Raw genomic sequence first — 57,671 nt, forward strand, 5'->3', positions numbered from 1 at the left:
GGATATCGCAAATGTTTGCCTCTTCCTCGCTTCCGACTTGTCTAGCTATGTAAGCGGTCAGGTTATTCAGATCGACGGTGGTATGAACATGTAATCTCTCGGCAATCGTTTTATTGATAAAACATGCAGGTAGTTTACGAAGACAACCATATAATCATAGTCTCTAAGAGAAGTGGCGAAATCGTGCAGGGCGACAAGACCGGCGACGAACCTCTCTCGGAGACTGTGAAACAGTACATCAAGGAGAAGTATCACAAGCCGGGAAATGTATTCCTCGGTGTGGTGCATCGCCTTGACCGTCCTGTTTCGGGTTTGGTCGTATTTGCCAAGACTTCTAAGGCATTGAGCCGTCTGAACAATATGTTCCGGGATGGCGAAGTTCACAAAACCTATTGGGCAATCGTGAAGAACATGCCAAAGGAACCTGAGGCTACGCTCACCCATTGGATAGTAAGAAATGAAAAGCAGAATAAGAGCTATGCTTACGACCATGAGGTGAAAAACTCGAAGAAAGCGATATTGAAGTATAAGGTGATAGGTCATACAGACCATTATACACTTCTGGAGGTGAACTTGATGACGGGTCGTCATCATCAGATAAGATGCCAGCTTGCCAAGATGGGATGTCCTATCAAGGGAGATCTGAAATACGGTTCTCCACGTAGCAATGCAGATGGCAGTATTTCTCTCCTTTCACACAGAGTAGAATTTGTTCATCCTGTGTCTAAAGAAACAATAGTAGCAGAGGCTCCGCTGCCGGATGATAATCTTTGGCGGGCTATTGCACCCTAACTCAAAAATCCATGCTTATGAAGAGGTATGCGAAATGGGCAGGAATCACGGTGTTGACTCCATTGGTGCTCATCTTGTTGTTATCCATTCTGCTTTATCTGCCACCTGTTCAGAATTGGGCGGTAAAGCAAGTGGCTGCTTATGCCTCAGAGTCGACGGGTATGGATATTTCGGTAAAGCAAGTACGCCTCGTCTTCCCTCTGAAACTGGGAGTGGAAGGCGTAAAGGTACTTCAGCCAATCGACTCACTCAAGAATTCCCCAAACTTGGCTTTAAGAAATAAGAGAGATACCGTTGCCGACATCCAGAAGATGGTGGTAGACGTACAATTGTTGCCTCTTTTCGAAAGTCAAGTCATGGTGGATGAACTCAATTTCACCCAGATGAAGGTGAATACCACGAATTTTATTCACGAAGCCAGAATCAAGGGCAATGTAGGTAATCTGCGCCTGAAGGCTCATGGCATTGACCTCGGAAAGGAGAAGGTGAGGGTGAATCATGCCCTGTTGGCTGATGCCCGACTCTCGGTAGAACTGAGCGATACTGTGCCGCCGGATACTACGCCTAGTACCAATTTCTGGAAGGTGAATATCGAAAAACTGAAACTGAAGAACACTGATTTCGTATTACACATGCCTGGAGATACCCTCCAGGTGAATGCTTATTTTGGAGATGCGGTGGCGCAGACTACCTATCTCGACCTTTATAAAGGACTTTATCAGATAGGCCATCTCGACTGGAAGAATGGCAAGGTGAACTATGATCAGAACTATATCCGTCCGGTATCGGGCATGGACTTTAACCATATCGCCCTGTCGGCCATGACTTTGAAGGCAGACTCTTTCTATTATTGCGATTCGAAGATAGATGTCAAGATTCGTGAAGCTCAGTTTAAGGAGAAAAGCGGTTTGCAGGTAGACCAGCTCTATGGCAGATTCGTGATGGATTCCGTGAAACTGCAGTTGCCTGATATCTGTCTCCGTACCCCATACTCCCAGTTGCAGGCAACGGTGGATATGGATTTGAATGCCTTTGATGAGGTGAAACCTGGCAAGTTGATGGCACAGCTGAAGGGAGCTTTGGGCCGTCCAGACCTGTTCCTCTTTGCAGGCGATGCCTTCCCAGGCGCCATGAAGATGAAATGGCCTTTCTATCCGATGAAGATAGAAGGATCGTTCAAGGGAAATATGCAGCAGGCATCTTTCTCGGGCTTGAAACTGTCGCTGCCTACAGCCTTCGAACTGAGTGCTGATGGAAAATTGGGTAACTTGACGGATATGGACCGTCTGAAGGCAAATGTAGATCTGAACGCCCGTACCTATCATCTGGATTTCATTACCGCCATGCTTGACCCTTCTCTGATGCAGGAGATACGTGTGCCTAGCGGTATCGGAATCCGTGGTAACATTCAGGCAGACGGCTCCAGATATGCTACCCGACTCGCCATTACCGAAGGTCGTGGCAGGATGAAGGTAGATGCCAAGATAGATGCGAAGACCCGGAAAGACGGCAGTATCGATATGAACCGTTTGGCTTATCAAGCTAAGATTCAGGCGCACAACATCCAGGCAAAGCATTTTCTTCCAAAACAGGATTTGCATTCTTTCACCGGCTCATTGCAGGCGAAGGGAGTGGGAACCGATTTCCTCTCTCCTCGTACCCGATTACAGGCTAAGGCACAGGTAAACCAGATTCAGTATGGCAAATACAAACTGGATCATGTATTGGCAGTGGCTCACGTTGCTAATGGTAAGGTGCATGCCGATATCGACAGCAAGAACCAGTATCTTACGGGACTCGTCAGCCTTGATGCACTTACGAATTCCAAGAAACTGGAGGCTACCCTGGTGGCAGATGTCCGCGATGTGAATCTTTATTCGTTAGAGGTAACGAAGGCACCGATGCGCCTGTCGCTCTGCGGTCACATGGATATCAGGTCCGACCTGAAGGACAGTCACGACATCATGGCTTCGATGAGTGATATTACGGTTCGTACGGCAGAAAAGAATTACCGTCCGGTGGGTGTTGACGCTGATGTCTTTACCCGCAGAGATACCACGCACGCAGTCATCGATTGCGGCGACTTCCATCTCAACATGGATGTACACGGAGGCTATAAGCAGTTGATGAGCCGTTTTGCCGGATTGCAGAAAGAATTGGCTCATCAGCTTAGAAACCATCATATCGACCAGGTGAAGATTCGCAGTCAGTTCCCTTTCGGTCATGTTTATCTTACCACAGGAAAGGACAATTTCATTTCCCGTTTCATCGCTTACTGCGGTTATGATTTCAAGATGGTGGATATGAAGATGACCATGTCGCCTGTAACAGGTGTCAATGGTTATCTCAACATCGATTCACTGGTAGCGAGTGGCATGCAGTTGGATACGATCCGTGCCTTGGTGAAGACTGAGGGCGATACTATCCGCTATGCAGCACGTGTTCAGAACAACAAGCATAATCCTCAGTATGTGTTCCGGGCACAGGTAGAGGGCGAACTGCAGGAGAAGGGTTCCAATATCGATGCCCGCATCTATGATGCCAAAAACAGATTGGGTGTAGATGTGGGTCTAGAGGCGCTGTTGCTGGAAAACGGCGTGAAGATTTCGCTCATCGATACCCATCCTGTCCTGGGTTACAAGAAGTTTACTGCCAACGATGACAACTATCTGATGTTGGGCAATGACGACCGTGTTTCTGCCAATCTGAGTCTGAAGGCAGCCAACGGCATGGGTATCCGTATATACAGCAATGATGAAAACGAAGAAGCGCTGCAGGATCTTACGGTGAGCATGAGCCAGTTTAATCTGGATAAAGTGCTCAGCGTGATTCCTTATATGCCTGACATCTCGGGTATTCTTGACGGCGACTTCCATATTATCCAGACCAAGGATGAACTCTCGGTTTCTTCTAATCTGAACATCGACAATATGGTTTACGAAAAGTGTCCGATGGGAGATGTCGGTACTGAATTCGTTTACATGCCAAAGAGCGACGGCTCTCATTATGTAGATGGTTTCCTCAATTATGAGGGTGAAGAAGTAGCTACCGTAAAGGGTACTTACAAGTCGGAAGGAAGCGGTTATCTCGATGCCGAAGTGGGTATGGAGAAGTTGCCTCTGCATTTTGTCAACGGTTTTGTTCCTGACCAGATTATGGGTCTGAAGGGATATGGCGAAGGAAAACTGAGTTTGAAGGGAGCCTTGAGCCAGTTGGATGTAGAGGGCGAAGTATATCTGGATTCGGCTTATCTCGTCAGTGTGCCGTATGGCATCACGATGCGTTTTGCCAACGATCCGGTCCGTATCATCGACAGCAAGTTGCTCTTCGAAAACTTCATGATGTATGCCAACAATGAGAGTCCGCTCAATATCCAGGGCAGTCTCGACTTTACGAATATAGAGAAGATGATGCTCGATATCCGGATGAGAGCACAGAACTTCCTGCTGATTGATGCCAAGGAGAATGCCCGTTCCGAGGCTTTCGGCAAGGCGTATGTCAACTTCTATGGTGCGATGCGCGGACCGGTAAGCAATCTGAAGATGCAGGGTAAGCTGGATGTCCTCGGCAATACGGATATGACGTATGTGCTGAAAGAATCGGAACTGACTACTGATACGCAGCTCGATGAGCTGGTGAAGTTTACGAATTTCAAGAGTGGCAAGCCTGTCGTTGTCGAGCGTCCGGCACTGGAAGGATTGAACATGATGTTGGGCATGTCGATAGACGAGTCGGCTCATATCCTCTGTGCTTTGAATGCCGACCAGACCAACTACATCGACCTGATGGGCGGTGGTAATCTGACGATGACTTACAATTCGGTTGATGGCATCGGCATCACGGGCAAGTATACCCTGAACAATGGCAAGATGAAATATTCGCTGCCTATCATTCCGCTCAAGACGTTTGATATCCAGGACGGCAGCTACATAGAGTTTAACGGCGATCCGTTCAACCCGACCCTGAACATCACGGCAACAGAGAATGTCAGGACAACGGTAAACGAGGGACAGGGAACCGGCCGCTCGGTGGATTTCATTTGTGGCGTAAAACTCTCGCAGACATTGAATAAGCCAGGCATCCAGTTTATCGTTTCCTCACCAAACGATGCCACCTTGCAGGATGAACTGAACACGATGAGTATTGAAGAGCGGGGTAAGATAGCCATTACGATGCTGGCTTCGGGCATGTATCTTGCCAACGGAAATACCAATTCGTTCTCCATGAACAGTGCCTTGACCTCATTCCTCAATTCAGAGATCAATAATATTGCAGGTTCAGCGATGCGTTCTGTGGGTGTGGATGTCGGTATGTCGGTAGATAACTCCACCAATGCAGCAGGTGCCATGCACACCGATTACAACTTTAAGTTTGCCAAGCGGTTCTTCAACAACCGCTTGAGCTTCAGTGTGGGCGGTAAGGTTTCTACCGGTGCAGAAATGGAGAATGCAGCCAACAATGATGATGCATTCTTCAACAATATCGAATTGCAGTACCGTCTCAACGAAGGTGCGAGCCAGTATATCCGTGCCTTCTACAACAACAATACCTACGATTGGCTCGAAGGTTTGATAGGTGAGTACGGTGTCGGTTTCAAATGGCAGAGAAAGTTGCAGCATTTCAAGGACATCTTCCGTTTCAAGACCGATAAGCAGCAGATTCCTGCAGCCCCAATGGAGAAGAATCCTGCGGTGAAGAAGCATACGAATGAGAAGAAGGATACGATGGAGAAAGCCAAAACAAAGGACTTTGACCCATTGAAACTTAACGAAAAGTAATGAGCGATATGAAACAGCAGAACAGGTTATACCTTATTATATATGTGGCAGCATTGCTGATGTTGTCGGGGCAGCTCATAACGGGTTGCTCTTCAACCAGTGCGCTGAAAGAAGATGAGCAGCTGTTTACGGGTCTGGTACCTATCGAGTATAAGAACTACGAGAAGGGAGCTTATGCTGATTCTACCATCACCGAGATGGAGTATGCCCTGGCTTCGGCTCCGAACGGTGCCTTGTTTGGGAGCAGCTATTACCGCACACCGTTCCCTGTGCGCCTGTGGATATGGAATGCTTTCTCTCAGTCGGATGGAGCACTGGCTAAGTGGATAACCAAGGTATTCGGTTCCAAACCTAAGCTGATGGCGAATGTGAATCCGCAACTCCGTGCCCAGGTAGCCGAGCATCAGCTCGATAAATATGGCTATTTTAACGGTAAGGTGACTTATGATGTGCTGACACAGAGCAATCCGAAGAAGGCGAAGGTTGCCTATCATGTAGACTTCGGTCATCTCTGGACGCTTGATTCTATGGCTTATCTCAACTTCCCAGCCAAGAGCAAGCAGTTTATAGATGCTTCCATGAACAAGGCGCTCATACGGAAGGGGAGTCCTTTCAATGTCGCCAACATGGAATCGGAACGTCAGCGTATCACCCGTCTGTTCCGCAACAGGGGCTATTATTTCTATCAGAACAGTTATGCTTCTTATCTTGCCGATACCGTGAATGTGCCCGGCAAGGTGCAGTTGCGGCTGATGATGGCAGACAGCGTGGACGATAGGGCTACCCGACAGTGGTATATCGGAAAGATTCATGTTAATTTCAGAAAGCAGTATATGGAGGAGTTGAAGGATTCCTTTGTGCGCAGCTATCTGAGTTTCCATTATAATGGAAGAAAGATGCCGATACGTCCGGGCATCGTTTTGCAGAGTCTGCGCCTGCGTCCCCGTGAACTGTATCGGGTACGTACCGAGGAGCGTGCCAAGACCGGACTTCAGGAGATGGGACTCTTCAGCTATTCCAGCATCCAGTTCTCTCCCCGTTCGGTGCAGACCCTAGACAGTCTGGGCCATGTAGTATATCGTGATACCTTGGATGCCAATATCGACCTGGTATTCGACAAGCCATACGATTTCTATGTCGAGGCAAATGCCCGCGGCAAAACGACCGGTAGAGTAGGACCGGAGTTGGTAGTGGGTCTTACCAAGCGCAATGCTTTTCATGGAGGCGAAAAACTTACTGTCAACCTGCATGGTTCGCATGAGTGGCAAACCATCAGTCAGGCTGGTGGAGGTTCTACCCGCATCAATTCCTATGAATACGGATCGGATGTTTCCGTAGAGTTCCCTCGCATCATCACGCCTTGGAATATGTTCAGAACGATGGAGCAGAATGAGCGCAGATACCGTGCCGGGCATATGCCTACCAAATATCGGGGTGTGCCAACTACTACCATCAAGGCTTCGATGAATGTGCTGAACAGAGCCAGCTATTTCCGACGTCATGTGGCAGCGGGCGAGTTAACCTATGCGTGGTCTACCTCTTACCAGCATCAGCATTCTTTCAGTCCGCTGATTCTCTCTTATGAGTTTATGAACAGCCGCACAGCCGCTTTCGATAGCATCCTCGCCCTGCATCCTTATCTTCAGATATCGATGCGCGACCAGTTTGTGCCTAAGATGAGTTATACCTATACTTATCGCAGTCCGCGCCGTTACCGCCATCCTATCACCTGGTCAACCACCATCAGCGAGGCAGCCAATATCCTTTCGCTCGGTTACATGGCGGCCGGAAAGGGATGGAATGAGAAAGACAAGAAGATGTTCAAGAATCCGTTTGCTCAGTTCCTGAAACTGGAGACAGATTTCGTGAAATATTGGCGTATCACCCAGGATGGTACGCTGGTGGGACATGTCAATGCCGGCATTATCTGGAGTTATGGCAATGCCGAGAATGCTCCTTATTATGAGCAGTTCTATATCGGTGGTGCCAACAGTGTGCGAGCCTTTAATGTGCGGAGCATCGGACCGGGCAGATACCAGCCTACCAACAGCAAGTATTCGTATATCGACCAGACGGGCGACATCAAGTATCTGATGAATCTGGAATATCGTCAGAAGGTATGGGGCGATCTCTATGGAGCCCTTTTCCTGGATGCAGGTAATGTGTGGACCTTACGCAACCATGAGTACAGTCCGCTCGGCAAGTTTGATGTAGACAAGTTTTTCCGGCAGCTGGCGGTAGGCACCGGTGTCGGTGTGCGTTATGACATGGGTATGTTTGTGATACGTGTCGACTGGGGTATCGGTCTGCATGTTCCTTACGATACCGGCAAGAATGGCATCTATAACATCCGTCGGTTCAAGGATGCCCAGAGTCTGCATTTCGCTGTGGGTTATCCTTTCTAGGTTTAGCCTGGGAGATGTGTCCGGAAATAAGTCTGATATGTGTTACAGATAGTGCATAAAAGGACAAAAATTGATATTAATCAAAAAAAAGTAGGAAAACTTGCGGTTAACTGCATTTTTTTTGTTACTTTTGCATCGTTATTTTTTTAATAACTATCAACTATTAATAAATAAAAGTATAGACAAAATGAAACCTACGTTATTGCTTTTGGCTGCCGGTATGGGTAGCCGTTATGGTGGTTTGAAACAGCTTGATGGTCTGGGTCCTAATGGTGAGACTATCATGGACTACAGCATCTATGATGCTATTCAGGCTGGTTTCGGAAAGATCGTATTCGTTATCCGCAAGGACTTCGAAGATCAGTTCCGTGAGAAGATTCTTTCAAAGTATGAGGGGCATATTCCTGCAGAGCTTTGCTTCCAGGCATTGGATGATCTCCCAGAGGGATTCTCTGTTCCAGAAGGTCGTGAGAAACCATGGGGTACAAACCATGCTGTTCTGATGGCAAAGGATATCATCAAGGAACCTTTCTGCGTAATCAACTGCGATGACTTCTACAACCGCGATTGCTTCATGGTAATCGGCAAGTTCCTCTCTGAACTTCCAGAGGGCAGCAAGAACCGTTACGCCATGGTAGGTTTCCGTGTAGGTAATACCTTGAGTGAGAATGGTACCGTAGCTCGCGGCATCTGCTCTAAGGATGCTGATGAGAACTTGACAACCTGTGTAGAGCGTACCGAGATCATGCGTATCGACGGTAAGGTATCTTACAAGGACGAGCAGGGCGAGTGGGTTGCTGTAGGCGACAATACTCCTGTTTCCATGAACGTTTGGGGCTTCACACCTGATTACTTCCAGCATAGTGAGGAGTACTTCAAGGAGTTCTTGAGTGATCCTAAGAATATGGAAAACAAGAAGGCTGAGTTCTTCATCCCATTGATGGTCAACAAGCTCATCAATGAGGGTACAGCTACCGTTAAGGTGCTCGATACTACCAGCAAGTGGTTTGGTGTAACTTATGCAGCCGACCGCCAGAGTGTTGTTGATAAGATCCAGCATCTTATCGATGAGGGTGTTTATCCAAACAAGCTCTTCTAATTTAATGTGATGGATATAAACATTAATATATTGACAGATCAGGAAGCCGCTATTCTCCGAGAGACGATAGCGGCTTCTCATCGTATTGTCGTCTGTGCACATAAGTCGCCAGACGGTGATGCCATCGGCTCTTCTTTGGGATGGGCTGGTTATCTTCGCTCTTTGGGCAAGAAAGTTGACATTTGTGTGCCGGATATGATACCGGATTCTATTTCCTGGTTGCCTGGAGCTGCCGGTATCCTGCGATATGACAGACAGTCTGAACTGGTGCAGCGAGCTTTCGATGAAGCCGACCTGGTATGCTGTGTTGACTTTAGCAGTGAGGGACGTCTTGATGAGATGGACCATGTATTGTTGGGTTGCAAGACTCAGCGTGTCATTATCGACCACCATCTGTCTCCTAATCTTGAGGCTAAGCTGCTGGTTTCGCAGCCACATGCCAGCAGTGCCAGCGACCTGGTATTCCGTGTAGTCTGGCAGTTGGGAGGTTTCCCACAGATGGATCAGACTTGGGCTACCTGTATCTATTGCGGCATGATGACCGATACGGGCGGTTTCACCTATAATTCTACCCAGCCTTATATCTATTACATCATCTGCTTGCTGCTTACCAAGAACATCGACAAGGATAAGATTTACCGCAATGTCTTCAATAATGCCCGCATTCCGGCAGTCCGGTTTCGTGGCTATCTGATGAATGAAAAGTTGCAGGTAGTAGAGGGTCTTCATGCCAGTTTCTATACAGTGACCCGTAAAGAATTGAAGAAGTATGACTTTATCAAGGGCGACCTGGAAGGACTGGTGAACGTGCCTCTTACCATCAAGGGACACAAACTCTCCATTTCTCTTCGTGAAGATACAGATATAGACAATCGCATATTGGTAAGTCTCCGTTCGGTAGACGATTTCCCATGCAATAAGATGGCAGCCGAGTTCTTCAATGGTGGCGGTCATCGCAATGCTTCCGGCGGCAAATTGCTTTGCAGCATACAGGAGGCAGAGCAGATAGCACTGAAGGCTATCCTGGCATACGCCGATATGCTGAAGTAGCCGATTTTTTCCTTAGAAATGACGAAAAAGACAGAAAACAACCCCGTTTTGAGGCAATAGGATGATAATAAGTGATAAATAATAATAAAATCAACCTGTTCCTCTCGGTGTTGTCTTATCTTTTTTGTACCTTTGCCCAATAAATCAGATTTAAAAAAGAAGAATGAAGAAATTTTTGTTTGCAATGATTGCTTTCGCGGCTGTTTTATCGTTTGCCGCATGCAATGATAGTGAGACTTATAAGGACATGCGCGACAGAGAGCTCGATTCTATCAGCTCTTTCTTGCGTAAGGAAAATATTAAGGTCATCTCTGAGGATGAGTTCAACAGACGTTGGAAAAATAATGAAAAACTGACGGATACAGCAAAGAACAACAACGAATGGGTACTTTTCAACAGTAACGGTATCTACATGCAGGTGATTGACCAGGGATGTGGCGACTATATCAAGAAAGGTACATCGGTAGATGTATTGGTCCGCTTTGATGAGTATAACCTTTCGTATGCTGCTGAAATGAGCGATAAGTGTCTCACGCTTTCAAACAAAGTTCCTGCTTATTCCTATTATGTAGATAAGATAAGCGTTACCAATACTTCCGGTACATTCACCGGTTCTTTCGTTGATCCTAAAGCCAGTCTGATGGCCAATACATATAATTCATCCAATTATGGCAGTGTAAGTTCTACCGTGCCTAGCGGTTGGCTCATACCATTCACCTGGATTAAGATAGGCAGACCGAAGACTGATGATGAACGCATCGCTCATATCCGTTTGCTCGTACCTCACTCTTACGGTACCACATCGGCATCGGGCAGTGTGCAGGCATGTGTCTACGACATGACTCTGCAGAAAGGAAGATAAACATAAAAAGAGATATATTTATGACACTGATTAAGTCAATTTCTGGTATCCGCGGTACTATCGGCGGTCCAGCGGGCGATACTTTGAATCCGCTCGATATCGTAAAGTTCACTTCAGCATACGCTACCTTCATTCGCCGTAGCGGTGCTTCAGAGAGTAATACCATCGTTGTAGGCCGTGATGCACGCATCTCTGGCGAGATGGTAAAGAATGTGGTTTGTGGAACCCTCATGGGCATGGGCTACGATGTGCTGAACATCGGTCTGGCTACTACTCCTACCACCGAACTTGCTGTTACCATGAGTGGTGCGGCCGGCGGTATCATCATCACAGCTTCTCACAACCCACGTCAGTGGAATGCCCTTAAACTCCTCAACGAGAAGGGTGAGTTCCTCACAGCAGCTAATGGTAACGAGGTACTGGGTATCGCAGAGAAGGAAGACTTCGACTATGCGGATGTGGATCATCTCGGAAAATATACTGAAGACAATACCTTCAACAAGCGCCATATCGACTCCGTACTTGCTTTGAAGCTCGTAGATGTCGAAGCAATCAAGAATGCCCACTTCAAGGTTTGTGTAGATTCCATCAACTCAGTTGGTGGTGTTATTCTTCCAGAGTTGCTCGATGCGCTCGGGGTAGCATATACTTTCCTCAATGGTGAACCTACAGGCGACTTCGCTCATAATCCGGAGCCATTGGAGAAGAACCTCGGTGGTATCATGGATGAGTTGAAGAAGGGTGGCTACGATATGGGTATCGTTGTAGACCCTGATGTTGACCGTCTGGCTTTCATCTGCGAAGATGGCAAGATGTTTGGCGAAGAGTATACCTTGGTAAGTGTGGCAGATTACGTGTTGAGCAAGACTCCAGGCAATACCGTCAGCAACCTTTCATCTACCCGTGCCCTCCGTGATGTTACAGAGAAGCATGGTGGCAAGTACACTGCAGCTGCTGTAGGCGAGGTGAATGTAACTACCAAGATGAAGGATGTTCACGCTGTTATCGGTGGTGAAGGCAATGGTGGAGTTATCTATCCAGAGAGCCATTACGGTCGTGATGCTCTCGTTGGTATCGCCCTCTTCCTGAGCAGTCTGGCTCACAAGGGCTGCAAGGTGAGCGAGCTCCGTGCCAGCTTCCCTAACTATTTCATCGCCAAAAACCGCATCGACCTCACTCCATCTACCGATGTAGATGCGATCCTCGTGAAGGTTAAGGAGATGTATGGTAAGGAGAAGGATGTCACCGTAACAGATATCGATGGCGTCAAGCTCGATTTCCCTGACAAGTGGGTTCACCTCCGCAAGAGTAATACCGAGCCTATCATCCGCGTATATAGCGAGGCCTCTACCATGGAGCAGGCTGATGAACTGGGCAAGAAGCTCATGCAGGTGGTTTACGATATGCAGTAAGATACTGAATATGAGATCATATAAAAAGAGATGAAGCAACGTAGATTTTGCTTCATCTCTTTTTTTTTGTGCGCCGATTTCCATCTGCAAAACTTCAGTAATTTGAAGAAAGATAGAGAAAGATTTGGCTTTCTCAGATAAAAATCGTATTTTTGTTGCGAAATTGCAGACGTTGAGGCCTCTGAGCCTTTGTTGCAGCAATGAAAAACTTGAACCGTTCCTGATAGGGAGCATAAATGAAATTACAGAATAATGGAATCTATTATAAAGCATTATCAGGTAGCCCATGTCGGGTTCAGCCTTTCTTATCCTGATTCCTCTCAGGAGATGATGGCTGTTTTACTGGAGGCTTATCAGGCGTTTGAATGCGATGAACAGGTCGTATCTGCTGCCCTGACCTCCTTCTCTCTTACCTTGAACGAAAGCGGGGAAGAACTGAGGAAACCTGCCGGTTTCAAGGAGGAATGCAGACAGGATGAGGAGGGACAGCTCATTATCAGTGGTAGTCTGGGCGAGAAGCAGAAGGCGTTCCTGATGGCAATGACTGATATGAAATCGATACTGGTTACAGGTCATGATTATCAGCATTCCAGTCTTCTGGTTCCTGCTGGCACCTTCAGCCAGAAGTCGGCTTTCGGATCCCTCAAGGCAACCGTTGACACCTCGCTGATGCTGCTCTATGCCATGCGTTCGGCTGCCGGAGATACACTCCTGTTTCATTCTTCTACCATAGTAAAGGATGGAAAGGCTTATCTCTTCCTGGGCAAGAGCGGAACGGGCAAGAGTACGCATTCCGGACTGTGGCTCAAATATATCGAGGGTACCCGACTGCTCAATGATGATAACCCGGTGGTATATATATCGCACGAAGGAACGCCCATGGTGAGTGGCTCGCCTTGGAGCGGAAAGACACCTTGCTATAAGAACGAGGAATATCCGATAGGGGCAATTGTCCAATTGCGCCAGGCACCAGAGAATAAAATCAGAAAACAGACCGTCATAGAGTCTTATGTGTCTATCAAGACTTCTGTCTCCGGCAAGGCATGGGAGAAGGAAATTGCAGATGGCCAGCATCAAACGATAGAGAAGCTGATTGGGGCTACCCGGCTTTATCTGCTCGACTGTCTGCCTGATGCCGGTGCAGCTCTCCTTTGCAGTCAGACCATCAGTCTGTAAAACCAACCGTCGGGTAAAAACCAATCGTACAATAGAAAGATGAATACATCCGATTCAAAATATAAGGCAATAGCCGCGCTCGAGCAATTCATCCATGAAGGTCGTCCTGTTAAGTTTCCGGTCAAGGGCACCAGCATGCTTCCCTTTATCGTAGGTGATAGAGATTGCGTAGAATTCTATCCGGTAGAAGGCGAGTTGAAGGTGGGCGATATCGTGATGGCGAGGGTAGAAGAAGGCTATCCGGTGGTGCATCGCATCATCGGGATAGAGCCTGTTGCAGGAGCAGCTTCCCCCGCATCTTTTTCTGCAGATGATTGCCGTATCGTGCTGACGGGCGATGGAAATCTCGGTTTTAAGGAGCATTGCCTGCGCAAGGATGTCATTGCGAAGGCGCATGCTGTCATCTGTCCCGACGGCAGCCGCAAGAGTCTCATCTCGCAGAATGCGCTCAGAAACTGGCACAGATGGCAGAGGTTGAGGCCTGTGCGTAGGGTCTTGCTTAAAATAATCAAGCTCTATATCCGTTTATCATATAAAAACTAAAAAACAAGATACAATGAAGATCAAGAAAGATTTCAAGCTCCGCGAAATTTGCGGTGAGTATGTGGTAACAGCCGAAGGTATGCAGGCAGTAGACTTTACCAAGTTGATCAGTCTCAACGAAACTGCCGCCTTTCTCTGGAAGACGGCTGAAAAACAGGGTGAATTTACGGTAGCTTCGTTGGCTCAGGCTCTGTGCGATGAGTATGATGTAGTCATGGCTCAGGCAGAAAAAGACTGCGAGGCGATTATTGCCCAGTGGCAGAAAGAGGGACTGGTATGAGGAAGTATGCACTATGGTTTTTTCGCCAGATGTCTGCTGTCCGGGGACGTTTGCTGTTGCGCATCATCGCCGGTCTTCTGCAGGTAGCATTAGGTTTGTGGCTCGTCTGGCTGTGTCGCCGGTTCATCGATGTGGTGATCTGGCGTGGCAATGTGCTGTGCGAAACCATCGTGCTTTTTTCAGTCATCGCCCTGCTGATAGCCCTTCGCCAGCTGGTATTCTATCTTTCCGGCATCACCGAGGTTATCCTCCAGAATGATATGCGTAGCCGCCTCTTCCGGTTTGTGCTGGGCAGGAAACTCTATGCCGTTAAGCATCAGGCTGAGGCTGGTTCCGGAAAACCTGCTTCTGATATGCTTTCCGGCGACATCAGCCAGCGTTTGGAGCGCGATCTCTCATCAGCCTCTTCGGTAGTTACGGATATCCTGCCCACAATCGTAGTCACCCTGGTGCAGCTCTTCGGTGCCTTCTTCCTGATGCGTTCTATCGATTCCATTCTGGCATGGAGCCTTCTGGTACTGACACCGGTGGTTGCAGTCTGTGCCAAGTATCTCGGCAGCCGACTCAAGAAGATGACGCTGGCGATACGCGAGGAGGAGAGCAGCATACAGATGATGATTCAGGAGACGGTAGAACATGAACTCACCATCAAGACCTTGCAGGCAGAGAGCACGGTTTCCGGTAGGGTAGGCAGCATGCAGCAGCGTTTGCATCATTTGGTCCGCCGTCGTATCCGTTTTACGTTGATATCCCGTCTGCTCCTTGCCTTCACTTTCAGTTACGGCTATTTCGGAGCCTTTGTCTATGGTGCCATCCAACTCAAGAACGGGTTGATAACCTTTGGTGTGATGACCGCCTTCCTGCAGTTGGTTGGTCAGATACAGAGTCCTATCATGTCGCTCTTGGGCATGATTCCCCAGCTGATTCATGCATCAGCGAGTGTAGACCGGTTGGTAGAGATTGAAAATACCGAGCAGGAGGAATCTCTGTCGCAGGCAGATGCTTCTATACCTTTGCAGCGTGCTTGCGGCATCCGTCTTCAGGATGTGAGTTATTCATATCCCGATGAGCGAAAGAAAGTTGTTGTCAGTCATTTCTCTTATGATTTCCGTCCCGCCACATCTGTGGCGATAGTAGGAGAAACCGGTTGTGGCAAGACCACCATCCTGCGTCTTTTGTCGAGTATCATCCAGCCCGATAGCGGAAGGATAGTATTGTATGATGCCCTGGGCAAAGAGACAGAAGGAACCGGCATGCGTTCGCATATCGTGTATATAGAGCAGGGTAATACGCTGATGAGCGGAACCATTCGCGATAATCTTCTTCTTGCCAATCCCGTGGCTACCGATGAGCAGCTTACCGAAGCCCTTCATGTAGCCTGTGCCGATTTCGTTTTCAGTTTGCCGGCAGGTATGGATACGAAGATAGGAGAGCATGCCACCCGTTTGAGTGGCGGTCAGGCACAGCGTATTGCCATAGCCCGCAGTCTTTTGCGCGAAGGCAACATTCTGTTGTTGGATGAAATCAGCTCATCGCTGGATGCCGAAACCGAGAAGCTTCTTTTCGACCGTCTCTTTACTTCGTATGCCGATAAGACTATTATCTGTGTTACGCATAGGAAGGAGGTGGCAGACAGATGCCAGGAGCAGATACGGCTGTGATGATCGGTGGAGCAGGATGCCATCAGGGTCATCGCTGCCACGAGTGTGGTTCCAGCAGCCCCTCCATATATTAAAAACACGGATATTTTGGAAAATCTCTTTTTTTTCAAAGAAAAGTTGTATATTTGCAGAAAACTTTCTGGATGATGGCAAAGTGTAGCTAATCTGATATTTCCAGAAGGTGGCGTAATTAACTCAATATCAAATATTAAGACCTGAAGAAATGAAAAAGAAAGAAGAAAGGAAAAAATGGAAGGGACTGAAAAACGGGTTCCTGTTGGTGGGATTCATAGCCCTGCTGATAGCCAGTTCGCAAACTGTTCGTGCCGAGGAAATCACTTGGCAGAGGGCGGCGGAGATAGCTAAGAGATATGTTACTCTGCCGCAAGATACCGGTATGAAAGCAAAGGAGAAGGGCAGGAAAAACAAGACCTGTTCACCTTATTATATATATAATGATGCGCGGGGAAAGGGATTCGTTATCGTATCAGGTGATGACCAGATGGGTGAAGTGCTGGGATACAGCAAAGAAGGTAGTCTCGATACGCTCAATGCCAATCCCTGCGTAAAACTGCTGCTTTCGGGATACCGACAGACTTTCGAGGTGCTGAAAGAAGGAAAGGTGAAGGTGCAAAGCCATACACGCACCGGACTTTACTCTAAAACCGTAGCGCCGATGCTGAAAAGCAAATGGGGACAGTCGTATCCGTTTAATGCTAAAACGGGATATGATTACAGCGGCTGTGTGGCTACGGCTGTGGCTCAGATGATGTATTATCATCAGTGGCCGGCTCAGGGACAGGGAAAAAACGAATATGTGGTAACCTACTACCAGGCCAAGAAGAGTGCGGATTTCAGTCAGTCGCACTACGACTGGGCCAACATGTTGCCCGACTACCGCTATCCGGTTCAGGCTACTCCTGCAGAGATTGATGCCGTAGCCTTACTGATGAACGATGTGGGTGTGGCTTCTTTCATGCAATATACGCCCAGCGCAAGTGGAACCCAGGGAGTCTTCGCCTATCAGGCGCTGCAGAAGCATTTCGATTATTCGGCAGCCTACGTTACGAAAGCTGTAGAAGGACCGGGGAGGTTTGCAGAAATCCTGAGACAGGAACTGCTTAACGGATGTCCGGTTTATCTGGAAGGCAGACCAGCCGGTTCGGCTTCCGGTCATGCCTGGGTAACTGATGGTTTCGATGAAAACGGCCTCTTCCACATGAACTTCGGTTGGGAGGGACAGGGCGATGCCTATTATTCGCTCACCAATCTCAATGTTTCGCAGACCGGAAGTGAGTTTCAGGGCAAACCGCTTGCCTTTAACCGTGCCATTACCGCCATCTTAGCTCATCCCAACAACGGGAAATATCCCGAAATAGAGCGCGGACTGCTGGAAACTTCGCCGCAGCTGATGTTCAACGAGGGTGGTTCTCTCAGCCTGAAAGAGGCGTCGGGAAAGTTATTCGACCCTTCACAGCCGGTAACTGTCGAGATGAATTCCTTCGTCAACAGAGGCAAGCCTTTCAGGGGTGACATCGGTGTTGCCGTTTATGATGAAGCGGGGAAACTCAAGCAGGTGGTTTATTCTGATGATCATCAGCAGGGAGGCTTTACGGAAAGACTTTATGGCGGAGAGCAGAAGGGATGGATGGGAACTGATTATCTGATCCATCAGGCTCAGAAAATCAGTCTCAGTCTTGCCGGTCTTGAAAACGGCTATTACCGTATCATCGCTATATGTGCAGCACGGAAGGATGATGGTTCATGGGATGATTTCCTGCCGATGAAGAAGGCACCTGTTATCGGGGTGGAACTGAAAGACGGTGCCGGCCGCATCTCTGAAATCTGTTCGGAAGATGCCCGCTTCCAACTGATGGGGCAGCCAAGACTTGACGGCAAAGCTGAACAGGGCAGCAAGGTACGAGCCTTCTTCACTATCAAGAACCTCAATGGTGTGCCGCGCGACTGTTACCTAAGAGTGAAACTGCTGGATGAGAACCAGGAGGTTGTGCTGAGTACACGTGTGGACCAGCTGACCGAAATAGATGGTTTCAGCGAGGCCGAAATCCCGATTCTCCTTTCGGTTCCTGCCCAGCTTGCTCCGGGATATTATCAGGTGAAACTGGAGATTACTTCGGATGAAGCCGAAACCCAGGATTGTCCGGTCAACGGTATCCACGATCAGGATGCAGCCTATATAGAGGTGGTAAAGGGAGAGGAGAAACCGCTGATGGCAAAAGCTGAAGTCTTTCTGGCTGATGATTCAAACGAGAAGATAGAAACCGGAAGCGTCGATGTATCGAAGGTATCTCTCTTCAAGATGGGAGTTTCGCTGCGTACGACAGAAGACCGCAGTTACGAGGGGCATGTTTCCCTCATCTCTGAAGATGTAGATACTAAGGAAGAAATAGAGGTAAATGGACTCAGCGATGATGTAACCGTCTCATCAACACTCGACGTGCCGCTTTACAGCTACTGGCTGCGCAAGAATAATCTGCCTTGGACCGACGGTCATACCTATCTGTTCAGGGTGATGGGCGAGATAGGAGGAAAGAACGTGGAACTGAAGAATCCGCAGGAACCTACTTATTTTCTCAAGCGAAAGGGCTATATCCTTATTCTCTATCAGGATATAGCTACAGGAATAGAAAATGCTACTATCTCTGATACTGAAACCGAGATCTGTCGCGAGGGACATCAACTCCTGGTTTCGGGCAAGGACGTGAGAAAGATTAAACTGTATCATGCGGGAGGAAACCTGCTCAGACAGGCGTCTGGTACGGATGGAAAAACTGTCAGTCTCTCTTTACAGGGTATCAGACAAGGCGTTTATCTGTTGCGGGTAGAAACCGGTATGCAAAGCAAGACATATAAACTGCTGCTTTAAACGGATGTTCCTGTTTCGGAAACAGAACAGGTTATCCGATGTAAGTATAAAAAGAAAGCTCAGGGCTATCTGCCCTGAGCTTTTTTCATTATCATGATTTCAGTATCATTTACTTCTGGCATTCCTTGCAAGGAGTCCAAGGCTTCAACTGCTTGAAGAAGTCGTTGCCCTTATCATCTACGAGGATGAATGCAGGGAAGTCCTCTACGGTAATCTTCCAGATAGCCTCCATACCGAGCTCTGGGTACTCTACGCACTCGATGCTCTTGATAGAACTCTTAGAGAGAACGGCAGCTACACCACCGATAGTACCGAGGTAGAAACCACCATGCTTCTTGCAAGCCTCTGTAACAACATCGCCACGGTTACCCTTGGCAATCATTACAAGGCTAGCGCCATGATCCTGGAACTCATCTACGTATGGGTCCATACGGTTGGCTGTGGTAGGTCCCATAGAGCCACATGGATAACCCTCTGGAGTCTTGGCTGGTCCTGCATAGAGGATAGGGTGATTCTTGAAGTACTCAGGCATCTCCTCGCCTGCATCCAGACGAGCCTTGAGCTTAGCGTGAGCGATGTCACGAGCCACGATGATGGTACCCTTCAAGTTAACACGGGTGCTTACTGGATACTTGCTCAACTCAGCACGAACTGCGTCGATACCCTTGTCGAGGTCAATCTCGATACCCTTGGTACCCTCACCTGGGTTACGGAGCTCTTCTGGAATCAACTCTGTTGGGTTCTCATCCATCTTCTCCAACCAGATACCATCCTTGTTGATCTTAGCCTTGATGTTACGGTCGGCAGAGCAGCTTACACCCATACCGATAGGGCAGCTTGCACCATGACGTGGCAAACGGATCACGCGGATATCGTGAGCGAGATACTTACCGCCGAACTGTGCACCCAAGCCAATCTTGTGAGCCTCTTCGAGGAGCTTGTTCTCCAAGTCGATGTCACGGAAAGCACGACCCGTCTCATCACCTGTTGTAGGCAACTCATCGTAGTACTTGATAGAAGCCAACTTCACGGTGAGGAGGTTCTTCTCAGCTGAAGTACCACCGATTACGAAGGCGATGTGGTAAGGAGGACATGCTGCTGTACCCAGACTCTTCATCTTCTCTACGAGGAATGGGAGCAATGTGCCCTCGTTCTGGATAGTAGCCTTGGTCATTGGGTAGAAGTAGGTCTTGTTGGCAGAGCCACCACCCTTAGCTACCATCACGAAGCGGTACTCGTCGCCCTCTGTAGCCTCGATATCAATCTGAGCAGGAAGGTTGCAACGGGTGTTCACCTCATCATACATGTTGAGAGGAGCGTTCTGAGAATAACGGAGGTTGTCCTGTGTAAAGGTGTTGTATACACCCAGGCTCAAAGCCTCTTCATCCTCGAAGTCGGTCCATACGCGCTGACCCTTCTCACCGTGGATGATGGCAGTACCTGTATCCTGGCAGAATGGGAGGATGCCCTTCACGGCAGTCTCTGCATTGCGGAGGAACTGGAGTGCTACATACTTGTCGTTCTCAGAAGCCTCTGGGTCGCTGAGAATCTTAGCCACCTGGAGGTTGTGCTCACGACGGAGCTTGAACTCTACGTCGTGGAAACCCTGCTGTGCCAGCAAAGTAAGAGCTTCCTTAGAAACCTTGAGGATAGTCTTACCCTCGAACTCTGCTGTACTTACGCCTTCCTTAGAGATAAGGCGATACTCTGTCTTGTCCTCTCCAATCTGGAACATTGGAGCATACTTAAAATCTGGAGTTTTTGCCATAATGTTTTTTGTTATTTTAAACTGTTGAAATATTCAAGTCTAATTAATTCTCGTATTCTATTTCCTGGTCGAGGCTGTCGACGAAGTTGCGGAAAACCTCTTCCTCCACATCGCCCATGGCAAATTCTTTCTCAGCATCCTTTCGGATTTCTGCTATCCATGAGCGGCGTGCCTTGATATAGTCTTCGTGTATGCGGTTGGCATCTTCGAGTGTGATGTCACTGATGCCGTAGTAATCGCAGATCATCTGGTAGGTCCATGCCCACTGGTAGTCGCGATAGTTGGCATTGATTTCTTCAAACCGGTCGAGCAACTGTTCTATATTCCCGATAGTTCCTTCCTTCACATCCCTAACGATGCCTTCTTCTTCAGAAACCGGGAGTAGGAGTCCCGAAAGATCATCCCAATCGCCCACGCCGACATGGCTGGCTGGAGGGGTGATGGCTGGGTCGCGCTTCAGTACACGCTTCAATACGGCACCCATGTAGATGCGGAGGGCGATATCATAATATTTGATGCCCTTGTGGAGCGATGAAGCCGGTATGATATATTCGTGATAGAGATACTGCGAAACATTATCGCCCGTTACCTCGCGCAGGTTTTCAAGAATCTTCTTACCCTTCAGAATCTCGCCAACAGAATAAGGCGAAAGCCAGTCGAAGTTGACGATGCTCTTGCGGTTCTCCATAGCACGGAGATCACGCTTAGGCCATTTCTTGATGTCGCGGTACAGACCTACGGTAGTGATGTTTCTGCCTGGGATGAGGAACATCTTGTCGCCATCGGCAATGAGATAGGCGAAAGGCAGGTTGCGGGTGTTAGGGTGGTGCATCAGCTTGCCGAAGCATACTGAGAAGGAACCCAGAGTGGCTGGCATCAGGAGATAAGCACCGCTGGCTGTCTTGGAACCGCGCTCCAGAATGCCCCAGTGCATAGGTCCCATCTTGTAGGCATGGTTGCTGAAGTTGGTGGCAGAACCGGCGTTATAGAAAGAGAACATGCCTCCGATAAGCAGACTGCTCTTATGATGAGAAGCGGTGAAAGGACCGCAGAATGCTGCACAAGCCTCGCCATTGCTCATATAGGAGTTGGCGAAGAATACGGAGGCTGAAGCGGTAAAGCCGTTAGACAGCTGGCAGGCTTCGCCTACGAAGCAATCCTGTATCTTTACGCTGTTGATGACGCTGGCGCCTTCAGCGATGATGCTGTTTTCCGTAATAACGCCTGTGCCGATATATACGTTGCCATGAGCTGAGCCTAATAGCGTACAGTCGCTCAGACGGGAAGCACCGTTCACTTCGCAGTAATCATTGATTACGCAGTTGGTAATCTCCTTGGTATTGATGATCTTCACATTGTTGCCAATCTGACCCCGATCCGGCATCTTGTTGTCGATGTCGGTCTTGATGAGCTGGCGAATCTTCTCCTTCATTTCCTTGTCAGGGAAATGTTTCACCATGAAGGCTGCCAGCTGGCTGTTCAGATCGCTGAAGAGGATTACGTTGCCTTCACCCACCTCGTTGAGTACGCTCACAAGATTTCCTTCGCCGTAAGTAGCTCCCTCAGTGGTTTCCATGGTAGAGATGTTTGAGATGTAGCAATCATCGCCAATGGTATAGTTGTTGATGAAATTGCCTACGTTTTCTATCAGACAGTCGTCGCCTATGGTTACATTGCGCAAGGTGGCATTGTTGATGCCCGAATGCTTTACGAAGCCCTGGCTCACCTCCACGTTCTTGTTGAAGGATCCGATGTTTATTTCGCCGTAGAGCATCACGCGGTGCATGAAGTTGGGCTTGAAATCTTCTGATACATTGACTGAGGTCCAGTCTTCGGCCCAGCAGTCGTTATGTTTAAGCACCTCGATTTCCTCGGTGGTTAAAGGTCTGTAATCATTCATAACTTACTTGTTATTGATATTTATGTTCTTACTCATAATCCTGGTACAGGAAGTCGTTGTATGGATACTTCTGTACGTGCAACTCTCTTACTTTCTTGTAGAGTATCTCGCGGAATTCGTCGATGTTCTCCTTGTTCTTTGCCGAGATGAAGAGGCAGTCCTCATTGAGTTTTGCCATCCAGGTCTTCTTCAGGTCTTCCAGCGGGATGTTCTCTTTCTCCATCGGTGTGAGGTCGTCTTCCTCTTTTTCTACCCATGAGTAGTTGTCTATCTTGTTGAAGATAATCATCGATGGCTTATCGGCGCAATCCAGTTCCTTGAGCGTATTCTCTACGACCTGGATCTGCTCTTCGAAGTCGGGATGTGAGATGTCTACTACGTGCAAAAGGAGGTCGGCCTCGCGTGTCTCGTCAAGGGTACTCTTGAATGAGTCGACCAGGTCGGTTGGCAATTTGCGGATGAATCCTACGGTATCGGCAAGGAGGAACGGCAGGTTGTCTACCACCACCTTGCGTACGGTGGTGTCGAGGGTGGCAAAGAGTTTGTTCTCTGCAAACACCTCGCTCTTGCTGAGCAGATTCATGATGGTAGATTTACCTACGTTGGTATAGCCCACCAGTGCCACGCGCACCATTCTGCCTCTGTTTTTTCGCTGTGTAGTCTTCTGCTTGTCGATTTCTGCCAGTCGCTCTTTGAGGAGACTCATTCTGCCGAGGATGATACGGCGGTCCATCTCGAGCTGGGTCTCACCCGGTCCACGCAGACCAACAGATCCCTTACCGCCACCAGATCCTGAACCACCGCCCTGTCGTTCCAGGTGAGTCCAGAGTCTTTGCAGACGAGGGAGCATATAGCGGTATTGCGCCAACTCTACCTGGGTTTTAGCCGCAGCGGTTTGCGCACGCATGGCGAAGATATCGAGGATGAGTGAGGTGCGGTCCAGAATCTTCACCTGCAGTTCCTGTTCGATGTTACGGATCTGTTTGGCAGAAAGCTCATCATCAAAGATGACCATACCTACTTCTCTATCTTCCTCTTCTTCGTTTTTGATATATTCTTTGATTTCTTCGAGTTTACCCTTACCCACATAGGTGGTCTGGTTAGGAGAAACCACCTTCTGCGTGAATCGCTTTACGGTGACAGCCCCCGCAGTATCGGCAAGAAATTCCAACTCGTCGAGATATTCTTTTGTCTTGGCTTCATCCTGCGTCTTGGTAATCAGACCCACGAGTACAGCGGTTTCCGCCTTGACTTCTGATATTACAAATTCTTTCATCTATTTTCTTTATATATATAATAATGTGAAAAGATAGTGCAAAGGTAGTGTAAAATACAGAGAAAACAAAATATAGCATCAATATTTTAACTTTTTTATTAATGTGGCAGAAAATAGTCAAAAGACACAAAATGCACAGCTGTATTTTAGCCACAACAGATCACAAATGGTCTTTTTGGTGCGCAAAAATTGTAAACGTTTACGTGGTTTTTTGCATAAAAAATCGAGATTTATTTGATTTATATCAATATTTGTCTTAATTTTGCACCCAGAAAAAGAATTGATTTTCAAAAACGAACAAATCATAACTACATAAAAAACACAAACTGCTGAAACATTCAAAAACTTCAAAGGCCTCGACGTGATGTCGGGGCTTTTTGTTTTCTTCTCATTCAGGAGCGATTTTTGTTGTACGCTACAGTAACAGAAGCTGGAACGTCGGCTATACTGCTGTTGCGTCATAGACAGATAATAATATCAACCTAACAATAAAATGAAAATGAAGCAAAAAAAATGTATTGCTGGTATTTTGTTGCTCGGCGCGGTTTGTGCGCAAGCCAACAATTATGAAGTAACATCACCTGATGGTAGATTGGCGGTCAAGGTGGAGTGTGTTGATGGAAAAACAGTGTATAATAAATAAAAAAGGGTGGCAGATATCTGAATCTGTCACCCTCTTTATTTTATGTTTCAATCCGTTTTTTCCGCGGATTGGTTATCTGCTGGAATTATTGGTTTTTGAAGACCAATCCATCTGCATCTGTATGATCGATGGTAATTGGCTTCTCTCTGCTAACCTCTTCTGCAAGAATCTTCTTACTCAAGTCGTTCAAGACATAATCCTGGATAGCGCGCTTTACAGGACGGGCACCAAACTCTGGGTCGTATCCTACCTTTGCCAGATACTGGATAGCTGCAGGAGTCCAGCGAAGTTCAAAGCCCTGAGGCTCCAACATCTTCTTTACTCGCTTCATCTGAAGTTCTACAACCTCGGCAATCTGCTCCTGGGTCAACGGCTTGAAGGTAATGATATCATCAATACGGTTCAGGAACTCAGGACGGAAGATCTTGCGCAACATCTCACGGCTTGCGTTGGAAGTCATGATGATGATGGTGTTCTTGAAGTTGACTACACGACCCTTGTTGTCAGTCAGACGACCATCGTCCAATACCTGCAACAGGGTATTGAATACATCAGGATGCGCCTTCTCAATCTCATCGAAGAGAACCACACTATATGGTTTGCGGCGTACAGCCTCGGTCAACTGGCCACCTTCATCGTAGCCTACATACCCTGGAGGCGCACCGATCAGACGGGTTACGCTAAACTTCTCCTGATATTCACTCATATCAATTCGGGTCATCATCGACTCGTCATTGAACAGATACTCAGCCAGCGCCTTGGCAAGTTCCGTCTTACCTACACCAGTAGTACCGAGGAAGATGAAGCTGGCGATAGGACGCTTAGGATCCTGCAAACCGGCACGGCTGCGGCGAACGGCATCACTTACAGCGGTGATAGCCTCGTCCTGTCCGATGACTCTCTTGTGGAGTTCTTCCTCCAGATGGAGCAGTTTCTCACGCTCGCTCTGCATCATACGGCTTACTGGTATCCCGGTCCAGCGGCTTACAACCTCAGCGATATCATCAGCAGTAACTTCCTCTCTGACCATCGCTGCGCCACCCTGTGTACTCTTCAGCTGCTCCTGGATCTTCTTGATGTCATCCTCGAGCGCCTTCAGTTTAGAATAGCGGATTTCAGCCACACGCTCGTAATTGCCTTCGCGCTCCATGCGTTCAGCCTCAAACTTCAGGTTTTCTATCTCCTGCTTATCCTGCTGAATCTTGTTGACGAGCGCTTTTTCGCCTTCCCATTTAGCACGGAAGTCATGCTCCTGATCCTTCAATTCTGCAATTTCCTTATCCAACTGCTGAATCTTAGGCTGGTCATTCTCGCGCTTGATGGCCTCACGCTCAATCTCCAACTGCTTCAAGTGGCGGGTAATCTCATCCAGTTCTTCTGGTACAGAGTCACGCTCCATTCTCAGTTTGGCTGCTGCCTCATCCATCAGGTCGATAGCCTTATCAGGGAGGAATCTGTCAGAGATGTATCTCTCTGATAACTTGACGGCTGCGATGCAGGCATCATCCTGAATACGTACCTTATGATGGTTCTCGTAGCGTTCCTTGATACCACGGAGGATACTGATGGCGTCTACCTCGTCAGGCTCATTGACCATGACGGTCTGGAAACGGCGCTCCAGCGCCTTATCCTTCTCGAAGTACTTCTGATACTCGTTGAGGGTAGTAGCACCGATGGCTCTCAGTTCACCACGAGCCAGGGCTGGCTTCAGAATGTTGGCTGCATCCATGGCACCCTCGCCACCGCCTGCACCTACCAGGGTGTGAATCTCATCGATGAAGAGGATAATCTGGCCGTTGGCGTTGGTTACCTCTTTGATGACGCTCTTCAGACGCTCCTCGAACTCACCCTTATATTTGGCACCGGCTACCAGCGCACCCATATCGAGAGAATAGAGTTGCTTGTTCTTCAGATTCTCCGGTACATCGCCACGTACGATACGCTCGGCAAGACCTTCTACGATAGCGGTCTTACCTGTACCAGGCTCACCTATCAGAATAGGGTTGTTCTTGGTTCTTCGTGACAGAATCTGGAGCACTCTTCTGATTTCCTCATCACGTCCGATAACTGGGTCCAGCTTGCCGCTTCTTGCCTGTTCTACAAGGTTTTTCGCATATTTCTCCAAGCTCTGATAGTTGTCATCAGCGCTTTGTGATTTTACGTTCTGTCCCTGTCTCAGTGCCTGGATGGCAGCGAGCATATCTTTAGCATTTGCACCAGCATCCTTCAGAATACGTGCAGCAGTAGAGTTGCCCTGTACGATAGCCAACAGGATAGGTTCTACGCTAACGAACTCGTCGCCCATTTTCTTGGCGGTATCCTCGGCATTCATCAGTATCTGGTTAGTCTCGTTGCTGAGGTACGGCTGACCGCCACCCTGCACACGAGGCAGATGTTGCATCTCCTGACGCAAGAGCATGGCGATTTGCTGTCCGTTCATGCCCAACTTCTGGAAGATGTAGTTGGTCACATCGGTAGCCTTTTCAAGAATACCGCTAAGCAGATGCACCGGTTCGATGGTTTGCTGACCATTTCGCTGCGCAATGTTTACGGCTTCCTGTACCGCCTCCTGCGCCTTGATTGTAAATTTGTCGAATGTCATATTAATATCTCCTTTCTTATATTATATATTCATATTTGTGTTATTTGGATGAGCGCCGGAATCTTCTCTTCGGAAACCTCCCGGTGCGTTCCTCCCATCCTTTAGCGAAACTTATGCCTATTCGTTGAAAATCAATGATTTACTGACAATCTGTCTTGTTTTGGGTAGATAAAAGATAGAAATAAGAGATATTTCCGGACAGAATGACAGAAGAAGGCGGTTTGAGTACGGGCTGAAGGCTCAGGCTCCTTTCAGGGCGTGTGGGGCTTACATGCCAAACTTGAGTTGCTTATTTCTTGATTTCTCTCAATTATCTTTTAAATATCCTTTAAATAATGCTATTTTATGGGGGGAAATGTTGTGTAATCAAAATAATCTTCGTACCTTTGCACCATCATAAATTATAATTTATAAGTTCAATGGCTGAAACAAAGAAAATCAAGACAGCGTTGGTGTCTGTCTTCCACAAGGATGGCTTGGACGAATTGCTCGCCAAGTTGAATGAAGAGGGTGTAAAGTTCCTGAGTACTGGTGGTACCCAGAAGTTTATCGAATCTTTGGGTTATGAATGCGAGAAAGTTGAGGAGGTCACTACCTATCCATCTATCTTGGGTGGTCGCGTAAAGACTCTTCATCCTAAAATATTTGGAGGTATCTTGGCTCGCCGTGACAACGAGGGTGACCAGGAGCAGATGAAGGAATACGAAATCCCTTCAATCGATCTCGTCATCGTAGACTTGTATCCTTTCGAGCAGACTGTAGCTAGCGGTGCTAGCGATGCTGATATCATCGAGAAAATCGATATTGGCGGTATCTCTTTGATTCGTGCAGGTGCCAAAAACTTCAAGGACGTGGTTATCGTTCCTAGCAAGGCAGAATACGGCGTATTGCTCGATATCCTGAAGAAGAAGGGTGCTGAGACTGATATCGAAGACCGCAAGATGTTTGCAGAGCGTGCATTCGGTGTAAGCTCTCACTACGATACTGCAATCCATGCATGGTTTGCTAAGTAAACTCTCGGAAAAATAAAGTAGTTAAGGAGTTAAGAAGTGAAAGAAGTCAGGACAAGTGTCTGCGGGGATTCCATTCCCGGTATATGACAGACTGTTGCCGTGGCTTCTATGCTCCTTTAACTCCTTAACTCCTTAAATAAAAAGAAAATTTTAAGCTTAAAATAATTTAGAAACGAAATGGGATTTTTTTCATTTATTCAGGAAATCGCAATGGACTTGGGTACAGCCAATACCATCATTATCAGTGATGATAAGATTGTAGTGGATGAACCTTCTGTTGTAGCCCTTGACCGCCGCACCGACAAGATGATTGCTGTGGGCGAGAAGGCTAAGATGATGTACGAGAAGACTCATGATAATATCCGTACTATCAGACCATTGCGTGATGGCGTGATTGCCGACTTTACTGCCTGTGAGCAGATGATGCGTGGATTGATTAAGATGGTTCATACGGGTAGCCGTCTCTTCTCTCCTTCACTCCGTATGGTTATCGGTGTACCTTCTGGTTCTACCGAGGTTGAGCTTCGTGCTGTGCGCGACTCTGCCGAGCATGCCGACGGACGTGATGTATATTTGATTTTTGAGCCAATGGCTGCCGCTATCGGTATCGGTATCGATGTTGAGGCTCCAGAGGGTAATATGATTGTTGATATAGGTGGTGGTTCTACCGAAATCGCTGTCATCTCATTGGGTGGTATCGTATCGAACAACTCAATCCGTACAGCCGGTGACGACCTTACTGCCGATATCCAGGAATATATGAGCCGTCAGCACAACGTGAAGGTTTCTGAGCGTATGGCTGAGCGTATCAAGATTCATGTGGGTTCAGCTCTGACCGATCTGGGTGATGAGGCTCCAGAAGATTTCATCGTGCATGGTCCTAACCGTATTACAGCGTTGCCTATGGAGGTACCTGTATGCTACCAGGAGATTGCTCACTGTCTGGATAAGACCGTGGCAAAGATTGAGAACGCTGTGCTCTCAGCATTGGAGAACACACCTCCTGAGCTCTATGCCGATATCGTGAAGAATGGTATCTGGCTCTCTGGTGGTGGTGCTTTGCTCCGCGGTCTCGACAAGCGTTTGCAGGATAAGATCAATATCCCATTCCACATCGCAGAAGATCCATTGCACAGTGTTGCCAAGGGTGCTGGTATTGCGTTGAAGAATGTAGACCGTTTCTCATTCTTGATGAGATAATCAGAACTTATTCTAATAGTAAGAATAAAGTATGCGCAACCTTTTAGAGTTTTTAGCGAAATACAACCATTGGTTTGTCTTCCTGATTCTTGAGGTGGTGAGTATGGTGCTGTTGTTTCAGTATAACAGCTATCAGGGCAGTGCCTGGTTCTCCTCGGCTAATGCCGTAACGGGTAAGTTGTATGAATGGGATGCGAATGTAGAAACATTCTTCTCACTTACCAAGGTGAACCAGGAACTGACACAGCGCAATGCGTATCTCGAACAGGAGGTGCAGAAACTTTCCGACAGTCTCGTGTGCGTGACCAAGGATAGCAGCATCTACCATCGTGACCAGTTTGCATTGCTGAGAAACTATCGTCTGATTCCGGCTAAGGTGGTGGCGAATAGTATCGATAAACCCGGCAACCTGATGACAATTGACAAGGGTAGCGCGGATGGCATCCACAAGGATATGGGTGTAATCAGCGGTACGGGTGTTGTGGGTATCGTGTATCTGGTGGCAGAACATTACGCTATCGTGATTCCGGTATTGAACACGAAGTCGAACATCAGTTGTATGATTCAGAATAGAGGCTATTTTGGCTATCTGCGCTGGAAGGGTGGTGTGTCTGACCTTGCCTATCTGGAAGAGGTGCCACGTCATGCTCACTTTAAATTGGGTGACTATGTGGTAACGAGTGGCTATTCTGCAGTATTCCCTCCTGGAGTGAGAGTAGGCAGGATATTGCACGTGTTCAACTCCGCCGATGGATTGTCGTATCGCGTACAACTTCGCCTCTCTACCGATTTTGCCCGTCTGCGTGATGTATGTGTAATTGATGATGCCGCCATGAAAGAGCGGTTGGAGATTATGCGTGCAGCACAGGATAGCATCGCAACAAATGGAGACAATAATCAATAATGACGTATAGTAAGAGGATATAAAAAGCAATGAGTATAGATTTAGTGAAAAGACTAGCTACCTTTGTGGTGCTCGTGCTGGTACAGGGATTGGTGTTTAATCATATTCATCTATTCAATTGTGCCACCCCCTTGCTGTATATCATTATGGTACTGCATTTCCGTCGCAACCATCCTAAATGGGCGGTGTTATTGTGGTGCTTTATGATGGGGCTTTGTGTGGACGTATTTGCCAATACGCCAGGTGTTGCAGCAGCTTCGATGACTGCCGTAGGACTGCTACAACCTTATTTGTTTGAACTTTTCGTACCGCGTGACAGCGCCGACGATCTGGAACCGTCCATGCGTTCTATCGGCGTAGGTGCATATTGCTGGTACGTATTCTTCATCATTCTCGTTTATAATCTATTGTTCTTTACACTCGAAACATTCAATTTCTTTAATTGGGTTCACTGGTTGGAATGTATAGGCGGAAGTACGGTTATCACTTATATATTGGTGATGGCGACAGAAAGTTTCAGAAAGTAAGATTCCGGATAAGTGATGAGAGAGAAAAGAACACGATTTTTAGTTTGCTATATATAATAAGGTATGTTGGATTACAATCTTGAAAAACGTAGATTCGTTATCAGTGGAGTGGCCATAGCTATTGTGGTCATTTACATGATTCGTCTGTTTACGCTTCAGATTATGAGCGACGACTACAAGAAGAATGCCGACAGTAATGCCTTCTTGAAGCATATTGAGTTTCCCGCCCGTGGTGCCATTTACGACCGTAATGGTAAGCTGCTGGTGTATAATCAGCCGTCTTACGATCTGATGGTGGTCATGAACGAGGAGAGCGGCAGGCTTGATACGATGGATTTCTGTAATTCGCTGGGTATCACGAAAGAGTTTTTTATCAAGCGAATGAACGATATCAAGGACCGCTCTAAGAACCCGGGCTATTCGCGCTATACCCAGCAGCTCTTTATGGGACAGCTGAGCGACCGGGATTTCAGTGTGTTCCAGGAGAAGATGTTCCGATTCCCCGGTTTCTATGTCCAGAAACGTACCGTCAGAGAATATACCTACCCTTATGCAGCCCATGTGCTGGGTGATGTGGGTGAGGTTTCGCAAAGCGATATTGAAGATGATGACTACTATCAGGCTGGTGACTATATCGGAAAACTGGGTATCGAGAAGTTTTATGAGAAGCAGCTGCGTGGTGAGAAGGGTGTGAAGATCATGCTGAGAGATGCCCACGGAAGAATACAGGGTAGCTATCAGAATGGTAAACTCGACCAGAAACCTGTGGCAGGAAAGGACTTGACGCTGGGATTGGATGTCAAGTTGCAAGCCTTGGGCGAACGTCTGCTCCAGGGTAAAATCGGCAGTATCGTTGCCATTGATCCTAGAACGGGCGATGTGCTGGCTATGGTTTCTTCTCCTTCTTACGATCCAAGACGTCTGGTGGGTAGAAACCGCGGCAAGATGCACAAGTGGCTCTCGCATAATCCTTGGAAACCGCTCCTGAACCGTAGTATTCAGGGTCAGTATCCTCCGGGTTCTACCTTTAAGACCAGTCAGGCGCTGACCTATCTTACTGAAGGTATCATCACACCGGGAACAGCATTCCCGTGTAATCATGGTTTCTCTTATAAGGGTCTGCATGTAGGCTGTCATGGTCACCCGTCGCCTATTTCGCTGGTTGATGCCATCAGTACCTCTTGTAACGGTTACTTCTGTTGGGGTCTTTACTATATGATAGGTAACCGCAAGAAGTATGGCAGCGTACAGAATGCGATGACCGTATGGAAAAATTATATGGTGAGCATGGGATTCGGATATAAGTTGGGCATCGACTTGCCTGGCGAGAAACGCGGTCTGATTCCGAATGCACAGTTCTATGATAAGGCTTACAATGGTTCATGGAACGGACTGACGGTAATCAGTATTTCTATCGGTCAGGGTGAGGTTAACCTCACGCCGTTGCAGATAGCCAACCTGGGTGCTACCATTGCCAACAGGGGATACTATTATGTGCCTCATGTAGTGAGAAAGGTGAAGGGAGAACCGCTTGATACGCTCTATACCCGACGCCATTATACCAAGGCTTCCCGACGGGCTTACAACTATGTGGTAGCCGGTATGAGAAGTTCGGCGCTGAAGGGAACCTGTAAGCTGCTCGGCCGCTACGATTTCGAAGCTTGCGGCAAGACGGGTACGGCACAGAACCGTGGCCATGACCACTCTGTATTCATGGGCTTTGCTCCGATGAACAACCCGAAGATTGCCATTGCCGTGTATGTAGAGAATGGTGGTTGGGGTGCTGACTATGGTGTGCCTATCGGCGGTCTGATGATGGAACAGTATCTCAAGGGTAAGTTATCTCCTGATTCTGAGCGCAGGGCTGCAGAGATGCAGGCTCGTAGAATCGCCTACGGATTAAGCAGTAGATAGTTTTCAGTTAACAGTTTATAGTTGATAGTTTATAGATTATGATCGATAATAAACAACCTAGTGTGCTTGCTTCACTTGACTGGTGGACGATAGGTATTTATCTGGCACTCCTCATCTTCGGATGGGTGAGCGTCTGTGGAGCCAGCTATAACTATGGTGACAACGAGATATTCAGTCTGGGTGCCCGCTCGGGTATGCAGATTATATGGATTGGCACATCCATAGCACTGGGATTGGTAATCCTGCTGCTTGATGACCGGTTTTACGATACCTTCTCGTATGTCATCTATGGTGTCCTGATACTCTTGCTCTTTGCTACGATATTCAATCCGCATAGCATCAAGGGTTCCCACTCCTGGCTGGTGTTGGGACCGCTCCGACTGCAACCGGCTGAGTTTGGTAAGTTTGCTACGGCTCTGGCGGTAGCCAAGTTTATGTCAAGCTATGGTTTCAGTATGCAGAACCTGAAGCATTTCATGGCAGCCGTAGGCATTATCGTTCTGCCGATGCTCTGTATCGTAGGTCAGCGCGAAACGGGTTCTGCCCTGGTTTATCTTTCATTCTTCCTCATGCTTTACCGCGAAGGAATGCCGGGTGCCATTCTCTTTACCGGCGTGTCGATGGTGGCTTACTTCGTAGTGGGTGTGAAGTATGAGAACGTGATGATGTGGGATACCTATACTTCTGTGGGTAAGTTTGTCGTGCTTCTGCTGGTGCAGATTTTTACGGCTGGCATGGTGAACTCCTATACGGGCGACAGGAAACAGGCACTGATAATCCTTGCCTATTCGGTAGGCATTACGCTGCTCTTCGTGCTCTTTTCTACCTATGTCATTCCGTTCGACATTGTGTGGATCCAGCTCTTCCTGTGTGCTATGCTCATCGGATTCCTGGTTTATCAGGGACTGAGAACCCGGTTCCGGAATTACTTCCTCATCTCCATCTTTTCGTTGGGAAGTATCGCTTTCTTCTATTCTGCCGATTATGTGCTGAATCATGTGATGGAACCTCATCAGAGAGTGCGTATCAACGTACTGCTGGGACTGGATGAAGATTTGGCTGGTGCGGGATATAACGTGCATCAGAGTGAGATTGCCATTGGTTCCGGCGGACTTCAGGGAAAAGGTTTCCTCAATGGAACGCAGACCAAACTGAAGTTCGTGCCTGAGCAGGATACAGACTTTATCTTCTGTACGGTAGGCGAGGAGGAAGGTTTCCTCGGTTCAGCAGGCGTGCTGCTGCTTTTCCTGGCTTTGATATTGCGGTTGATGCATCTGGCTGAGCGGCAACCTTATAAATTCGGGCGTATCTACGGCTATTGTGTCCTGTCGGTATTCCTCTTCCACCTTTTTATTAATGTGGGAATGGTGCTGGGTTTAACACCGGTTATCGGTATTCCGCTACCGTTCTTCAGTTATGGTGGCAGTTCGTTATGGGGATTTACCATCCTTCTTTTCATCTTCTTGAGAATTGATGCGGGAAGGAACTTAGTGAGAAGTTAAAAAAAAGAGTGAACAGATTGTTGATGAATCTGTTCACTCTTTTTTTATTGTATCTTGGAAATCTTGATGCCGATGTCACTCACACCGGGCAGGATTTCTCTTTTCATATCATGTCTGATGGCTACGTGTATGGAATCGCCCTGATGCATCTGATAGATGTTGATAGGGAAGTTATACTGATAGTAGCTGATACCCTGTCCTTTGCTCACGCCGTTGTTGTCAATCAGCTGGCAGTTTACCGTATCTATCTTGCATTCGCCAGGTATCTTTCTGTTTTGGTGATAAACCGTCTGTTCTACGATGAGCGTAAGTCCCATGAACGGATAGGCACCTGTAATGCGAAGTCCTAAGCTTTGTTTGTAATGCCCGGGCTCGAGTAGAGGTGATACTTCGAATGATAGGGTGTCGTTCTTCTCCCATCCTGCAATCGGTGTATGGGCATACTCATCGTATACGGTCGAACCGCTGCAGGCAGAGAGAATGTGAACGATCGCTGTCAAAACGATGAAATAAACAGTCTTTTTCATCTTTTTCTAGCTCCTATTCTTTATTCTTGTGGGGCGTTATTGCCTTGTGGAGCATTATTGCCTTGTAGCTTGTTTCCACCCTGCGGGATATTATTGCCTTGAGGCTTGTTGCCATTCTGAGGGGCATTATTGCCTTGCGGCTTGTTGCCACCCTGTGGTTTGTTGCCATTCTGCGGCTTGTTGCCCTTGTTAGGTCGTCTGTCGTTTCTTGGCTGGCGGTTGTCACCCTTAGGATGATTGCCCTGATTACGGTTGTCGCGGCGCTGGTTGTTTGGCTTGCCTTCATTCTTCTGAGGTTTGTTGTCGCCATTCTGCGCGCGGTTCTCGTTCTTCTGAGGCTTGTTGTCTCCCTCCTGCTGACGAGGTCCCTTATTCTTATTGTTCTTCTTCTTCTTTTTCTTAGCCTTGTCAAAGCGGCTCAAATCAGCTTCGGCAAGCAGGTCGACTGGCTTGGCTACAGGTTTTGCCTTACCGTCTTCCAGCAGACTCAATGGCTTCTCGCCCTGACGGTTCATTTCGATGATAGCCTTGGCACGCTCGATGCTGATGGTTTCGAGGTTGGAAGCAAGGTTCTTGTCAGAAGAGTAGGTGATAAGACCTGCCAGGATATCCACCTTGAACTGATGGAAATCACCGTCGGCAGTCTGCAGTACGGCATCCTTAGGAGGTAACTTTCTGCTAGCCTCTACATAGCTGTCTACTTCGTAGTTGAGACAGCACTTCAGTTTGGCGCACATACCGGCAAGTTTCTGAGGATTCAGAGAGATGTCCTGGTAGCGTGCTGCATTGGTGCTAACGCTGATGAAGTTCTTCATCCAGGTAGCGCAGCAGAGTTCTCTGCCGCAAGGACCCGTTCCACCGATGCGGCCTGCTTCCTGTCGTGCACCGATCTGTTTCATCTCAATGCGTACATGGAAGGTATCGGCAAGAACCTTGATGAGCTGGCGGAAGTCCACACGTTCGTCAGCGATGTAATAGAAGATAGCCTTGTTGCCGTCTCCCTGATATTCTACATCACCTATTTTCATCTTCAGTCCGAGATCTTTGGCAATCTGGCGGCTCTGAATCATGGTGCCGTGTTCACGGCTCTTAGCCTCCTTGCATTTGTCAAGATCCACCTGTTTGGCGATACGGTAGATACGCTTGATATCATCCTGCGACTTGAGGTTTGCCTTCTTAATCTGGAGTTTTACCAGTCTTCCGGTCAGCGTAACCACACCGATGTCGTGACCCGGGTTAGCCTCTACCGCCACTATATCGCCCTTCTTCAGGTCGAGGTTATTCACATTGTGGTAATATCCCTTACGGGTATTCTTGAACTGTACCTCCACGAGGTCAGTACTTTCAGCATTGCCGGGTACATCGGCAAGCCAGTCGTATGTGTTGAGCTGTCTGTCCTGTCTTCCTACGCCCTTAGCGCACAGACCACGGTCGCAGCCGTTACACATCCTGAATTTCATATTTTTGTAATCCACGATCGTCTAATTTATAATGTATAATTTATAATGTACAATGAATAATGACCGGCATCTGCCTTGTTATTCATTTGAATTCTTCACTCTTCACTTTTCTCTTTTCACTTCCTAAGCAGGAGGACGATGATTTTGAGCGCCATATCGAAGAAAACGATTTTGGCATTGGCATTTTGCGAAATCATGCGCTTGCTGTCTTCGAAGAGGTTGGAGATGTCAATGATGTTTGCCTCGTTGATGAAGCGGGCAAAGTTCTTGGCAAAGTTCTCCTCATCCTGCGTCATGTAGCTCAGTTCCGGATTCCGGAAGTTGTACATGAAACTTTCTCTGAGCATGTGCATGAAGTAGTCGAGCATGCGTTTCTGCTTTTCTCTTCCGAAGGTGGCTATCACATCGGTCCATTTCTTTAGGTCACCTATCTTGCGCATGTAAGCCAGTCGCATCAGCATGATAAACATGTCGAGATGCTGCCGGTTTTCGTTTCCTGCATCCAGTTCTTCGAGTGCGAGGTTCCAGTTGCCGTTGGCGATACGGGCTATGCGGTGTGCCATGTCTGGCTCCAGCGCTCTCCGTTCCGTCAGTGCTTTTTCCATCTCAGCGGTTTCTATCTTCCTGAAGTCGATACGCTGCGTACGGCTTCTGATGGTTTCGAGCAGCAGTTCCGGATTCTCGCTTACCAGCAGGAATAGCGTCTGGCGTGGCGGTTCCTCCAGCAGTTTCAGTATCTTGTTGGCACTCTGTATGTTCATACGTTCCGGGAGCCATATCAGACTTATCTTATATCCGCCCTGACTCGACATCATCATCAGTTCGTGAGAGATGGCATCGGTTTCTTCGGCAGTGATGATAGCCTGTTTGTTATAGTCGGCATCCGTCTTGCCCATCTTCAGCATCCAGTCGCTAATCTGGATGTAGGGACCTTTAGAAAGCAGCAGCTCTCTCCATTCCTTGATGAAGTCGAGGCTCACCGGTTTGTGTTCGCTGCCCATATTGGCGGTCTTGATGGTAGGAAAGGTGAAGTGGAGGTCCGGATGTTCCCATTTCCTGAGCATCGGTGAATCGCCCAGCAGATAGCTGGCAAAAGCCAGTGCCATCGCCAGTTTGCCGCAGCCCTGCGGGCCGCAGAACATCAGCGCATGGGGCAAACGGTTCTCCTGAACCATCTCCATGAGACGGTTCCATACTTCTTGCTGACCTATAACTTCATTTCTTTGCATTTAAAACAGAATTTTTGCTATTTGCTTGACGCTGTCTACAGCCGATACGGTGAAGAAGTGAACATTGTTGTAACCATGTTCGAAGAGATCTTGCACCTGAGCGGTAGTCCACTCGATACCGAGCTGCTTGGCATCATCGTCAGTTTTACATTTCAATACCTCCTGTGCGAGTTCTTCAGGAATATCGCAGTGGAAGGTTTTCGGCACTACAGTGAGCTGGCTCAACTTGGCAAAAGGCTTGATGGCAGGAATGATAGGAATGGTTACACCTATCTGCCGAGCCTTTTCAACGAAAGCATAGAACTTCTCGTTGTCGTAGAAGAGCTGGGTAACGGCATACGCTGCGCCCAACTGTTGTTTCTCCAGGAGATGCTGCATATCCATTTCGAGGTTTGGCGCCTCTTCATGCTTCTCCGGATAGCAGGCTACACCGCAGCAGAACTTGTCGCCCGGGTGCTTGATGGGTGTGCCATCAAAGAAGAAACCGTCATTAAACTGATTCACCTGCTTCAGGAGGTCGGTGGCATGGGCATGACCGTTCTCGGTTGGTGTAAACTGCCGGTCTTCTTTCGCCTTGTCTCCTCGCAGAACGAGAATGTTGCTGATGCCCAGAAACTGGAGGTCGAGCAGTTCGTACTCGATGTCTTCCTTCGTAGCACCGCTGCAGATAATATGAGGGATGACAGGTATGTCGTACTTGTTCTGTATAGCGCCTGCGATGGCAACGGTGCCCGGGCGGCGGCGCACACGCTGGCGAGTGAGGAGACCGTTTTCCAGTTCCTTGTATACATACTCGCTATGGTGCGTAGTGATGTTGATAAAGCGAGGGCCAAACTCGCTCAGCGCATCGATGGTACGGAAGAGTGCTGCTGTTCCGTTACCTTTCAGCGGAGGTAAAACCTCGAACGAAAAGCCTCGCTTATCGCCCTGCTGATGTAGAAAATCTGCTATGTTCATATTACCTAAATTCTATGTTTCTTCTTATTTTGGTGCAAATTTACAAAAAAAATAGGGGAAAACCGCATGTTGAACGTAATATTTATAAAGAAAAAACGTATATTATTAGGTGGAGATTGATTTTTGGCATGAAAAAAGAAGATTTCCTGCCGGTAAATGCTACGCTATTCTACAGAAAAGTGATTAAAATTTAAACCTAAAAAATAATGGAACAAAAACAAACAGGCTCTAGAGCCTATCTTATTTCAATTGTGATGGTAGCCGTTTTGGGCGGCTTGCTTTTCGGTTATGATACCGCGGTAATCTCGGGAGCCGAGAAGGGTTTGCAGGCATTCTTCATGGGTGCTGAGGATTTCACCTATACCGATTTCTGGCATGGATTCACTTCTTCCAGTGCCCTGATTGGTTGTATCATCGGTTCGGCGCTTTCGGGTGTGCTGGCTTCTAACTGGGGCCGTAAGCGTTCGCTGATCTTTGCGGGTGTGATGTTCTTCATCTCTGCATGGGGATCTATGTGTCCTGAGTCTTTGGTGCTGCCAAAGGGCGAACCTAATCTTACGCTTCTCATCGTGTTCAACCTCTACCGTGTGATTGGCGGTATCGGTGTGGGTCTGGCATCTGCTGTGTGCCCGATGTATATCGGTGAGATTGCGCCTAGCAACATCCGTGGTATGTTGGTCAGCTGGAACCAGTTTGCCATCATCTTCGGTCAGCTGGTGGTTTATTTCGTCAACTTCTTCATTCTTGGCGATCATATTGCTCCTGCTATCCAGAGTGTGGGCAACGGTATGAACCAGATTCTGAATGGTGGCGAGGCTGCCTGGGCTATCGAAACCGGATGGCGCTATATGTTTGGTTCTGAGATGGTTCCTGCGGGTTTGTTTGCTCTGCTTATCTGCTTTGTTCCTGAGACTCCCCGTTATCTTGCCATGGTTGGTCAGGATGCGAAAGCTGAGCGTATCCTGGCTCGCATCAATGGTGCTGAGGAGGCTAAGAAGATTTTGGATGACATCAAGAATACGGTTACAGAGAAGAAGGAGAAACTGCTTACTTACGGTGTGCTCTGTATCTTCGTAGGTGTGATGCTCTCTGTATTCCAGCAGGCTGTAGGTATCAATGCCGTGCTCTATTATGCTCCTCGTATCTATGAGGCTATGGGCTTTGATAATCCGATGGTATTGACCGTATTCAATGGTATCGTGAACCTCGGTTTCACCTGTGTAGCCATCTTTACGGTAGAGAAGTTGGGACGTAAGCCTTTGCTCATTACCGGTTCCCTGGGCATGGCATTGGGTGCCATCGGTGTAGCCATCACCTTCGGTAATCCTAATCTGCAGTTGTTGTGCATGGTATCCATCATGGTTTACTCTGCATCGTTCATGTTCTCTTGGGGCCCAATCTGCTGGGTACTTATCGCCGAGGTATTCCCTAATACGATTCGTGGTGCTGCCGTAGCGATTGCCGTAGCCTTCCAGTGGATTTTCAACTGGATTGTTTCTACCTCTTTCGTTCCGATGGCTAACAGCCTGGGCTATTGGTTCACCTATGGCCTGTATGGTGTTATCTGTATCCTCGCTGCCATCTTTGTATGGAAGCTCGTTCCTGAGACCAAGGGTAAGACACTGGAGGATATGACCAAGCTTTGGAAGAAAAACTAAGTTCTTATTCTGTGAAATATCAAAACCGCCAGGCGTAGAAAGAAACGCCTGGCGGTTTTTCTTTATGCCCCCGGCTCGTCAGCTTAATCCATACCATGATATGATTTAATTTTTCCATTTTCGTTTTTCTCTTTAAATTGTTAGTGGCCTACCGATTGGGGCAAGCTCGGTGTCCTTCATCGGGAGGAGAATCACATTCTCCGCGCTTTCATGTTGCAAAAGTAATGTTTATTTCAGACTTATGCAATTTTTTGAAGAGAAAAAATGCATTTTAATGGCTGATTTGTTGAAAAAAAATCTTTTTCCTCACGTATTACGTATAATGTAAAAAATGTAAACGTATATATATAATATACTTGGTATAATGTAGGGAAGAAAAATCAGTACCTAACTACCTGATATTCGGTATCTTACATTTTTAAGATTCGCTCTGGTAGTCATTGGGGCATATCAGAAGGCACATGATTGGCTCTGATGGTACCTATTATTGGCCCTGGTAGTCATCAAAAAAGGGTAATTCTCTCTGATAGTCATTGCCCACCCAAATGAGGTGAAAAAATGATGTTCTTCCGTTTACCAACTGATGTGGCTGCGTCGGGTTAAGGATATGGCTGAACTGGGTTACGCAGACGGCTGGATTCGCTTACTCAGACGGCTGGACTCGCTGATTGAGCCACTTGAGTAATCTGACAAAGCCACTTGAGTAAGCTGATTGAGCCACTTGAGTAAGTTAACTGAGCCACTTGAGTAAGTTAACTGAGCCACTTGAATATTCTGCAGCATACGCTTGCGTGCAAAAGTATACATAATTGAGCCAAATAGAGCACAACTGGTACTTATCGTACCAAAGTGGACAAGTGGGGCACCGCCGATGTTGTATCTTTGTATCAGCATTCGGGAAGAGACCGGTGCACAACATGATTATTCACAATTTTAAAATTTTATGTATTATGGCAATTAATTACAGTTTAGTAAAGCTTGCGTCAAAATTTGGTGACAAAGCAGGAGTTCCTCTTTTCTACGCCCGTGCTCAGATGAAAGACTCCATTTCGCTCAAGAAGTTTGCGAAGTTGATCGCTATGCAGACCACTGTATCCTATGCGGATGTAACAGCCGTTCTGGTCAGTATGCAGGAGAACATGATCATCGAGTTGCAGCGAGGCAACCAGATTGATTTCGGCGAGTTGGGCAAGTTCCGCCTCCAGCTTACCAGTGAGGGTGCGGCAACTGCAGCCGAATTTAAGAGCGACATCAACATCAAGGGTGTGAACATCCAGTTTATCCCGGGCAGCGATCTTGCCAACATCTTCGTAGGTATGGAGTTTGAGCAGGTTGCATCACGTGCCGTACAGAAGGCTGCCCTCAAGGCTGAGAAGGAGGGTGCCAAGACCCTCGACATCGAGGAGGCTAAGAAAAAGCCTGCCAAGGACAATGCTCCTTCTGGCGGCGATACCACGGGTGGCAACACCTCAGGCGAGCAGACCGGCGGAACTGGCAGTACCGGCAATGGTGACACTGGAGACGGATTAGAATAATTAACCTTTTAAAACAGAATAGATTATGACAGAAAAGAACAAGCAGAAATGGAATGAGATTCTCAAGTTTGCAGTAACCGTACTGACAGCTCTCCTCGGGGCGTTGGGCGTTTCGGCAGGTGGACTTTAGAGTGATGCCTATGAGAGACATCGATATGATAGTGGTGCATTGCAGTGGCAGCCGCTGCGATCACCGTTATACGATGAAGATGCTGCGCTACGACCATGTTCATAACAACGGCTGGACTGACATCGGCTACCATTTCTACATCACGCTGGATGGAGTGGTTCATGCCTGTCGCCCGGTAGAGCGTATGGGTTCTCATGCCCTCGGTTACAATGCGCACAGCATAGGCATCTGTTACGAGGGTGGTCTTTCGCCATCGGGCTGCATCAGCGACACCCGCACACCTAAGCAGAAGGAGGCGATGAAGCATCTGATTCAGGATCTTCACCACCGTTTTCCGGGCATCCGTACCATCCTGGGTCATCGCGATTTGCCTGGCGTTCAGAAAGCCTGTCCGTGTTTTGATGCCACGAAGCTTCAGTACCTCCTGGATGCTTCCTGATTCTCTTCCATTAAGAGGGTTTTTCAAGAGCAGAATCCCTCCGAATTTATTTAACAAGTTAGGGCGCATCCCAATCCGATGCGCCCTTTTTCTTTGTCGTCATATTTCTTTCATTCAACACTCAACATTCAACACTCAACATTCAACATTCTCTAACTTTTTCCGAAACTTTTCCTAGAAAACTCTTGCAGATATGAAAATAAAACCGTAACTTTGCGGCATGGATTTTTAATACAGATGATTATGAAGCAGGTAGAAGAAAGATACATCAGCTTGCTGACCGACTTCGGTTTCAAGCGAATTTTTGGAACAGCAATGAACAAGGATTTGCTCATTTGCTTCCTTAACAGCTTGTTTAATGGCAGACAGGTTGTGAAGGACGTGAAGTATCTGAATCCAGAGCACGTAGGAGATGTCTATACTGACCGCAGAGCCATCTTTGATGTATATTGCGAGGGCGAAAACGGTGAGAAGTTCATTGTAGAAATGCAGAATGCGTACCAGACGTATTTCAAGGATCGCGCCCTCTTCTACTCCACCTTCCCTATCCGAGAACAGGCGCCCAAGGGGAATGAGTGGGATTTCAAGCTCAATCATATCTATACCGTTGCCCTGCTCAACTTCAGCATGAACGAGGACGCCTTCGACAAGGAGAAAATCCGCCATCATGTGCAGTTGTGCGACACTGCTACCCACAAAGTATTTTACGACAAACTCGAATATATCTATGTAGAGATTTCCAAGTTCAACAAATCCCTGGAACAACTGGATACTCTATACGAGAAGTGGCTCTATGCACTGAAGAATCTCTATAAGCTTACCCAGCGCCCTAAAGAACTGTGCGATAAAGTCTTCGACCGTCTCTTTGAGGAAGCCGAGATAGCCAAGTTTACTCCGCAGGAAATGAGGGAGTACGAGACCAGCAAGATGGCATATCGCGACATCAAGAATTCCGTAGACACTGCCAAGCGTGAAGGTATAGCTGAGGGTAAGGAAATTGGTATGAAGGAAGGTATGGAGAAAGGTAGAGAAGAAGGCAGAGCTGAAGGCAGAGCTGAAGGCAGAGCTGAAGGCAGAGCTGAAGGCATGAACCTGCGAAGCCTTGAAATTGCCAGGAAGATGCTGGCAAAGGGTATGGATGAAGCGTCTATCATGGATATGACGGGGCTGACGGCAGAGGAGATAAAGCTGCTGAAAGCGGAGATATAGATTACGAATATCACCATATAATCAAGGGTCTATACGCCACTTATCATCGTGACATATAGACCCTTGTCGTTTCCCGAGGTGCGGGTGACTATGTTTGCTGGGCACCTTATACTCCTGCCCAGCTTAGGAGTTAAACAATCTACTTTATTATTCAACCTTAAATCTACATGTTATGGACTTAAATTCACGCCCAAGGAAATTTTTGTTCCAATGTTTATTACTATCAGCATAATCTATATCGTTATTAGCTGTATATAAATTATCGTCAGTTTTAATCATCTCTTTTTGATAGTCTGACAAAATTAAATCTATATTTGGGGTAATGTCTGAAAATATTTGCCAATATCTTGCATCTGCATAGTTTATAGGGCCAAAAGTCAGCTTTGAAAGCAGATAACATTCATTAAATGCACCAGAATTAAGTTTGTTAAGACTCGGCGCTTCTACTACTGTAAGATATTGGCACTCACTAAAAGCATATTTCTTAATTTCTTTTACGTCAGGCATTTTGACAGACTTAAGTTGCGACATCCTTTTGAATGCCCCTTCTGGAATAGTTTCCACACCAATAATGGTCAACTCAATTGTACCCTCGTCGTTAGGGGCGGCATTTCTGATGGCATTTCTTATTTTAGAAAAGTCATTAAAATCTTTAGCCAAATTGAGCGTTATGTCAGTTTTTCCTGCAGCCAAAGCTTGTTTTATAATTAATTCTGGTGTGAGTATGGAGGCATCGCCTCCAGTAATTGCATCGCCAGTACCCCAATCCGCAACACTTACACTTCCGATTATAGCATTGTCCTTACCTATTCTTACATCATAGGTATAGCTCTCGGCTTTTTCAAGAGCAGGAATTCCTGTTACATACAGTTCTTTTGTCTGAGTAGGGTTGCCCACACCATCATTGTATGTCACAGTGAGTTTGAGGAATTTCTCTGTAGAATTGGCAGTTCCTGGAGATACCAAAGCATAGAATACATTGTCTTTTTTACAAGCTTGGATGCCTACGTAGCTGTCACTTTCTCCTGCTGGAACTTTCAGCTTAGAATAAACTTCTACGGCAGAAAGTGTAGGTATCCGTGTTTCGAACTCATTTCCAAAAGCACTTACTTTGACTATGATGCGAGCCGTCTGACGTTCAAAGTTCAATGTCAACTGTCTGGTATCAGGTATCTTTGTCACATTTTCAGTGCATGTCATATAATCAGACTGAGCAATTTTCGTGATGTCAGATTGATCAGCTTCGATATGACCCTCAGAGATAGAATTGGTGGAATTCCCTGGATAAAAAGCCTCGAAAGTCTGGGCATTACCCGTCCAGAGCTGATAGTCATTCGCATTCGCCCATTGTCCGGTCTTATTTTTGGTATAAACCACGGTTTTACCCTCAGTAGTTACGCTGATAGCATCGTTCTCATTAAAACTCTGTTGTTCCGCTTCTGTACCCACAGGATTACTACGGGTAAAAATGCTGTTTCCACCAACGGTGGCAGCAATCTTCACCTCATTGGCGGCAGTGTTAGCTCCCAGTTCGTCATCAGTAGAGCAAGCGGCAAGCATTGCTATAACTGCAAATGCTCCCATATATCTTGTAATCTTCATATCTTGTCTATTTTAAATGTCTAACAATTCTTTAATCAGTCTCTTTTTCGGTAATGGTTTCTTTTCCCCAAGGTTTCGCACTTATGGCGCCCCCTTGCACTACATCCTTACCTGCCAACAGATGCAACTCATGTTTTTTACCGGATTCAAATGTCACAGCGTCGGTGGCAGTCCAGATATATTCTGTATTATTCACCTTGAACGAAATACTAAAATTACCAGCAGCAACGGTCTGTGGAATCACAATGGCAGAATAGTTGAAGACTGCATGGGCGGTTGCGTTCTCTGCCGGCGTGAATCCTGTAGTTTCTGGAGTAATGGCTGCTGTCTGGGTACCATCAACTTGAACACTTATAGGGCTTGCAGAGAAATCCACTTTGCTGCTGATAATGGTGCCATTCACCTTGACATCAGTTACAAATCCTTTCGTAACCGTATTATTATTCGTATTAAACTGGTCTCTCAACTCGATAATGAGATTCAGCTGACTGAGGAGATGGGTGAATGCGACCTCAACCGCTTTGCTGGTATTCAATTCCGAAACAGGCGTGAATCCCGTTTGCTTAAATACAATAAGGTCGGATGAATAGTCTTCAGCATTGCTTTGGTCTTCTTTTACAGAAAAGGCATAATCAGTCTTTCCGAAGACTTTAACTTTGCCATTTGCATCTTCGGTAGTCTCCTGATATGGCGCATAAGCCAGAATATCAACAGCTGTAGTTGAATTCTGCCACAACATTTGGGTAGCCGGAATCCAATTGTAGCCTTTCTGTGATACCTTGATATTATCATAGGTATATTTTTCGCTATTAGCATTTTTGATGCAGAAGCCGAACGATTTAAGCTTGTCCGTACTGTTTCCGTAAGAGGCACGGGTATTCATGCCATCTACACTTGTCATGATTCTAACCACATTATCCATTGGATAATTGTTCTGTGCCAATTCATCCTCACTGGAGCAGCTGGCAAAAACTGCCGTTGCCAAAGCTGCCATTGTTAATATTTTAATTGCTTTCATATTGTCGAATTTTATGTTTTAATTTTAAGAAAGTTACTCGTGAGCCTCGCCCTTGATAGGGTCGCCTGTAGAACCCCAGCCAGAGATGTTTACATCGCCAAGTTTTATGACGTCACGTCCTACCTCCAGGTTGATGGTGGTAATCTTGCCACTCTCAAACTTGAAAGGTGTGCCGTTGTCGTAGATGAAGTCCTTGCCGCCAATGGTGATAGTAATCTTCTGAACACCATCCTGCGGGATGATGATGGAAGCATATTTCTTGTTGGCGGTTAATGCAGGCATGTCGAAGTCTGCTTTATCTTCTGCTACAGCAGATGGGGTGACAACCTTGGTCAGATAATTGACGGTTGCTTTTTTTGCGGCATTGCCTACAGCTACCTTATCTACGGTAGGTCCCTCTGCTCCCCACTGATTCTTATAGGTAAGGTTCACCACAAGTTTTGCCATTACGTGGGTGAATGTGAGAGGTACTGTTTGCTGTTCATCGACATTATAGGATAAGCCATCTTTGTTGACTGCCACCAAGAGATCGCTTTCTGTTTGCTTATTCACATCGAATGTATATTCTCCAGCGGTAAGGTCGGATATTGCTGCAGTTGGATAGACACCGATGAAATAATGCTTGTCACGGTTGTTCTTCCAAAGCATCTGTGGAGTGGATACCCATGAACCGTTTGTCAGCTTATTAATGGCGTTATTCACCACACGCTCGCGTGTCTCTGGAGCAATAGTTGCATCGCCAGTCCAGGCATATACACTGATTTCATCACCCTCTTCAAAGGTTTGTCCACCCTTCTCATCTGTGGCAACACGTGTCATATTGCCGATACTGGTTGAAACGGTGATGTACTTGGAGGTCTCGCCTCCGATACCGTTCTCGTTGTCAGAACAACTGCCCAATGTCAAAGCCATTGCCATCAGGGCAAAGAGATAAGTTTTCTTTTTCATTGTCTTTTACTATTATATGTTTATATTCTTGTTTTGATTCTTGCTTAAATGAGAGGGGCGCTTAATCTTCAGGATTCAGGATTTCACCACGGTATATCCATTCCTCAGTCCAATCATCTATCTTCGTGCTCGTAAGATACATGTAAGGTTTCATCTCCTCAAATTCCAAGTTTATCTTGTACTTGCCGCCAGACTTCATGACAGGTGCTTCGATGTCGTAGTTGCTAACTACTCCCCCAGGAGAAATCAGTTGGATAAACAACTTGGTGTTATGAAAACCATTGGCTGTCGGCATCAAGCGTAATGTTTCCGTTTTTAAAGTTTCGCCAGGCACTGCGATTCTCAAAGGTATATCACACTCTTCCTTGGTATAACTTGCCGTCCCAAATGTTCCATCCTCATTCTTTTGCAGGGGAAGGAGTCCGGTTGCCACATTCAGAACCTTACCTATCATTGCAAAATTGTCAGGAACTCCTTCAATGAAGATGGTCAATTCTGCAAGTATATGTCGCATTTCATTTTTTGTTATGTAGTTGACATTTGATTTGTCAATACCGATGTCCGTGACACCATAATAGGCATGGTCGGGAGAGGCACTTGGATTGGACAATCCAAACATGAGTTGGTTCATGTTGAGGGTTGCCCTTGTAGCCTCACCGATAAAAAACGGTTCTATAAGGTTGGTGGTAGCCAGAATCTGATAATGCCCTACTGGAAGAGCGAAGCGTTGGCTTGCTACCTCCTGCGCACTGCCACCATGTTTTTCCTCAACAAGCGAGCCGTCATCGGCATTGAATATCCAGAGCTTCACATCCTTCACTTCCGTACCTTGGTCGGCTTCATCCGCCCAAGTGAGCGATACTGACAAACCACCCTCATCCTCACCATCATGAACATCATGGTCGCAACTTGCCAACAGGCATGGGACACATAACAGCACCCATAACCAAATATTAAATCTTCTTTTTGGAAGAATAAAAGCAAGTGCTGCGACCAGTAACCGTTCTTTTCCAGTTAAGTAATTTCTCATATTAATCTATTATGTTTTGATTATAATTTACGACATTTTAAATCTTTACTTGATACAGATTATAAAAAATCCAGGTGCAAAGTTAAGGGTTTTATATGAAAGCGGGGGGGGGTAATATTTGTTTTTTCAGGTATGATTTTTTGGTTTTAGGTGTCGCATTCGTGAGCAATGCGACACCTTGTTAGTATTCTTTAACGTTTCCAGACTCTATTCAAGAAGTAATTATCAACAAAGACTAATTATACGTCACCTGTTCATCGAGCATATAGACCATTCAACACTCCACATTCAACATTCAACAATCTCTAACTTTTTCCGAAACTTTTCCCTAAAATCTCTTGCGGGTTTGAAAATAAAGTCGTAACTTTGCGGCATGGATTTTTAATACAGTTGATTATGAAGCAGGTAGAAGAAAGATATATCAGCTTGCTGACCGACTTCGGTTTCAAGCGAATTTTCGGAACAGCAATGAACAAGGATTTGCTCATTTGCTTCCTCAACAGCTTGTTTAATGGCAGACAGGTTGTGAAGGACGTGTCGTATCTGAATCCAGAGCACGTGGGAGATGTCTATACCGACCGCAGAGCCATCTTTGATGTATATTGCGAGGGCGAAAACGGCGAGAAGTTCATCGTTGAAATGCAGAATGCCTACCAGACATATTTCAAGGATCGTGCCCTTTTCTACTCAACCTTCCCTATCCGTGAACAGGCACCAAAGGGGAATGACTGGGATTTCAAGCTCAATCATGTCTATACCGTAGCCCTGCTCAACTTCAGCATGAACGAGGACGCATTCGACAAGGAGAAAATCCGCCATCATGTACAGTTGTGCGACACAGCTACCCACAAAGTATTTTACGACAAACTCGAATATATCTATGTAGAGATTTCTAAGTTCAACAAACCCCTGGAAGAACTGGATACGCTCTACGAGAAGTGGCTCTATGCTCTGAAGAACCTCTATAAGCTTACCCAGCGTCCGAAGGAGCTGTGCGATAAAGTCTTCGACCGCCTCTTCGAGGAAGCCGAGATAGCCAAGTTTACTCCGCAGGAAATGAGGGAGTACGAGACCAGCAAGATGGCATATCGCGACATCAAGAATTCCGTAGACACCGCTAAGCGTGAAGGTATAGCTGAGGGTAAGGAAATTGGTATGAAGGAAGGTATGGAGAAAGGTAGAGAAGAAGGCAAGCATGAGGCCAACACAGAAACAGCACAACGTTTGCTGGCAATGGGACTTTCTGCCGAACAGGTTGCCAAAGCTACCCAGCTACCTTTGGAAATCATTAAGAATCTGAGCAATTCATAAAAAATATAATAGCGGAGATGTAGATTACGAATATCTCCATACAATCAAGGGTCTATACGCCACCTGTTCATCGTGGCATATAGATCCTTGTCGTTTTTTATTCATTTTATCCATCGTATTGAATAAAATCAGTACTTTTTTATTCAATACGAATGATTTTCAGCCATTTTCTCCCGCCATTCGGTAGGAGTACAACCAAAAGCGTTCTTTGTATAAATGCAACAAGGCGCAACCTTCTCACGAAGACTGCGCCTCTAATAGTTTTCTTTTTTGTTTAATTTTTAAGAGAGTATTAACATATATATATTTGTAAGTGTAAGTTTCTTACTTGATATATAAGGATTACTGCTCCTTGTGCAACTTAGCTCTTAGATGGGCTTAGAGTTCCATCTCGAGCATAGCGTAGTAAGCCTGTGGATAACCACGGTAAACGTATGACTTGAGAGCATTTGCCTTAGTCTGACCATCTACGAGCACTCTGCCTGGTGTGATATATACACCGAGCTCCTTCTTGTTGTTGGTCTTCTTTGTGCCGATGTAAGCCAAGCTATAGTTGTTCAAGCCGCTATAGAACTGAATCTGCACCTTCTTGCCATCAGCATTGGTGTAAGTGATGTCTTGAGTAGCAGTGATAAACAACTGCTGAGCTGCATTGTAAGGCAGCAACTTAATCTTTAAGTCCTGTGCAGGCAACTTCTCTACCTCAGCTTTCAGTGTGGCATCGCTGAAGTACTTTGCAAACTTGCTCACCTCTACCTGTCTAACAGTGAGCATACTGTCGCTAGGAGTTACATAGCAATAAGTGGTAACTGAATCCTTGTCAAACTTCTCTGCATCTGTAGCGCCTACGCTGCCAGGGAAGAGGATTCCACCATTGTGCATACCCTGAATCTGGCTGAAGAGAGCCTGAGACTCCTGAGGCGTTGGCCACTGGAAGCCATCGCTGTCGTCTGTATTACAAGAAGTGAATGCGAAAGCTGCAACGAAGGCAGCTACAATTGAGAATAATTTGATTTTTTTCATTTTGCTATTATGTTTTGATTCTTATTTTTCTCATATTTCTCAGCCTAAATGTACCCCGATATGGTTGCCCGAGGCTCTTCAGTCCTTGTATAAAACAAGAAAAGGCGGGAAACTTGCATCACTTTTAGTTAATTCCTGTTAATGTTCATCACTTGTCCATTTCATAGAGCACTTTTGCCAATGTATCGTAACCTCTGACTTTCAGTTCTTAGTTGTTTGAGCTTTTTACTGTGTTAAGTCTAGGTTTGTCCTACATAGCGATGCAAAGTTAGTGTTTTATTTTGAATTACGCAAGAAATTTATGATTTTCTTTCTCTTTTTCGCATAAAAATACTACTTTTGTGGAGATTTTAGGGATTATTCACCTAAAAGCGGAATGAACAGTGTAGACTCTGAGTCTCATGGAAAATGAATTAATGATGAATCTGATATGAAAAAGAAAGTAGGTACATTTAAGATTTGGCTGTTGGCGATAGCCGCAGTAGTGGCGTTTTCTGTCTTGCCGAAGGTTTCTTCGCTGGCAACAGAAGATCAGGCACTTGTTGTAAAGGAGAATAAGCAGGAACCTGCTGGAGAGCGTGCAAATCTGGAGGCGCAGGGCCTGGAGATTCCGGTATCTAAGGTTAAGGTATCTGAGACCATCAAGCATCGGTTGGCTTATACGGTATCTTATAATCATGATACGAGACAGCCGAATTGGGTAGCCTGGGCGCTGACGGGAGAGCATGCATCTGGTAAGTTGCCGCGCGGTAAGTTTGCTGATGATGAGGAGATGCCGGCACCCGTGGGTACTTTGGCGGATTATTACAACAGTGGTTTGGACAGGGGACACATGTGTCCGGCTGGTGACAACAAATGGAGTCGGCAGGCGATGGATGAATGTTTCCTGATGACCAATATGTGTCCGCAGAACCACAGTCTGAATGCGGGGGTATGGAACACGATAGAGCAACAGTGCCGCAACTGGGCGAAGCAGTATGGTAAGGTTTATATTGTCTGCGGACCGATATTTCTGAATAAGGAGCATCGCAAGTTGGGTAAGAACAAGGTGGTAGTGCCTGATGCCTTCTTCAAGGTGGTTCTTCATACGGGCAAGAATCCGCAAGCCATCGGCTTTATCTGCCGTAACCAGTCGCAGAAAGGCAGAAAAAAGACGGAATTTGTAAATTCTGTAGATGAAGTGGAGCGTATCACCGGCTATGATTTCTTCCCTCAGCTTCCGGATGATGTTGAGAAGAAGGTAGAGGCTAAGGCTGAAATGTTTTAAAAAGGAATTTCTGCAGTATCCAGTAATAGGATATAACAAAAAAAGGCTTTCCGTAATGGAAAGCCTTTTTCTTGAAGATCTGTGACTCGCATGGGGCTCGAACCCATGACCCCAACATTAAAAGTGTTGTGCTCTACCAGCTGAGCTAGCGAGTCAATCTTCTGCTTTATGTTTCAAAAGCGAGTGCAAAGGTACGGCAAAAATCTGAAATAACCAAATATTTTGCCATATTTTTACTGATTTTCTTCATTTTTATCCGAAATCGGGACATTTTCGCCCGTTTCTTCATGATATTGCGGCTTCTCCTTCGTTACATACCGCTGCCAGTAGGCTATGATGAGCGTTGTGAGCGGAAGGGCTACAATCAATCCCAGGAAGCCCAGAAGTGCACCCCAAACCGAGAGACTCAAGAGGAGAATGGCTGGGTTCAATCCCATCGCCTTACCCATAATCTTCGGGGTAACTACCATGTCGGTGATGATCTGTACCACACAGAACACCAAAAAAGCCAGACCGAATACCAGCCAGAAGTTCTGACCTGTGTCGGCAGCCTTCAGCATGGCAAGGAATGCCGTAGGGATGAGGGCGAAGGTATGGAGGTATGGAACCAGATCCATGATGCCGATGAGAATGCCCAGACCTATCGCCATCGGGAAACCGATGATGGTAAAACCGATGCAGAACATGATGCCCATACAGAGCGCTACCAGTCCCTGACCACGGATATAATTGTTGAGCTCGCGCTCCACATCCTTCATCAGCACACTCCAGAACGGACGGTTCTTCTTAGGGAAGATTCTCACCCAGTTGGCTGTCAGCGTCTCGTAATCGAGCAGGATGAAGAACATATATAATAAGGTAATCATCGATGCTACGATACTCATCAGTACCGTTGCCGTCTGGCTGACTACCGAGAAGACCTTAGGCATGGTGGCCTTGATGGCATCGCTGAAGTCCTTGCTTTTCAGAAAATGCTCTATCTGCTCCTGGTTGGTCTGCAGCCAGTCTTTGATCAGCGCCGTCAGGTTGTTGGTATGAGTCGTCTGATGCAGCCATCGTGTCAACACCTCACCTAGTTTGTCAAACTGGTCAATCATCGGAGGGATGATGAGCCACAGCACGCCTCCTATAACAGCGATAGCCGTTCCCATGGCGATGAGGATAGACAGCGCACGTATTTTGATGTGGAGTTTGTTTTCGATAAACTTCACGACCGGATAGAGCAGGTAAGCGAAAAACCATGCAATGAAGAATGGCAGCAGTACGCTGCTCAGATAATTGGTCATGTAGAGCACGGCCAGTACGATGAGGGTAACCCCCGCCCATCTTATAAATTTATCAAATGTAATCTCCTTTCCCATAACTGTTCCTTTTGTTATAATTTTTCGTTAAGAATTGCTTTCTGGTAGCATTCTCTGCAGAGCGGCTCGTATTCATCTTTCTCGCCCAGAAGCACCCGTTTGTCGTTATTGATCAACCGGTGGCTCACATAGGCAACCGATCCGCACTTTACGCAGATGGCATGAACCTTGGTCACCTCGTCGGCGATGGCACAGAGAGCAGGAATCGGACCGAAGGGAACTCCCTTGTAGTCCATATCCAGTCCAGCCACGATGACTCTCACGCCACGGTTGGCGAGTTCGTTGCATACCTCCACGAGCCCATTGTCCAGGAACTGGGCTTCATCGATACCCACCACGTCGATATCAGAAGCCAATAGCAGTATCGATCCAGAGGACTCAATAGGAGTAGACCGGATAGAGTTCTGATCATGGCTCACTACATCTTCCTCGGAGTAACGAGTGTCAAGCGCCGGCTTAAAGATTTCCACCTTCTGCTTGGCGAACTTCGCACGCTTCATTCTTCGGATCAATTCCTCTGTTTTTCCGGAGAACATCGATCCGCACACCACTTCAATTCTTCCGGGACGGTGTGCCTCCCCAATTAGATTTTCTGTCATTTCGGGGGCAAAATTAATAATAAGGTTTTAAAAAATGCAAAGAAACGCGTTTTTTTTTTGCTATGAAAGATTAATTAACTACATTTGCGGTCAGTATGGGCACATTATACATCGTTCCGACTCCAGTTGGTAACATGGAGGACATGACAATGCGAGCCATTCGCATACTGAAAGAAGCGGATTTGGTACTCGCTGAGGACACTCGAACATCGAGTGTTCTGCTGAAGCATTTCGATATCAGAAATCGATTAGTGGCTCACCATAAGTTTAACGAACATGGCACATCTTCTGCCATCGTAGAGCGACTGAAGGGTGGCGAAACCATTGCCTTGATCAGCGATGCCGGAACACCGGGTATCAGCGATCCTGGTTTTTACCTCGCCCGCGAGGCTGCCAAGGCAGGCATCACGGTGCAGACTTTGCCTGGACCTACGGCATGCATACCGGCCATCGTTTCATCGGGTTTGCCATGCGACCGTTTCTGCTTCGAAGGATTCATTCCGCAGAAAAAGGGCAGACAGACCTATCTTGAATCATTGAAGGATGAGGTGCGCACCATGATTTTCTATGAGTCGCCTTATCGTGTGGTGAAAACCTTGCAGCAGTTTGCTGAGGTTTTCGGGGATGACAGACAGGTGAGCTGTTGTCGTGAAATATCCAAACTCCACGAGGAGAGTGTGAGGGGTACGCTTGCCGAGGTTATCGCTCATTTTGAGGAGACAGAACCAAGGGGCGAATTTGTCATCGTATTGGCAGGAAAAGATCCTAAACAGCTCAAGGAAGAGATGAAGGAAAAGAAGCGTGAAGAGCGCCGCCAGAAGAAAAACGGGGCTCGCAGGGATGAAGAAAGTAATGAATAAAGTATAGGAAGCGACGCGTTTTACGCGAAAAGATAATTTTTTAAATCAAACATTAAAAAGGAAAATGATTATGAAAAAGCTATTATTTGCGGCATGTTTAGCTGCTTTTTGCTTGACCAGTTGCAACAACGGCAAGAACAACACCCAGGATTTGGCAAATCAGCAGAATGATTCGCTAAACAGTATCATCGCTCAGAAAGATAGCGAAATTAACGATATGATGGGTACATTGAATGAAATCCAGGATGGTCTGAACCAGATCAGTGAGGCTGAGCACAGAGTAACTCTCCTGAAGAACGGTGAGGGTGCCAGCAAGAGACAGCAGCTCAAGGAGGATGTTCAGTTCATCGCTACCCGTATGCAGCAGAACCGCGAACTCCTGGCTAAACTGCAGAAGCAGATGGCTAACAGCTCTTTGCAGGCTGACCAGTTGAAGAAGACCATCGCAAACCTTCAGGCGCAGATTGCACAGAAGGATAAGGAACTCCAGGTGCTTCGCGAGGAGTTGGATAAGAAGGATATTCATATTGCAGCGCTCGACGAGACTATCAACAATCTGAATACCAAGACCTCTCGTCTTACTACTGAAAGCAGCCAGAAGACAGAGACAATCAATGCACAGGACAAGCAGCTCAACACTGCCTGGTATGTATTCGGTACCAAGAAGGAGTTGAAGGAGCAGCATATCATGGAAAAGGGTAAGGTAATGACCGGTAATTTCAACAAGAGTTATTTCACCAAGGTTGATATCCGCAACATTTCTGAAATCAAGTTGATGTCAAAGTCGGCTAAGTTGCTCACTACCCACCCATCAAGCTCTTATGCATTGGTACGTGATGCCAACAAGCAGTATACGCTCCGCATCACCAATCCACAGATTTTCTGGAGCACCAGCAAGTATCTTGTAGTGCTCGTTAAGTAATTATCTCTTTCTCTGAAAGAAATCCTGCATGAGTGCGCGGCACTCATCTTCCAATACGCCCGATGTAACTGTCGTCTTAGGATGCAGTGCATCGGGCGCATATTTTGTATACCCCCTTTTTTCGTCGCTGGCACCATATACCACGCGGCTGATCTGTGCCCATCCCAGCGCTCCGGCGCACATCACGCAGGGTTCTACTGTAACGTAGAGGGTACAGTCTTTCAGGTATTTTCCTCCCAGCATGTTGGCTCCCGAAGTGATGGCCTGCATTTCGGCATGAGCCGTAACATCGGTCAGCATCTCCGTAAGATTGTGGGCACGTGATATGATCCGGTCCTTACAAACGATGATGGCGCCTACCGGAATCTCGTCTTCATCGAATGCCGCCTGAGCCTCCATCAGGGCACGGCGCATGTATGCTTCGTCTTTTTTCTTGATATCTTCCATTGTTTTTCGTGCAAAATTACATAAAAAAGTTTGAAGTGTGGACTTTTTTTGTTATTTTTGCAAGGTAAAAGCATCTTTTGATGCAAAATAAAGAAAATAGACTATGGCAGAGCATAATGAATTAGGCAAATGGGGAGAAGACGAGGCTACGCTCTATCTCGAGAATGAAGGCTATGTCGTCATCGACAGAGACTGGAAAGCCGGCAAGCGGGATCTGGATATCCTTGCCGTTTCGCCGGATGGTAAGACGCTGGTTGTGGTAGAGGTGAAGACCCGTTCGGGTGAAGAATACCAGCAGCCCGAGGAAGCCGTAGATGCCAGGAAGATGCGTAATCTGGCAATAGCCGCCAATACTTACGTCAAGGAACAGAAGGTGGAAAAAGAACTTCGCTTTGATATTGTTACCGTGGTAGGGGTAGGCCATCAGGTGAAACGCATCGAGCATCTTGTGGATGCCTTCAACCCGTTGCTGATTGGATAACCCGTTGTGATTCGCTATACATTATTATATAGACATGGAAAAGAAGATTATACGATTAAAGGAAGTGGATTCCACGAATACCTTCCTGAAGAATTTGGATACTTACGATGAAGATGCGCTGACCATTGCCATTGCTGACTATCAGACTGCAGGCAGGGGACAGGGCGTGCATACCTGGGAGAGTGAGCCGGGCAAGAACCTCCTCTTCAGTATGATGATGTGTCCTAAGTGGGTACCTTTGCGCCAGCAGTTCCTCCTTTCCGAGGCTGGTGCGCTCGCCGTGAAGGACGCTCTTGATTCCTATACGGACGGCATTACGCTGAAATGGCCGAATGATGTGTACTGGTATGACAAGAAAATCAGTGGCACGCTGATAGAGACTGCCATCGACTCCAAGGGCATCAAGCGCTGCATCTTCGGTATCGGCATTGATGTCAATCAGACTGAGTTCCACAGCGATGCGCCCAACCCTGTATCTCTGGCTCAGATTCTGGGTCATGAGGTGGATAGGGAAGAGGTGCTGCAGAAGGTGATTGAGGCTTTCTGCAAATACTACGAACTTCTGCGTCGTGCCGACTATATGGATGTGTCGGGCATCTATCATCTTTCTCTCTACCGTCGCAAGGGCTATCACTGGTATGAGGATAAGGACGGTAAGTTCGAGGGCGCCTTCGTAGAGGTGGAGGACGATGGTCATCTCATCCTTCATGACAAGAAGGGAGTAATACGCTCGTATGCGTTCGGAGAAATCAAATTTCTAATCCCTTCAGTAAACATTAAACAATAAACATTAAACACTATATTATGGCAAAGTTTAAAAGAATTCTTTTGAAATTGAGCGGCGAGAGTCTGATGGGCAAGCAGAGCTTCGGCATCGACCCAGAGCGCCTGAGTGATTATGCTAAGCAGATAAAGGAGGTCCATGAGATGGGCGTTCAGATAGGCATTGTGATTGGTGGTGGTAACATCTTCCGCGGTTTGAGTGGAAGCCAGAAGGGTTTCGACCGTGTCAAGGGCGACCAGATGGGTATGTGTGCTACCGTTATCAATTCCCTGGCATTGAGCAGCGCACTCGGAGCCTTGGGCGTTAAGAACAAGGTGCTTACTGCCATCCGCATGGAGCCTATCGGCGAATTCTACACCAAGTGGAAGGCGATTGAGGCGATGGAGGCAGGCTATATCTGCATCTTCTCTGCAGGTACAGGTAGTCCATACTTCACTACCGATACCGGTTCTTCTCTCCGCGGTATCGAAATCGAGGCTGACGTGATGCTCAAGGGTACCCGTGTAGACGGCATCTATACCGCCGACCCAGAGAAGGATCCTACAGCTACCAAGTTCAAGGACATCACCTATGATGAGATTTACACCAAGGGCTTGAAGGTAATGGATTTGACTGCTACCACCATGTGTAAGGAAAACAACCTTCCTATCTATGTGTTCAATATGGATGTTGTAGGTAAC

48 protein-coding genes and 1 tRNA gene (2 of these 49 cut by a window edge) are annotated in these 57,671 nt (G+C 47.0%); 32 read left to right on the forward strand and 17 right to left on the reverse strand.

Annotated elements, in window-relative coordinates; translation table 11 throughout:
- The 13 genes from fabG to ONT18_RS15555 form a co-directional block, all read left to right on the forward strand.
- A protein-coding gene (gene fabG / locus ONT18_RS15495; RefSeq protein WP_022120325.1) for a 3-oxoacyl-[acyl-carrier-protein] reductase crosses the window boundary here: on the forward strand, positions 1-94 show its 3' end. Its footprint begins 665 nt before the window's first position; 94 of the gene's 759 nt are visible here — the last part of the coding sequence; its start codon lies off the left edge, out of view; it ends in the stop codon at positions 92-94.
- A 29-nt stretch (positions 95-123) separates the two neighbouring features.
- Positions 124-792, forward strand: a complete 669-nt coding sequence (locus ONT18_RS15500) for an RluA family pseudouridine synthase (RefSeq protein WP_022120326.1) — start codon at positions 124-126, stop codon at positions 790-792.
- A gap of 17 nt (positions 793-809) precedes the next feature.
- On the forward strand, positions 810-5,570 hold the full coding sequence (locus ONT18_RS15505) for a translocation/assembly module TamB domain-containing protein (protein ID WP_264906608.1): 4,761 nt from the start codon (positions 810-812) through the stop codon (positions 5,568-5,570).
- On the forward strand, positions 5,570-7,975 hold the full coding sequence (locus ONT18_RS15510) for a BamA/TamA family outer membrane protein (RefSeq protein WP_264906610.1): 2,406 nt from the start codon (positions 5,570-5,572) through the stop codon (positions 7,973-7,975). Before ONT18_RS15505 ends, ONT18_RS15510 begins: the two co-directional genes overlap by 1 nt.
- 187 nt (positions 7,976-8,162) lie before the next feature.
- On the forward strand, positions 8,163-9,074 hold the full coding sequence (locus tag ONT18_RS15515; protein ID WP_022120329.1) for a nucleotidyltransferase: 912 nt from the start codon (positions 8,163-8,165) through the stop codon (positions 9,072-9,074).
- Positions 9,075-9,089: 15 nt separating this feature from the next.
- Complete coding sequence (locus tag ONT18_RS15520; RefSeq protein WP_437183743.1) at positions 9,090-10,124, forward strand: DHH family phosphoesterase; 1,035 nt, start codon at positions 9,090-9,092, stop codon at positions 10,122-10,124.
- 163 nt (positions 10,125-10,287) lie between these two features.
- On the forward strand, positions 10,288-10,986 hold the full coding sequence (locus ONT18_RS15525) for a DUF4827 domain-containing protein (RefSeq protein ID WP_264906615.1): 699 nt from the start codon (positions 10,288-10,290) through the stop codon (positions 10,984-10,986).
- 20 nt (positions 10,987-11,006) lie between these two features.
- Positions 11,007-12,398 carry a phosphoglucosamine mutase gene (gene glmM, locus ONT18_RS15530; RefSeq protein WP_117727824.1) on the forward strand — a complete coding sequence of 464 codons (1,392 nt, stop codon included), beginning with the start codon at positions 11,007-11,009 and terminating at the stop codon, positions 12,396-12,398.
- Between the two features lie 252 nt (positions 12,399-12,650).
- Positions 12,651-13,574 carry a hypothetical protein gene (locus ONT18_RS15535; RefSeq protein WP_264906618.1) on the forward strand — a complete coding sequence of 308 codons (924 nt, stop codon included), beginning with the start codon at positions 12,651-12,653 and terminating at the stop codon, positions 13,572-13,574.
- Positions 13,575-13,613: 39 nt separating this feature from the next.
- Positions 13,614-14,117 carry a S24/S26 family peptidase gene (locus ONT18_RS15540; protein WP_264906620.1) on the forward strand — a complete coding sequence of 168 codons (504 nt, stop codon included), beginning with the start codon at positions 13,614-13,616 and terminating at the stop codon, positions 14,115-14,117.
- Positions 14,118-14,130: 13 nt separating this feature from the next.
- Positions 14,131-14,397: a PqqD family protein gene (locus ONT18_RS15545; RefSeq protein WP_022120335.1), complete on the forward strand. Its 267-nt coding sequence runs from the start codon at positions 14,131-14,133 to the stop codon at positions 14,395-14,397.
- Entirely contained in the window at positions 14,394-16,058 is a 1,665-nt protein-coding gene (locus ONT18_RS15550) for an ABC transporter ATP-binding protein (protein WP_264906622.1), read from the forward strand. Before ONT18_RS15545 ends, ONT18_RS15550 begins: the two co-directional genes overlap by 4 nt.
- Positions 16,059-16,281: 223 nt before the next feature.
- Entirely contained in the window at positions 16,282-18,945 is a 2,664-nt protein-coding gene (locus tag ONT18_RS15555; protein ID WP_264906624.1) for a thiol protease/hemagglutinin PrtT, read from the forward strand.
- Between the two features lie 109 nt (positions 18,946-19,054).
- Here ONT18_RS15555 and ONT18_RS15560 read toward each other — a convergent pair whose 3' ends face one another.
- The 3 genes from ONT18_RS15560 to hflX are packed head-to-tail and all read right to left on the reverse strand — an operon-like array spanning position 19,055 to position 23,889.
- On the reverse strand, positions 19,055-20,713 hold the full coding sequence (locus ONT18_RS15560) for a fumarate hydratase (protein WP_089544783.1): 1,659 nt from the start codon (positions 20,711-20,713) through the stop codon (positions 19,055-19,057).
- Between the two features lie 43 nt (positions 20,714-20,756).
- Positions 20,757-22,613, reverse strand: a complete 1,857-nt coding sequence (locus tag ONT18_RS15565; protein WP_264906627.1) for a DUF4954 family protein — start codon at positions 22,611-22,613, stop codon at positions 20,757-20,759.
- 28 nt (positions 22,614-22,641) lie between these two features.
- Complete coding sequence (gene hflX / locus ONT18_RS15570) at positions 22,642-23,889, reverse strand: GTPase HflX (RefSeq protein ID WP_022120421.1); 1,248 nt, start codon at positions 23,887-23,889, stop codon at positions 22,642-22,644.
- A 499-nt stretch (positions 23,890-24,388) separates the two neighbouring features.
- On the opposite strand from hflX, the gene ONT18_RS15575 reads away from it, so the two are divergent.
- Complete coding sequence (locus ONT18_RS15575; protein WP_264906630.1) at positions 24,389-24,532, forward strand: hypothetical protein; 144 nt, start codon at positions 24,389-24,391, stop codon at positions 24,530-24,532.
- A gap of 85 nt (positions 24,533-24,617) precedes the next feature.
- Here ONT18_RS15575 and clpB read toward each other — a convergent pair whose 3' ends face one another.
- Positions 24,618-27,134, reverse strand: a complete 2,517-nt coding sequence (gene clpB, locus ONT18_RS15580; protein ID WP_264906632.1) for an ATP-dependent chaperone ClpB — start codon at positions 27,132-27,134, stop codon at positions 24,618-24,620.
- Between the two features lie 419 nt (positions 27,135-27,553).
- On the opposite strand from clpB, the gene ONT18_RS15585 reads away from it, so the two are divergent.
- The 6 genes from ONT18_RS15585 to rodA all read left to right on the forward strand — a co-directional run bounded on the left by ONT18_RS15585 (position 27,554) and on the right by rodA (position 34,194).
- Positions 27,554-28,147, forward strand: coding sequence for a phosphoribosylaminoimidazolecarboxamide formyltransferase/IMP cyclohydrolase (locus ONT18_RS15585; RefSeq protein WP_006847876.1), 594 nt, complete (start codon positions 27,554-27,556; stop codon positions 28,145-28,147).
- A gap of 177 nt (positions 28,148-28,324) precedes the next feature.
- Positions 28,325-29,347 (forward strand): rod shape-determining protein, encoded by a 1,023-nt coding sequence (locus ONT18_RS15590; protein WP_006847875.1) that lies wholly within the window; start codon positions 28,325-28,327, stop codon positions 29,345-29,347.
- Between the two features lie 31 nt (positions 29,348-29,378).
- A complete protein-coding gene (gene mreC / locus ONT18_RS15595; RefSeq protein WP_118080871.1) occupies positions 29,379-30,251 on the forward strand; it encodes a rod shape-determining protein MreC in 873 nt (290 codons plus the stop codon).
- A gap of 29 nt (positions 30,252-30,280) precedes the next feature.
- Positions 30,281-30,778, forward strand: coding sequence for a rod shape-determining protein MreD (mreD, locus tag ONT18_RS15600; protein ID WP_022120425.1), 498 nt, complete (start codon positions 30,281-30,283; stop codon positions 30,776-30,778).
- Positions 30,779-30,841: 63 nt separating this feature from the next.
- A complete protein-coding gene (gene mrdA, locus ONT18_RS15605) occupies positions 30,842-32,692 on the forward strand; it encodes a penicillin-binding protein 2 (RefSeq protein ID WP_118151608.1) in 1,851 nt (616 codons plus the stop codon).
- Positions 32,693-32,730: 38 nt separating this feature from the next.
- The gene (rodA, locus tag ONT18_RS15610) at positions 32,731-34,194 is read left to right on the forward strand and encodes a rod shape-determining protein RodA (protein WP_218487578.1); all 1,464 of its coding nucleotides are present in this window, start codon (positions 32,731-32,733) and stop codon (positions 34,192-34,194) included.
- A 44-nt stretch (positions 34,195-34,238) separates the two neighbouring features.
- Here the strand turns inward: rodA and ONT18_RS15615 are convergent, their stop codons facing one another.
- The 4 genes from ONT18_RS15615 to ONT18_RS15630 all read right to left on the reverse strand — a co-directional run bounded on the left by ONT18_RS15615 (position 34,239) and on the right by ONT18_RS15630 (position 38,367).
- Positions 34,239-34,721: a gliding motility lipoprotein GldH gene (locus ONT18_RS15615; protein ID WP_264906637.1), complete on the reverse strand. Its 483-nt coding sequence runs from the start codon at positions 34,719-34,721 to the stop codon at positions 34,239-34,241.
- Between the two features lie 20 nt (positions 34,722-34,741).
- On the reverse strand, positions 34,742-36,181 hold the full coding sequence (gene ricT, locus ONT18_RS15620; protein ID WP_264906639.1) for a PSP1 domain-containing protein: 1,440 nt from the start codon (positions 36,179-36,181) through the stop codon (positions 34,742-34,744).
- Positions 36,182-36,297: 116 nt separating this feature from the next.
- On the reverse strand, positions 36,298-37,410 hold the full coding sequence (locus ONT18_RS15625; protein ID WP_264906641.1) for an ATP-binding protein: 1,113 nt from the start codon (positions 37,408-37,410) through the stop codon (positions 36,298-36,300).
- A complete protein-coding gene (locus tag ONT18_RS15630; RefSeq protein ID WP_117727839.1) occupies positions 37,411-38,367 on the reverse strand; it encodes a methylenetetrahydrofolate reductase in 957 nt (318 codons plus the stop codon).
- 206 nt (positions 38,368-38,573) lie between these two features.
- On the opposite strand from ONT18_RS15630, the gene xylE reads away from it, so the two are divergent.
- The 5 genes from xylE (at position 38,574) to ONT18_RS15655 (ending at position 43,338) form a co-directional block, all read left to right on the forward strand.
- The gene (gene xylE / locus ONT18_RS15635) at positions 38,574-40,025 is read left to right on the forward strand and encodes a D-xylose transporter XylE (RefSeq protein ID WP_117693998.1); all 1,452 of its coding nucleotides are present in this window, start codon (positions 38,574-38,576) and stop codon (positions 40,023-40,025) included.
- A 950-nt stretch (positions 40,026-40,975) separates the two neighbouring features.
- Positions 40,976-41,560, forward strand: a complete 585-nt coding sequence (locus ONT18_RS15640) for an HU family DNA-binding protein (RefSeq protein ID WP_181992730.1) — start codon at positions 40,976-40,978, stop codon at positions 41,558-41,560.
- A gap of 25 nt (positions 41,561-41,585) precedes the next feature.
- Positions 41,586-41,690 carry a smalltalk protein gene (locus ONT18_RS15645; RefSeq protein ID WP_022120813.1) on the forward strand — a complete coding sequence of 35 codons (105 nt, stop codon included), beginning with the start codon at positions 41,586-41,588 and terminating at the stop codon, positions 41,688-41,690.
- Positions 41,691-41,700: 10 nt separating this feature from the next.
- A complete protein-coding gene (locus ONT18_RS15650) occupies positions 41,701-42,129 on the forward strand; it encodes an N-acetylmuramoyl-L-alanine amidase (RefSeq protein WP_022120812.1) in 429 nt (142 codons plus the stop codon).
- Positions 42,130-42,372: 243 nt separating this feature from the next.
- The gene (locus tag ONT18_RS15655; protein ID WP_437183733.1) at positions 42,373-43,338 is read left to right on the forward strand and encodes an Rpn family recombination-promoting nuclease/putative transposase; all 966 of its coding nucleotides are present in this window, start codon (positions 42,373-42,375) and stop codon (positions 43,336-43,338) included.
- A gap of 147 nt (positions 43,339-43,485) precedes the next feature.
- On the opposite strand, the gene ONT18_RS15660 is transcribed toward ONT18_RS15655, so the two are convergent.
- The 4 genes from ONT18_RS15660 to ONT18_RS15675 all read right to left on the reverse strand — a co-directional run bounded on the left by ONT18_RS15660 (position 43,486) and on the right by ONT18_RS15675 (position 47,936).
- Positions 43,486-44,940, reverse strand: a complete 1,455-nt coding sequence (locus tag ONT18_RS15660; protein ID WP_264906648.1) for a fimbrillin family protein — start codon at positions 44,938-44,940, stop codon at positions 43,486-43,488.
- A 31-nt stretch (positions 44,941-44,971) separates the two neighbouring features.
- Positions 44,972-45,958: a fimbrillin family protein gene (locus ONT18_RS15665; protein ID WP_264906651.1), complete on the reverse strand. Its 987-nt coding sequence runs from the start codon at positions 45,956-45,958 to the stop codon at positions 44,972-44,974.
- Between the two features lie 33 nt (positions 45,959-45,991).
- Complete coding sequence (locus ONT18_RS15670; protein ID WP_264906653.1) at positions 45,992-46,906, reverse strand: fimbrillin family protein; 915 nt, start codon at positions 46,904-46,906, stop codon at positions 45,992-45,994.
- 61 nt (positions 46,907-46,967) lie between these two features.
- Positions 46,968-47,936, reverse strand: coding sequence for a FimB/Mfa2 family fimbrial subunit (locus ONT18_RS15675; protein ID WP_264906656.1), 969 nt, complete (start codon positions 47,934-47,936; stop codon positions 46,968-46,970).
- Between the two features lie 396 nt (positions 47,937-48,332).
- On the opposite strand from ONT18_RS15675, the gene ONT18_RS15680 reads away from it, so the two are divergent.
- Complete coding sequence (locus ONT18_RS15680; protein ID WP_367398937.1) at positions 48,333-49,247, forward strand: Rpn family recombination-promoting nuclease/putative transposase; 915 nt, start codon at positions 48,333-48,335, stop codon at positions 49,245-49,247.
- A gap of 378 nt (positions 49,248-49,625) precedes the next feature.
- On the opposite strand, the gene ONT18_RS15685 is transcribed toward ONT18_RS15680, so the two are convergent.
- Entirely contained in the window at positions 49,626-50,270 is a 645-nt protein-coding gene (locus ONT18_RS15685) for a DUF4840 domain-containing protein (protein ID WP_264906660.1), read from the reverse strand.
- 430 nt (positions 50,271-50,700) lie between these two features.
- Between ONT18_RS15685 and ONT18_RS15690 the strand changes: the two genes are divergently transcribed.
- Positions 50,701-51,537: a DNA/RNA non-specific endonuclease gene (locus tag ONT18_RS15690; protein ID WP_264906662.1), complete on the forward strand. Its 837-nt coding sequence runs from the start codon at positions 50,701-50,703 to the stop codon at positions 51,535-51,537.
- Between the two features lie 82 nt (positions 51,538-51,619).
- On the opposite strand, the gene ONT18_RS15695 is transcribed toward ONT18_RS15690, so the two are convergent.
- The 3 genes from ONT18_RS15695 to ONT18_RS15705 form a co-directional block, all read right to left on the reverse strand.
- A tRNA-Lys gene (locus tag ONT18_RS15695) sits at positions 51,620-51,692 on the reverse strand.
- A 78-nt stretch (positions 51,693-51,770) separates the two neighbouring features.
- Positions 51,771-52,898 (reverse strand): AI-2E family transporter, encoded by a 1,128-nt coding sequence (locus ONT18_RS15700; RefSeq protein ID WP_144153672.1) that lies wholly within the window; start codon positions 52,896-52,898, stop codon positions 51,771-51,773.
- A 14-nt stretch (positions 52,899-52,912) separates the two neighbouring features.
- Positions 52,913-53,497 carry a thymidine kinase gene (locus ONT18_RS15705; RefSeq protein WP_144153670.1) on the reverse strand — a complete coding sequence of 195 codons (585 nt, stop codon included), beginning with the start codon at positions 53,495-53,497 and terminating at the stop codon, positions 52,913-52,915.
- 95 nt (positions 53,498-53,592) lie between these two features.
- Here ONT18_RS15705 and rsmI point away from each other — a divergent pair, with 95 nt between their 5' ends.
- Together rsmI and ONT18_RS15715 are read left to right on the forward strand one after the other, a co-directional pair.
- On the forward strand, positions 53,593-54,357 hold the full coding sequence (gene rsmI / locus ONT18_RS15710) for a 16S rRNA (cytidine(1402)-2'-O)-methyltransferase (protein ID WP_022122104.1): 765 nt from the start codon (positions 53,593-53,595) through the stop codon (positions 54,355-54,357).
- A gap of 70 nt (positions 54,358-54,427) precedes the next feature.
- Complete coding sequence (locus tag ONT18_RS15715; protein ID WP_233339731.1) at positions 54,428-55,279, forward strand: hypothetical protein; 852 nt, start codon at positions 54,428-54,430, stop codon at positions 55,277-55,279.
- Here the strand turns inward: ONT18_RS15715 and ONT18_RS15720 are convergent, their stop codons facing one another.
- Positions 55,280-55,726, reverse strand: a complete 447-nt coding sequence (locus tag ONT18_RS15720) for a nucleoside deaminase (RefSeq protein ID WP_006847857.1) — start codon at positions 55,724-55,726, stop codon at positions 55,280-55,282. It abuts the gene before it with no gap.
- 103 nt (positions 55,727-55,829) lie between these two features.
- On the opposite strand from ONT18_RS15720, the gene ONT18_RS15725 reads away from it, so the two are divergent.
- The 3 genes in view from ONT18_RS15725 to pyrH are tightly spaced (at most 34 nt apart) and all read left to right on the forward strand, a layout consistent with a single transcriptional unit that may run on beyond the window.
- Positions 55,830-56,207 carry a YraN family protein gene (locus tag ONT18_RS15725; RefSeq protein WP_022122101.1) on the forward strand — a complete coding sequence of 126 codons (378 nt, stop codon included), beginning with the start codon at positions 55,830-55,832 and terminating at the stop codon, positions 56,205-56,207.
- 34 nt (positions 56,208-56,241) lie between these two features.
- Entirely contained in the window at positions 56,242-56,994 is a 753-nt protein-coding gene (locus ONT18_RS15730) for a biotin--[acetyl-CoA-carboxylase] ligase (protein WP_264906666.1), read from the forward strand.
- Between the two features lie 17 nt (positions 56,995-57,011).
- On the forward strand, positions 57,012-57,671 hold the 5' portion of the coding sequence (pyrH, locus tag ONT18_RS15735; protein WP_006847854.1) for a UMP kinase. Its footprint extends 51 nt past the window's final position; the window shows 660 of its 711 coding nt (coding positions 1-660); it begins with the start codon at positions 57,012-57,014; the stop codon falls past the right edge of the window.

This window comes from Segatella copri, from assembly GCF_026015295.1.
In the GTDB taxonomy this organism is placed as follows: Bacteria; Bacteroidota; Bacteroidia; order Bacteroidales; family Bacteroidaceae; genus Prevotella; species Prevotella copri_C.

Coding starts and splice junctions, on each gene's coding strand:
- ONT18_RS15500 (WP_022120326.1), top strand. CDS start 124: ATGCAGGTAGTTTACGAAGACAACCATATAATCATAGTCTCTAAGAGA.
- ONT18_RS15505 (WP_264906608.1), top strand. CDS start 810: ATGAAGAGGTATGCGAAATGGGCAGGAATCACGGTGTTGACTCCATTG.
- ONT18_RS15510 (WP_264906610.1), top strand. CDS start 5,570: ATGAGCGATATGAAACAGCAGAACAGGTTATACCTTATTATATATGTG.
- ONT18_RS15515 (WP_022120329.1), top strand. CDS start 8,163: ATGAAACCTACGTTATTGCTTTTGGCTGCCGGTATGGGTAGCCGTTAT.
- ONT18_RS15525 (WP_264906615.1), top strand. CDS start 10,288: ATGAAGAAATTTTTGTTTGCAATGATTGCTTTCGCGGCTGTTTTATCG.
- glmM (WP_117727824.1), top strand. CDS start 11,007: ATGACACTGATTAAGTCAATTTCTGGTATCCGCGGTACTATCGGCGGT.
- ONT18_RS15535 (WP_264906618.1), top strand. CDS start 12,651: ATGGAATCTATTATAAAGCATTATCAGGTAGCCCATGTCGGGTTCAGC.
- ONT18_RS15540 (WP_264906620.1), top strand. CDS start 13,614: ATGAATACATCCGATTCAAAATATAAGGCAATAGCCGCGCTCGAGCAA.
- ONT18_RS15545 (WP_022120335.1), top strand. CDS start 14,131: ATGAAGATCAAGAAAGATTTCAAGCTCCGCGAAATTTGCGGTGAGTAT.
- ONT18_RS15550 (WP_264906622.1), top strand. CDS start 14,394: ATGAGGAAGTATGCACTATGGTTTTTTCGCCAGATGTCTGCTGTCCGG.
- ONT18_RS15555 (WP_264906624.1), top strand. CDS start 16,282: ATGAAAAAGAAAGAAGAAAGGAAAAAATGGAAGGGACTGAAAAACGGG.
- ONT18_RS15560 (WP_089544783.1), bottom strand. CDS start 20,713: ATGGCAAAAACTCCAGATTTTAAGTATGCTCCAATGTTCCAGATTGGA.
- ONT18_RS15565 (WP_264906627.1), bottom strand. CDS start 22,613: ATGAATGATTACAGACCTTTAACCACCGAGGAAATCGAGGTGCTTAAA.
- hflX (WP_022120421.1), bottom strand. CDS start 23,889: ATGAAAGAATTTGTAATATCAGAAGTCAAGGCGGAAACCGCTGTACTC.
- ONT18_RS15575 (WP_264906630.1), top strand. CDS start 24,389: ATGAAGCAAAAAAAATGTATTGCTGGTATTTTGTTGCTCGGCGCGGTT.
- clpB (WP_264906632.1), bottom strand. CDS start 27,134: ATGACATTCGACAAATTTACAATCAAGGCGCAGGAGGCGGTACAGGAA.
- ONT18_RS15585 (WP_006847876.1), top strand. CDS start 27,554: ATGGCTGAAACAAAGAAAATCAAGACAGCGTTGGTGTCTGTCTTCCAC.
- ONT18_RS15590 (WP_006847875.1), top strand. CDS start 28,325: ATGGGATTTTTTTCATTTATTCAGGAAATCGCAATGGACTTGGGTACA.
- mreC (WP_118080871.1), top strand. CDS start 29,379: ATGCGCAACCTTTTAGAGTTTTTAGCGAAATACAACCATTGGTTTGTC.
- mreD (WP_022120425.1), top strand. CDS start 30,281: ATGAGTATAGATTTAGTGAAAAGACTAGCTACCTTTGTGGTGCTCGTG.
- mrdA (WP_118151608.1), top strand. CDS start 30,842: ATGTTGGATTACAATCTTGAAAAACGTAGATTCGTTATCAGTGGAGTG.
- rodA (WP_218487578.1), top strand. CDS start 32,731: ATGATCGATAATAAACAACCTAGTGTGCTTGCTTCACTTGACTGGTGG.
- ONT18_RS15615 (WP_264906637.1), bottom strand. CDS start 34,721: ATGAAAAAGACTGTTTATTTCATCGTTTTGACAGCGATCGTTCACATT.
- ricT (WP_264906639.1), bottom strand. CDS start 36,181: ATGAAATTCAGGATGTGTAACGGCTGCGACCGTGGTCTGTGCGCTAAG.
- ONT18_RS15625 (WP_264906641.1), bottom strand. CDS start 37,410: ATGCAAAGAAATGAAGTTATAGGTCAGCAAGAAGTATGGAACCGTCTC.
- ONT18_RS15630 (WP_117727839.1), bottom strand. CDS start 38,367: ATGAACATAGCAGATTTTCTACATCAGCAGGGCGATAAGCGAGGCTTT.
- xylE (WP_117693998.1), top strand. CDS start 38,574: ATGGAACAAAAACAAACAGGCTCTAGAGCCTATCTTATTTCAATTGTG.
- ONT18_RS15640 (WP_181992730.1), top strand. CDS start 40,976: ATGGCAATTAATTACAGTTTAGTAAAGCTTGCGTCAAAATTTGGTGAC.
- ONT18_RS15645 (WP_022120813.1), top strand. CDS start 41,586: ATGACAGAAAAGAACAAGCAGAAATGGAATGAGATTCTCAAGTTTGCA.
- ONT18_RS15650 (WP_022120812.1), top strand. CDS start 41,701: ATGAGAGACATCGATATGATAGTGGTGCATTGCAGTGGCAGCCGCTGC.
- ONT18_RS15655 (WP_437183733.1), top strand. CDS start 42,373: ATGAAGCAGGTAGAAGAAAGATACATCAGCTTGCTGACCGACTTCGGT.
- ONT18_RS15660 (WP_264906648.1), bottom strand. CDS start 44,940: ATGAAGATTACAAGATATATGGGAGCATTTGCAGTTATAGCAATGCTT.
- ONT18_RS15665 (WP_264906651.1), bottom strand. CDS start 45,958: ATGAAAGCAATTAAAATATTAACAATGGCAGCTTTGGCAACGGCAGTT.
- ONT18_RS15670 (WP_264906653.1), bottom strand. CDS start 46,906: ATGAAAAAGAAAACTTATCTCTTTGCCCTGATGGCAATGGCTTTGACA.
- ONT18_RS15675 (WP_264906656.1), bottom strand. CDS start 47,936: ATGAGAAATTACTTAACTGGAAAAGAACGGTTACTGGTCGCAGCACTT.
- ONT18_RS15680 (WP_367398937.1), top strand. CDS start 48,333: ATGAAGCAGGTAGAAGAAAGATATATCAGCTTGCTGACCGACTTCGGT.
- ONT18_RS15685 (WP_264906660.1), bottom strand. CDS start 50,270: ATGAAAAAAATCAAATTATTCTCAATTGTAGCTGCCTTCGTTGCAGCT.
- ONT18_RS15690 (WP_264906662.1), top strand. CDS start 50,701: ATGAAAAAGAAAGTAGGTACATTTAAGATTTGGCTGTTGGCGATAGCC.
- ONT18_RS15700 (WP_144153672.1), bottom strand. CDS start 52,898: ATGGGAAAGGAGATTACATTTGATAAATTTATAAGATGGGCGGGGGTT.
- ONT18_RS15705 (WP_144153670.1), bottom strand. CDS start 53,497: ATGACAGAAAATCTAATTGGGGAGGCACACCGTCCCGGAAGAATTGAA.
- rsmI (WP_022122104.1), top strand. CDS start 53,593: ATGGGCACATTATACATCGTTCCGACTCCAGTTGGTAACATGGAGGAC.
- ONT18_RS15715 (WP_233339731.1), top strand. CDS start 54,428: ATGAAAAAGCTATTATTTGCGGCATGTTTAGCTGCTTTTTGCTTGACC.
- ONT18_RS15720 (WP_006847857.1), bottom strand. CDS start 55,726: ATGGAAGATATCAAGAAAAAAGACGAAGCATACATGCGCCGTGCCCTG.
- ONT18_RS15725 (WP_022122101.1), top strand. CDS start 55,830: ATGGCAGAGCATAATGAATTAGGCAAATGGGGAGAAGACGAGGCTACG.
- ONT18_RS15730 (WP_264906666.1), top strand. CDS start 56,242: ATGGAAAAGAAGATTATACGATTAAAGGAAGTGGATTCCACGAATACC.